The sequence below is a fragment of the Mesosutterella multiformis genome, assembly GCF_003402575.1.
In the GTDB taxonomy this organism is placed as follows: Bacteria; Pseudomonadota; Gammaproteobacteria; order Burkholderiales; family Burkholderiaceae_F; genus Mesosutterella; species Mesosutterella multiformis.
This window is the reverse complement of the sequence record NZ_BGZJ01000002.1, coordinates 1-57272: the sequence shown is the minus strand read 5'-3', so window position 1 is coordinate 57272 and position 57272 is coordinate 1. Positions and strand designations below refer to the sequence as shown.

At 54.8% G+C, this 57272-nt stretch carries 50 protein-coding genes and 3 pseudogenes (1 of these 53 running past the window's edge); 18 read left to right on the top strand and 35 right to left on the bottom strand.

Annotation, left to right across the window (positions count from 1 at the left end; translation table 11 throughout):
- Positions 1–196, top strand: partial view of a ferric reductase-like transmembrane domain-containing protein gene (locus M4NBBH2_RS09015; protein WP_116270672.1) — the end only. 455 nt of this gene lie to the left of the window's left edge; 196 of the gene's 651 nt are visible here — the last part of the coding sequence; its start codon lies beyond the left edge, outside the window; its stop codon occupies positions 194–196.
- 179 nt (positions 197–375) lie between these two features.
- Here the strand turns inward: M4NBBH2_RS09015 and M4NBBH2_RS09010 are convergent, their stop codons facing one another.
- The 3 genes from M4NBBH2_RS09010 to M4NBBH2_RS09000 all read right to left on the bottom strand — a co-directional run bounded on the left by M4NBBH2_RS09010 (position 376) and on the right by M4NBBH2_RS09000 (position 4062).
- Positions 376–738, bottom strand: coding sequence for a helix-turn-helix domain-containing protein (locus M4NBBH2_RS09010; protein ID WP_116270671.1), 363 nt, complete (start codon positions 736–738; stop codon positions 376–378).
- A gap of 622 nt (positions 739–1360) precedes the next feature.
- A complete protein-coding gene (locus tag M4NBBH2_RS09005; protein ID WP_116270670.1) occupies positions 1361–2887 on the bottom strand; it encodes a flavocytochrome c in 1527 nt (508 codons plus the stop codon).
- Positions 2888–3108: 221 nt separating this feature from the next.
- A complete protein-coding gene (locus M4NBBH2_RS09000; RefSeq protein WP_116270669.1) occupies positions 3109–4062 on the bottom strand; it encodes a LysR family transcriptional regulator in 954 nt (317 codons plus the stop codon).
- A gap of 319 nt (positions 4063–4381) precedes the next feature.
- Here M4NBBH2_RS09000 and M4NBBH2_RS08995 point away from each other — a divergent pair, with 319 nt between their 5' ends.
- Positions 4382–4585, top strand: a complete 204-nt coding sequence (locus M4NBBH2_RS08995) for a hypothetical protein (protein ID WP_022444382.1) — start codon at positions 4382–4384, stop codon at positions 4583–4585.
- A 121-nt stretch (positions 4586–4706) separates the two neighbouring features.
- Here the strand turns inward: M4NBBH2_RS08995 and M4NBBH2_RS08990 are convergent, their stop codons facing one another.
- From M4NBBH2_RS08990 to M4NBBH2_RS08955, 8 genes are all read right to left on the bottom strand, one after another.
- Positions 4707–5741: a glycosyltransferase gene (locus tag M4NBBH2_RS08990; RefSeq protein ID WP_116270668.1), complete on the bottom strand. Its 1035-nt coding sequence runs from the start codon at positions 5739–5741 to the stop codon at positions 4707–4709.
- Positions 5741–6907, bottom strand: a complete 1167-nt coding sequence (locus M4NBBH2_RS08985; RefSeq protein ID WP_116270667.1) for a nucleotide sugar dehydrogenase — start codon at positions 6905–6907, stop codon at positions 5741–5743. Before M4NBBH2_RS08985 ends, M4NBBH2_RS08990 begins: the two co-directional genes overlap by 1 nt.
- 19 nt (positions 6908–6926) lie before the next feature.
- Positions 6927–7940, bottom strand: a complete 1014-nt coding sequence (locus M4NBBH2_RS08980) for an NAD-dependent epimerase (RefSeq protein ID WP_116270666.1) — start codon at positions 7938–7940, stop codon at positions 6927–6929.
- A gap of 109 nt (positions 7941–8049) precedes the next feature.
- Positions 8050–8991, bottom strand: coding sequence for a LysR family transcriptional regulator (locus tag M4NBBH2_RS08975; protein WP_116270665.1), 942 nt, complete (start codon positions 8989–8991; stop codon positions 8050–8052).
- Positions 8992–9391: 400 nt separating this feature from the next.
- A complete protein-coding gene (locus M4NBBH2_RS08970) occupies positions 9392–10033 on the bottom strand; it encodes a nitroreductase (protein ID WP_116270664.1) in 642 nt (213 codons plus the stop codon).
- 190 nt (positions 10034–10223) lie between these two features.
- Complete coding sequence (locus tag M4NBBH2_RS08965) at positions 10224–11513, bottom strand: nickel-dependent lactate racemase family protein (RefSeq protein ID WP_174703625.1); 1290 nt, start codon at positions 11511–11513, stop codon at positions 10224–10226.
- Between the two features lie 13 nt (positions 11514–11526).
- On the bottom strand, positions 11527–12972 hold the full coding sequence (locus M4NBBH2_RS08960; protein WP_116270663.1) for a DASS family sodium-coupled anion symporter: 1446 nt from the start codon (positions 12970–12972) through the stop codon (positions 11527–11529).
- A 175-nt stretch (positions 12973–13147) separates the two neighbouring features.
- Entirely contained in the window at positions 13148–14770 is a 1623-nt protein-coding gene (locus M4NBBH2_RS08955) for an NAD-dependent malic enzyme (RefSeq protein ID WP_116270662.1), read from the bottom strand.
- A gap of 199 nt (positions 14771–14969) precedes the next feature.
- On the opposite strand from M4NBBH2_RS08955, the gene M4NBBH2_RS08950 reads away from it, so the two are divergent.
- Positions 14970–15962 (top strand): LysR family transcriptional regulator, encoded by a 993-nt coding sequence (locus M4NBBH2_RS08950; protein WP_116270661.1) that lies wholly within the window; start codon positions 14970–14972, stop codon positions 15960–15962.
- A gap of 115 nt (positions 15963–16077) precedes the next feature.
- Complete coding sequence (gene ygfZ / locus M4NBBH2_RS08945) at positions 16078–16983, top strand: CAF17-like 4Fe-4S cluster assembly/insertion protein YgfZ (protein WP_116270660.1); 906 nt, start codon at positions 16078–16080, stop codon at positions 16981–16983.
- A gap of 107 nt (positions 16984–17090) precedes the next feature.
- Here ygfZ and M4NBBH2_RS08940 read toward each other — a convergent pair whose 3' ends face one another.
- Positions 17091–17414: a hypothetical protein gene (locus M4NBBH2_RS08940; protein ID WP_116270659.1), complete on the bottom strand. Its 324-nt coding sequence runs from the start codon at positions 17412–17414 to the stop codon at positions 17091–17093.
- A gap of 200 nt (positions 17415–17614) precedes the next feature.
- Between M4NBBH2_RS08940 and M4NBBH2_RS08935 the strand changes: the two genes are divergently transcribed.
- Positions 17615–18112 carry a GNAT family N-acetyltransferase gene (locus tag M4NBBH2_RS08935; protein ID WP_116270658.1) on the top strand — a complete coding sequence of 166 codons (498 nt, stop codon included), beginning with the start codon at positions 17615–17617 and terminating at the stop codon, positions 18110–18112.
- Positions 18113–18138: 26 nt separating this feature from the next.
- On the opposite strand, the gene M4NBBH2_RS08930 is transcribed toward M4NBBH2_RS08935, so the two are convergent.
- Positions 18139–19035: a helix-turn-helix domain-containing protein gene (locus M4NBBH2_RS08930; protein ID WP_022444369.1), complete on the bottom strand. Its 897-nt coding sequence runs from the start codon at positions 19033–19035 to the stop codon at positions 18139–18141.
- 727 nt (positions 19036–19762) lie between these two features.
- Between M4NBBH2_RS08930 and M4NBBH2_RS08925 the strand changes: the two genes are divergently transcribed.
- Positions 19763–20191: a TM2 domain-containing protein gene (locus M4NBBH2_RS08925; protein WP_200832701.1), complete on the top strand. Its 429-nt coding sequence runs from the start codon at positions 19763–19765 to the stop codon at positions 20189–20191.
- A 187-nt stretch (positions 20192–20378) separates the two neighbouring features.
- Here M4NBBH2_RS08925 and M4NBBH2_RS08920 read toward each other — a convergent pair whose 3' ends face one another.
- Complete coding sequence (locus tag M4NBBH2_RS08920; RefSeq protein ID WP_116270657.1) at positions 20379–21035, bottom strand: pyridoxamine 5'-phosphate oxidase family protein; 657 nt, start codon at positions 21033–21035, stop codon at positions 20379–20381.
- Positions 21036–21179: 144 nt separating this feature from the next.
- Between M4NBBH2_RS08920 and M4NBBH2_RS08915 the strand changes: the two genes are divergently transcribed.
- The 5 genes from M4NBBH2_RS08915 (at position 21180) to M4NBBH2_RS08895 (ending at position 27086) form a co-directional block, all read left to right on the top strand.
- A complete protein-coding gene (locus tag M4NBBH2_RS08915) occupies positions 21180–22637 on the top strand; it encodes an aminotransferase-like domain-containing protein (protein WP_160117806.1) in 1458 nt (485 codons plus the stop codon).
- Positions 22638–22794: 157 nt separating this feature from the next.
- Positions 22795–23211 (top strand): HIT family protein, encoded by a 417-nt coding sequence (locus tag M4NBBH2_RS08910; RefSeq protein ID WP_116270655.1) that lies wholly within the window; start codon positions 22795–22797, stop codon positions 23209–23211.
- Positions 23212–23601: 390 nt separating this feature from the next.
- Complete coding sequence (locus M4NBBH2_RS08905) at positions 23602–25005, top strand: hypothetical protein (protein WP_116270654.1); 1404 nt, start codon at positions 23602–23604, stop codon at positions 25003–25005.
- Between the two features lie 54 nt (positions 25006–25059).
- Entirely contained in the window at positions 25060–26061 is a 1002-nt protein-coding gene (locus M4NBBH2_RS08900; RefSeq protein ID WP_116269326.1) for an IS30 family transposase, read from the top strand.
- Positions 26058–27086 carry a hypothetical protein gene (locus M4NBBH2_RS08895; RefSeq protein WP_116270653.1) on the top strand — a complete coding sequence of 343 codons (1029 nt, stop codon included), beginning with the start codon at positions 26058–26060 and terminating at the stop codon, positions 27084–27086. The genes M4NBBH2_RS08900 and M4NBBH2_RS08895 overlap by 4 nt, the downstream gene beginning before the upstream one ends.
- 253 nt (positions 27087–27339) lie before the next feature.
- Here the strand turns inward: M4NBBH2_RS08895 and M4NBBH2_RS08890 are convergent, their stop codons facing one another.
- From M4NBBH2_RS08890 to M4NBBH2_RS08880, 3 genes and pseudogenes are all read right to left on the bottom strand, one after another.
- Positions 27340–28587, bottom strand: coding sequence for an IS256 family transposase (locus tag M4NBBH2_RS08890; protein ID WP_116269219.1), 1248 nt, complete (start codon positions 28585–28587; stop codon positions 27340–27342).
- A 59-nt stretch (positions 28588–28646) separates the two neighbouring features.
- A pseudogene (locus M4NBBH2_RS08885) lies at positions 28647–28952 on the bottom strand (IS30 family transposase); the annotation flags it as partial.
- Positions 28953–28962: 10 nt separating this feature from the next.
- Entirely contained in the window at positions 28963–29964 is a 1002-nt protein-coding gene (locus M4NBBH2_RS08880) for an IS30 family transposase (protein ID WP_116269340.1), read from the bottom strand.
- 684 nt (positions 29965–30648) lie between these two features.
- On the opposite strand from M4NBBH2_RS08880, the gene M4NBBH2_RS08875 reads away from it, so the two are divergent.
- On the top strand, positions 30649–32142 hold the full coding sequence (locus tag M4NBBH2_RS08875) for a hypothetical protein (RefSeq protein ID WP_125064660.1): 1494 nt from the start codon (positions 30649–30651) through the stop codon (positions 32140–32142).
- 86 nt (positions 32143–32228) lie between these two features.
- Here M4NBBH2_RS08875 and M4NBBH2_RS08870 read toward each other — a convergent pair whose 3' ends face one another.
- Complete coding sequence (locus M4NBBH2_RS08870; RefSeq protein ID WP_116269340.1) at positions 32229–33230, bottom strand: IS30 family transposase; 1002 nt, start codon at positions 33228–33230, stop codon at positions 32229–32231.
- A 305-nt stretch (positions 33231–33535) separates the two neighbouring features.
- Between M4NBBH2_RS08870 and M4NBBH2_RS08865 the strand changes: the two genes are divergently transcribed.
- Complete coding sequence (locus tag M4NBBH2_RS08865) at positions 33536–35218, top strand: hypothetical protein (RefSeq protein WP_116270650.1); 1683 nt, start codon at positions 33536–33538, stop codon at positions 35216–35218.
- Positions 35219–35303: 85 nt separating this feature from the next.
- Here the strand turns inward: M4NBBH2_RS08865 and M4NBBH2_RS08860 are convergent, their stop codons facing one another.
- The 10 genes from M4NBBH2_RS08860 to M4NBBH2_RS08820 form a co-directional block, all read right to left on the bottom strand.
- A complete protein-coding gene (locus tag M4NBBH2_RS08860) occupies positions 35304–37805 on the bottom strand; it encodes an Hsp70 family protein (RefSeq protein WP_116270649.1) in 2502 nt (833 codons plus the stop codon).
- Complete coding sequence (locus M4NBBH2_RS08855) at positions 37802–38164, bottom strand: hypothetical protein (protein ID WP_116270648.1); 363 nt, start codon at positions 38162–38164, stop codon at positions 37802–37804. Before M4NBBH2_RS08855 ends, M4NBBH2_RS08860 begins: the two co-directional genes overlap by 4 nt.
- 189 nt (positions 38165–38353) lie before the next feature.
- Positions 38354–40045, bottom strand: a complete 1692-nt coding sequence (locus M4NBBH2_RS08850; RefSeq protein ID WP_269148218.1) for an Hsp70 family protein — start codon at positions 40043–40045, stop codon at positions 38354–38356.
- Complete coding sequence (locus tag M4NBBH2_RS12225; RefSeq protein ID WP_269148217.1) at positions 40000–40851, bottom strand: Hsp70 family protein; 852 nt, start codon at positions 40849–40851, stop codon at positions 40000–40002. Before M4NBBH2_RS12225 ends, M4NBBH2_RS08850 begins: the two co-directional genes overlap by 46 nt.
- Positions 40848–41213 carry a hypothetical protein gene (locus M4NBBH2_RS08845; protein WP_116270647.1) on the bottom strand — a complete coding sequence of 122 codons (366 nt, stop codon included), beginning with the start codon at positions 41211–41213 and terminating at the stop codon, positions 40848–40850. Before M4NBBH2_RS08845 ends, M4NBBH2_RS12225 begins: the two co-directional genes overlap by 4 nt.
- A 267-nt stretch (positions 41214–41480) precedes the next feature.
- Entirely contained in the window at positions 41481–42059 is a 579-nt protein-coding gene (locus M4NBBH2_RS08840; RefSeq protein ID WP_116270646.1) for a DMSO/selenate family reductase complex B subunit, read from the bottom strand.
- Between the two features lie 14 nt (positions 42060–42073).
- Positions 42074–42805 (bottom strand): molybdopterin dinucleotide binding domain-containing protein, encoded by a 732-nt coding sequence (locus M4NBBH2_RS12080; RefSeq protein ID WP_238691405.1) that lies wholly within the window; start codon positions 42803–42805, stop codon positions 42074–42076.
- A gap of 27 nt (positions 42806–42832) precedes the next feature.
- The gene (locus M4NBBH2_RS08835) at positions 42833–44464 is read right to left on the bottom strand and encodes a molybdopterin-dependent oxidoreductase (RefSeq protein WP_238691404.1); all 1632 of its coding nucleotides are present in this window, start codon (positions 44462–44464) and stop codon (positions 42833–42835) included.
- A gap of 425 nt (positions 44465–44889) precedes the next feature.
- Entirely contained in the window at positions 44890–45279 is a 390-nt protein-coding gene (locus tag M4NBBH2_RS08825; RefSeq protein ID WP_116270645.1) for a hypothetical protein, read from the bottom strand.
- Between the two features lie 163 nt (positions 45280–45442).
- A complete protein-coding gene (locus tag M4NBBH2_RS08820) occupies positions 45443–47230 on the bottom strand; it encodes a flavocytochrome c (RefSeq protein ID WP_116270644.1) in 1788 nt (595 codons plus the stop codon).
- A 288-nt stretch (positions 47231–47518) separates the two neighbouring features.
- Here M4NBBH2_RS08820 and M4NBBH2_RS08815 point away from each other — a divergent pair, with 288 nt between their 5' ends.
- The 4 genes from M4NBBH2_RS08815 to M4NBBH2_RS08800 all read left to right on the top strand — a co-directional run bounded on the left by M4NBBH2_RS08815 (position 47519) and on the right by M4NBBH2_RS08800 (position 50575).
- Positions 47519–47977, top strand: a complete 459-nt coding sequence (locus M4NBBH2_RS08815) for a Panacea domain-containing protein (RefSeq protein ID WP_160117807.1) — start codon at positions 47519–47521, stop codon at positions 47975–47977.
- 75 nt (positions 47978–48052) lie between these two features.
- Complete coding sequence (locus tag M4NBBH2_RS08810) at positions 48053–49114, top strand: HNH endonuclease domain-containing protein (RefSeq protein WP_116270642.1); 1062 nt, start codon at positions 48053–48055, stop codon at positions 49112–49114.
- Positions 49114–49272 (top strand): hypothetical protein, encoded by a 159-nt coding sequence (locus M4NBBH2_RS11810; protein WP_170135140.1) that lies wholly within the window; start codon positions 49114–49116, stop codon positions 49270–49272. Before M4NBBH2_RS08810 ends, M4NBBH2_RS11810 begins: the two co-directional genes overlap by 1 nt.
- A 133-nt stretch (positions 49273–49405) precedes the next feature.
- A complete protein-coding gene (locus tag M4NBBH2_RS08800; RefSeq protein WP_116270640.1) occupies positions 49406–50575 on the top strand; it encodes an HNH endonuclease domain-containing protein in 1170 nt (389 codons plus the stop codon).
- A 434-nt stretch (positions 50576–51009) separates the two neighbouring features.
- On the opposite strand, the gene M4NBBH2_RS11930 is transcribed toward M4NBBH2_RS08800, so the two are convergent.
- The 7 genes and pseudogenes from M4NBBH2_RS11930 to M4NBBH2_RS11925 form a co-directional block, all read right to left on the bottom strand.
- Positions 51010–51288 (bottom strand): hypothetical protein, encoded by a 279-nt coding sequence (locus tag M4NBBH2_RS11930; protein ID WP_202973748.1) that lies wholly within the window; start codon positions 51286–51288, stop codon positions 51010–51012.
- Positions 51289–51303: 15 nt separating this feature from the next.
- Positions 51304–52146 (bottom strand): annotated as a pseudogene (locus tag M4NBBH2_RS08790) (transposase); the annotation flags it as partial.
- Between the two features lie 752 nt (positions 52147–52898).
- Positions 52899–53060 carry a transposase gene (locus tag M4NBBH2_RS12365; RefSeq protein WP_370685647.1) on the bottom strand — a complete coding sequence of 54 codons (162 nt, stop codon included), beginning with the start codon at positions 53058–53060 and terminating at the stop codon, positions 52899–52901.
- Positions 53061–53163: 103 nt separating this feature from the next.
- Complete coding sequence (locus tag M4NBBH2_RS12220) at positions 53164–53394, bottom strand: transposase (RefSeq protein ID WP_170135139.1); 231 nt, start codon at positions 53392–53394, stop codon at positions 53164–53166.
- Between the two features lie 8 nt (positions 53395–53402).
- Positions 53403–54227 (bottom strand): hypothetical protein, encoded by an 825-nt coding sequence (locus M4NBBH2_RS08775; RefSeq protein WP_116270637.1) that lies wholly within the window; start codon positions 54225–54227, stop codon positions 53403–53405.
- 207 nt (positions 54228–54434) lie between these two features.
- Positions 54435–55013 (bottom strand): hypothetical protein, encoded by a 579-nt coding sequence (locus M4NBBH2_RS08770; protein ID WP_202973747.1) that lies wholly within the window; start codon positions 55011–55013, stop codon positions 54435–54437.
- Positions 55010–55246: a hypothetical protein gene (locus tag M4NBBH2_RS11925; protein ID WP_202973746.1), complete on the bottom strand. Its 237-nt coding sequence runs from the start codon at positions 55244–55246 to the stop codon at positions 55010–55012. The genes M4NBBH2_RS08770 and M4NBBH2_RS11925 overlap by 4 nt, the downstream gene beginning before the upstream one ends.
- A 472-nt stretch (positions 55247–55718) precedes the next feature.
- On the opposite strand from M4NBBH2_RS11925, the pseudogene M4NBBH2_RS08760 reads away from it, so the two are divergent.
- Positions 55719–57272, top strand: a pseudogene (locus tag M4NBBH2_RS08760) (IS1634 family transposase); the annotation flags it as partial.

The window sequence follows — 57272 nt, the reverse complement described above, 5'->3', positions numbered from 1 at the left end:
CCCGCTCCTCAAAGGCAAATACCTCTGGATGCAGGTTCACCGGCTGCTTGGCATTGTCTTCATCGCGCTCACGATCCACTCGATCCGCCTCATTGAGACGTCGGATCTCCTGATGCCGCTCGGGATCCTCACGATCCTCGTCACGATCGTCGGCGTGATCTGCTCGGTGACCGCGTTCCTTCCGAAGAAATACTGATCAGGCGTTTCTTTAAAAGCCAAAAAAGATCCCGCGGATTCTGTCCAATCCGCGGGATCTTTTTTCGCCGGAAGGAAAGACCGGCGTGATTTTGGAAAGCAAAAAAGCTTCTTCAGCGAGGTGAACTGAAGAGGATAAGCGAAACGGGTCCCAGGGACAGAGGAGACCCGTTTTATGAATCAGAGAGACGCTGACTGAGTGTCGCGGACCGAGGAGACCGCGGTTCTCGTGCGGCGATGACGCCAGGGGTGCGTGAAGCGCTGTAGAGTCCGCAGCGGGAACTTCAGCCCGGTTCTTTCCTCAAGAATCGGGAGCATCGCGGTGCAGCGTTTATTGCAGGAATTGAAGATCGCTCTCACTTCCGCACGGTTATTGCGCAGATAAGCGAGCTGCGGTGTTTCATATCCCTTGAATTCTGTCTCACGGAGATACCGTCTGACAGTATTCCTGGAGATATTGAGGATCTTGCAGATCGTTTTGATTGACGCGTGCTCTTTTTCGTAGAGTTCGTGGATCCGGGCTACTTTATTTTTCTTCAGCATCTCGCCTCCTATGGAGGTAATGTTCTTAACACTATGATAGAACAATTTTTTATGTTTTTTGTTACGGTAGGGTAAATTCTCTCGTTATGGGTAGTTTCCTACTCCCCGATTCGGGTGATGCAGGGTTCGTTTCCTGTTCTTTGAAACAGAACCGTCCCCACAGTTCTGTACGGCACCAAAGCCTTATTTTTAACACGGAATACCGGTTTTAAGGGGTTTTGGAGGTTGATAGCGTCGGTAGCATGAAGATAACTAGCGACGATAGTAGTTCTGTAAAAAACAGGAACTATTACCATTTACAAAGAAAAAAGCGAAGTGAAACTGCCAGAAAGTGTTGCGTTTCCGGGGGTGCCTGAGCGCTTCAGGTTGACGGTTTCGGATGGATCATCGGGATCACGATAAAGCGAAACCCGAGGTTCCCCAAGGTATAGCTGAGAGACCGAAAGAAAGGCGTATTCCGGGGACCTTTGAGGAAAAAAAGAGGTCCGGTTCGTGTGAGAACCGGACCCGGATCAAGAAATCTCCGGCAGGGGAGATCATTCAGTAAAAGGCGGCGCGGAAGAGCCTTATTCGGGAGCTCATTTCCTTTTTGCAGATCCGCGCCGCGGGCAAAAGAGTCGGTTCAGGCCTCGTCCATCACCGCCTGATCGCAGATGCGGCCGTTCACGAGGCAGTCAAGCACCGCGCAGGAGCCGAGGCGCACTGCGCCATGCACGCCGCCCGTTGACTCACCGGCGGCGTAGAGCCCCGGAATCGGCTTATCGTTCGTGCAGTCAAGCGCCCGGCCCTTCATGTCGGTGAGGATGCCGCCCATGCAGTGGTGGACCTTGGGAGACAGCTTCGAGCAGTACCAGGGACCGTTCACCATCGGCTTGCAGTCTTTGTTGATATAGCGGTTCAGCGGATCCTTCCCGGCTTTGAGACCGGCGTTATATTCATCGACCGTCTTCTGCAGCGCGGCTTCCGGAATATTGAATTTCTCGGCCATCGCTTTGAGAGTCGGGAACTCGTACACCACGCCGCGCTCCAGCTGCTTCGCGAGGATGTTGTGGTGGATCTGCTGCATCATCTCAATCCCTTCCTTATTCGCGACCGCGATGCAGAGCTGGCCCTTGTTCGCCGCGTTGATCACGGCGTCCGCCCGGACCTTGCGGTTCGCGAGCTCATCGACGAAGCGCTTGCCGGTCGCGCAGTTCACCCAGATACCAAACATCGCGGCGGCGCTCTGCGCGAAGTAGAGCGCGATCCCCATGCCTTTTTCATCCGGGTTGTTCCAGGGACCGCACTGAATCCAATCCGCCTGAATGATCTGGCAGCCGATGCGGTTCGCCTCACGCCAGCCTTCGCTTGTCGCGCCCGGCTGATTCGTGGTCTGGAACTTATCGGTGAGTTTCGGATCCTGATGCATGCGGTAGGCGACATCCGCGCCGAAACCGCCGTAGCAGAGAATGACGCCTTTCTTCGCGCGGATGTATTTCACGCGGCCCGAGGTGTTATCGCGGAACTTGTAGCCCTCACGGACTTTGAGTCCCTTCACGCGGCCATCGGTGTCCCGGATGATCGTTTCCATGAAGACACGGGTGCGGAGCGGTATCCCGAGCTCTTTGCACTTCGCGATCTGCTTTGTCACGATCGCGGAGCCGGAGCCGTTTCCGGTAATCGCGCAGCGGGGGACGGAGTGGCCGCCTTCCTGCACGAGGTGATCCATATTCCATTCAACCCCGAGCTCATCCCGCGTCCACTGCCAGGTGGGAAGCGCCTGGTTCACGAGCGTGCGGACCTTGTTGGGGTCGTTGAGCCCCTGGCCTTCCCGCAGCATGTCTTCAGCGAGGAGCTCCGGCGTATCTTTGATCCCATTCTTCTTCTGCATCGGAGAACCGGGAACCGCCATGATGCCGCCGTTAATGATGGAGTTGCCGCCAAGCGTCCGCATCTTTTCGAGAACGACGACGTTCGCGTTCTTCTTCTTCGCTTCAAGCGCCGCGGCAAGCCCGGCAAACCCCGAGCCGACGATCAGCACGTCCACCTCTTCATCCCACTTCGCGGGCATCGGGTCGTAGGGTTTCGCCTCCGCGGCCGGTGCCAGCATCGCGCCAAGCCCCATTGCCGTACCGGTCCCCAGGAACGCTCTTCTCGAAAGATCCGCCATATCCATCTCCTCTCAATACTTCAGTGTCTGGGGCGCGCGGACTTCTCACGAGATCGCGCGCCGTTAGAAAAAAGTGTACGAAGCGAGGACTGGCGGAGGTACAGCGATTCTGCGTGAAGAGATTGTGATTTTAACAATCTCTGAAGCCAAAACCTCGTAAAAAAGGATTAGAAAAACGGAGAGGCAAGCGGTTCAGTGAGAGAGTCTGAAACCTTAAAGACTCAATGGATATCGGTTTCTCCGCCGAATTTAAGGAACATCGGCTTCCACCGCGCGACATTGTCGATCGTTTCACGTTCCACAATCCAGCGGCAGAACTGCATCAGTCGCTCATTATCCTGAAGGCGCGCCGTCATGACGAACGTCATCTCCCAGGGGAGCCTGTGCCAGCCGTTCAGCACGGGAACGAGGTCGCCCCGGAGGATTTCCTGCCGGCAGAGATCAAACGACAGGTCCATTGCGATCCCGGCGTCCGACATCAGAGCGGCCTTGCAGGAGAGGGCGTCACCCGTAAACACCACGTGCTTCGTGATGAGAGGCGCTTTCTCATTCCCGCGGGAGAGGAAGTAGGAGGGCGGGTAGTTGCGCCCGGTGCGGAGAATGAGATTGTGGTTTGTGAGGTCTTCCGGCTTCTCCGGCGTCCCGTGGCGTTTCAGGTATGCCGGGGTCGCGAGCGGAAAGTTGAGTCCCTTTCCCACGGACCACATCACGAGACCTTTGGACGGCGGCCGGTAGGGGAGGAGCGCGATATCGACTCGCCCCGAAAGCACATCCTCATGATCACACTCGCTCATCAGATCGAATTCGAGGAGCGGATCAATCTTCTTATAGTCATTCAGCTGCTCAATAAGGTTTGAGCGTCCGACGTTCAGCGGATAACAGAGCTTGTAGCGGACCGCGTTTCCGGAGAGTGACCGAGCGATTTCGTTCACCTGGCTGAAGTACGCGAGGAGCTGCTCCGCGTGGTGGACGAGTGACTGGCCGCGCTCAGTGAGCGCCATGGGGCGCGAATGCCGGTCAAAGAACGGGAACCCGAGATCGGTTTCGAGTGACGAGAGGAGACGGGACGCCGCCGACATATCGAGGTTCTGCTCGATCGCCGTTTCCTTAATGCTTCCCGTGCGGGCAACGGAAACGAAAACGCGCCACGCTTCGAGGTTGTCCTTCGTCTGCATGAATGATTCCTTCAGAAATCCGCTCTGAACCGGAAAAGTATACCGAACTGGTTTCGGTTTCAGGGTACGGTAAACGTTATACCGGGAGAAAGATTAAAGGCATCTCAGAACCGGAAATGGCTATCAGTTTTTATATAGATCCTGATAGTTCCTGATAGATACGCATAGCTTCTATCAGAATCTGATAATTTTTGCGATCTGCTCCAAAGTCTTTGCTGTGGCACGGAACGGAAGCAGCATGCACACTGCCCTGCCTCAGTCGTATTGTTTGATACTATTCACCTTCGTTTCTCTTTTCTTATAGGCGCAGGCGCTTCAAATGCAGATGTTCTTCGTTGTTGTTCTCGCGATTCTTACCGTGATCTCGTGGTACGGATTTATCCGCTGCATGGTGAATCCGAATTGGCTGAGGCAGAAGGGCGAGGAGGCGCACGGCCGCCGTTACTACGCGATCAAGCTCCTGCCGCTCGCGCTCATCGCGACAGCAGTCTTAATCTCAGAGGCGCTGACGATCTGGCACTGAGTGAGCCTGATAGCAGCTGATAGAACCTTAATAATTTCTATTGCCCTTTCAGACTTCGGGGCAAACGAAAACCCCGTTTTGGAAGAACCAAAGCGGGGTTTAATCGTTATTTGGGGTTCTATCAGCAGTGCCGGTACTTGAAGAGCGTGAGCCCGAACTTCACGGCGAACCAAATCCCGGAACCGGTCTTTGGCAGCCCCTGCCAGAAAAGCGCCGGCGTGTATTCCGGGCACCAGACTTTCGCCATCAGCTTCCGGTCCGCGGGAACCGCGCGGTGATGCAGAATCCCGTAGAAGTGGCGGGTCTCAAACGCCGCGTGGCGGATCAGGGCGTCCGCGACATCCGGGTGTTCAGGACGCAGGCGATTCGCGAGCCGCACGATCGACCGGATGATATGCATGTAGGAATAGCCCTGGCGCTTACCGACGCGGGGCTTCTTCGAATTGCTCGTCGACGCGCTCCAGACGCGGTACGCGACGAAGATATCGCGCGAAAACACCATGATGGGATTCTCGGCCGCGAGGTCCGCGGTCCAGAAAATATCCTGATGGAAGACGTTTCTCGGGGGAAAGCGGAAGTGATGCGCCTCAACCCAGGATCGTCTCGCGAACTGAATCCAGCAGTAGTGAACCCAGTGGTGACGGTCAATCGCGTCCTTCATCCAGTCAAACGCCCGCATCCGGGTGCCGGTGGGCGGCATCTCGGGGATCCGGGTTTCTAGCCCCTCGGGCGTCGTCGGAGCCGGAGCCCCGTCCCGATGATCCGTGAATTCGGCGTAGCTCCCGAAGATCCAGTTGACGTCCGGTTCAGCTCCAAGCTTCAGGACTTTGTCGAGCGTTCCCGGCATCAGGATATCGTCACCGTCCAGGAACCCGACCCAGTCGCCTGCCGCGGCATCGAGACCGGTGTTGCGCGCCGGACCGCAGCCGCGGTTTCTCTGATGCAGAACCTTGAACCGGGGATCGGTCGCCGCGAACGCCTTCGCGACTTCGAGCGTGTTATCGCGGCTTCCGTCGTCCACAATCAGGAACTCGAAGCGCGAGTCATCCTTCGGGCCCTGGCCCGCGAGTGACCGCAGCGTTTCCTCGAGCTTCTCCCCGACGTTATAGGCCGGGACAATGACTGAAATCAGCGGATGAGAAACGGGAGACGCCATCAGTTGTTTCCAAAGAGGTCGCGCGTAAAGACTTTATCCTTCACGTCCGCGAGATCCGGGCTGTTTCGGTTCGTGATGATGAGGTCGCAGTGCGACTTGAACGCCGCGAGATCGTGCTCCACCGGGGTGTCGAGGAACGTATCCGCGTCAAGCGTCGGCTCATAGACCTCAAGCGCGATGCCCTTTTCCTTCAGGCGGCGCATGATGCCCTGGATCGAGGACGCGCGGAAGTTGTCCGACCCCGACTTCATGATGAGGCGGTATACGCCGACACGCTTCGGATTCTTCTTCGCGATCTCTTCCGCGATGAAGTCCTTCCGGATCCGGTTCGAGTCCACGATCGCGTGGATCAGGGTTTCCGGGACGTCCTTATAGTTCGCGAGGAGCTGCTTCGTGTCTTTCGGGAGGCAGTAGCCGCCGTAGCCGAAAGACGGATTCCGGTAGTGCGTGCCGATGCGGGGGTCGAGACCGACGCCCTCGATAATCTCGCGGGAGTCGAGCCCCTTGCTCATCGCGTAGGTGTCGAGCTCATTAAAGAACGCGACACGCATCGCGAGGTAGGTGTTCGAGAAAAGCTTGATCGCCTCGGCTTCGGTGGAATTCGTGAAAAGCACCGGCACGTCCTTATCCTCAGCCCCTTCAACGAGGAGGGTCGCGAAGACATGGGCCTTGTCGCCGTGGTCACCGATCACGATGCGGGAGGGGTGGAGGTTATCGTAGAGCGCGTGCCCCTCGCGGAGGAACTCCGGAATGAAGATCACGTTCTCAATCCCGAGGCGTTCTTTGAGTGCCGCGGTGTAGCCCACCGGAATCGTCGACTTGATGATGATCGTGGTGTCCGGGTTGATCGCGAGGATGTCATCGATCACGGACTCCACGGACGACGTATTAAAGAAATTCGTCTTCGGGTCGTAATCCGTCGGCGTCGCGACCACCACGAAGTCCGCTCCCTCGTACGCTTCCTTTTTATCGGTCGTCGCGCGGAGGTGAAGGGGTTTGGACGCGAGGAATTCCTCGATCTCGCGGTCCACGATGGGGCTCTTATGAGCGTTGATCAGGTCAACCTTATGCGGCACGATATCGAGCGCCACCACATCGTGATGCTGCGCGAGAAGCACCGCGTTCGAGAGACCCACGTAGCCGATTCCGACTGCTGCGATTTTCATCTTGACTTCTTATCCCTTCTTAATGCTTTTTGGAGTCCGCGCTCTTCGCGGATTCGGCCTTCCACCACTTGAACCACTCGACAAACTTCGGAATGCCGACGGAGAGCGGCGTCGCGGGCTTGAACCCGACCGCGGCCTCAAGCTTCGCGGTGTCGGCGTACGTCACCGGGACGTCACCCGCCTGCATCGGAAGCATGATCTTTTCGGCCTCTCGCCCGCACGCCTTCTCGATCTCGTGGATGAAGTCCATGAGGCGGACCGGCGAATGGTTCCCGATATTGAAGATCTCGTACGGGAAGTCACCCTGAGGCACCCGGCCAATGACGCGCACCACGCCTTCCACGATGTCGTCAATAAAGGTGAAGTCACGCATCATGTCGCCGTTATTGAAGACCTTGATCGGGCGTCCGGCGAGGATCGCGTCCGTGAAGAGCCAGGGAGCCATATCGGGGCGTCCCCAGGGGCCGTACACGGTGAAGAAGCGGAGACCGGTGAGCGGAAGCTTATAGAGGTTCGCGTAGCTCGCGGCCATCAGTTCATTCGCTTTCTTCGTCGCCGCGTAGTAGCTCACCGGAAAGTCGACGCGGTCGTCTTCAGAAAACGGCACCTTTTTATTCTTTCCGTAGACGGAGGAGGAGCTCGCGAAAACGAAGTGCCCGACCTTGTGGTGCCGGCAGCATTCGAGGAGATTCGCGAACCCGACGAGGTTTGAGCGCGTATACGCGTCCGGGTTCTCGATTGAATAGCGGACACCGGCCTGCGCCGCGAGATTCACGACCGCCTCAGGCTCATAGTCCGAGAAGACTTTCTCCAGGAGCGCCTTATCGCTGATATCCCCGCGCACGAGCGTAAAAGCCGGGTTCGGACCGATATCCGCGACGCGCGCTTCCTTCAGCTCCACCGGGTAGTAGGAGTTGAAGTCATCGATACCGATCACGCGGCAGCCTTCAGAGAGAAGGCGCTTCGAAAGCGCGCTGCCGATAAAGCCAGCGGCGCCCGTTACGAGAATGGTCCTGGGTAGTGCTGAAGTCATCTGTATTGCCTATTCAATCGGAAAAAACCGAATCAATCGATTGTAGTGCCAAAATGCCCGCCGCTCCTCAAAAAGCGGCTTGTTTCGGTGTAGCAAAACCGTTTCATTTTTATTCCGTCGGATAGTGGTCGTGCGCGTAGCTGAGGAGAAGCGACCGAAGCCATTGATTCAGTGGATCGCGCTCATCACGCGCGGCCCAGAAGAGGCGGGAAGTAAAGACCGAGCGGTTTTCCCCGGCGAGCGGAATCACGGTGAAGAGCCCGGTGCCTTCCCACTCCGCGGCAAGCGGCGACGGAATCCACTCTACGGCGTCTGTCCGCTTCACGACAAAGGGGGGAACATTGAAGTAGTTGCAGGCGATCACGGGGGCTCCCATCGCCATGACGTCGAGCCACGGGCGGTTGTAGCCGCCCTGCCGCGTCGACGGAATGAACTGCGGGAAGCGCGCGATTTCTTCAAGCGTCACGCGGCCCTCCGCCTGATAGATCGCTTCAAGCGGATGCCCCTGCCGCACCATGAGCCGGTATTCCACCTTCCCGAGCGGCTGCGACACCACGTCACTCTGATTGAGGAGCCCCGGGTTGATGCAGAGATCCGCTTTCCCGAGCCTCAGCTCATTCAGCGCGAACTCACGGCTCTCGAGAAAATCCACATTGATCCGAAGTCCCGGGGACTCAGTCTGAAGCCTCGGAACCACGGGAAGCACGAACGCGAGGTACCCCATGTCGTACGTGAGGATCCGGATATCGCGTTTCGCGGTCGCGGGGTCAAACACCGCGGGTTTCCGGAGCGAATCCACGGCGTCGATGATCGATTCAAGCTTCGGGAGGAGCTCTTTCATCGCGGAGGTCGGCGCGAGCCCTTTATCGGTCCTGAGGAAGAGGGGGTCTCCCGCGGCGTCCTTCAGCACCGAAAGCTGATGGCTCGCGGCGGAGAGCGACATCCCGAGTCCCTTCGCCGCTTCCGTGAGTGACTTCTTACGGCAAACCGCTACCAGAAGCCGCATCGAGGGGATGCTTTCCAACGCTTTTTCAGCGGAATTTTTAGCCATGCCTGTGATTCATAAGGAAATTCAATGTTGAGATTATAGCGAAGAGGCTGTTGAACGAAACCGCAACAGAGAAAGAGAAATTCTCCATATGGAAAATAACCCGCCGCGGGTAATATTTTCCCTGTCAGGGTTCAGATGTTTGATTCCGCAAGGAAAAAAATGTTGGAACTTCGTGGCATTTACTCTCTGAAATGAATTGAGTCTGAGGGCTGACGTCTAACAGGTGGTTTCGTCAGCCCCTTTTTTTGTCCGCGTTTCGCGGAACCAGCCATCGTCCCGCTTTCTTCTGTTTCTTAAAAAAACAGCAGGCATAAAAAAGATCTCCCTCAATTCTGAAGGAGATCCATGTGTTCGCCCTGAACCCGATGCCGGAGAAGTCACTCTCCGGCGGCCGCCTCAATCAGTCCTTGAACGTCACGACGCGGTCAACGAGTTCACGCACCGTGTGGAGCTGATTCAATTTATCGTCAGACTCGTAGCCAAGAGCGACACCGACCACAATGTCGTCCGTCTCCGGAACGTCGAGATAACGGCGAAGCACTTCAGGGTGCTTCACGAGGTTATACGCGGCGATGGAGCCGAGGCCCTTATTGAAGGCGGAAAGCTGCATCGTCTGGGTGAAACCGCCGAGGTCGAGCACCGCCCAGCGGGAAGCGCCCTTCGGCATCGTGATGAAAGCCACAGCCGGCGCGTTGAAGAGCATGTCTTCGACACCCGCCATCGTCTGGCCGACGCCTTCAGCGGCGATCAGATTGTGGAACCCGGCCATATGCTCCTGAGCGAGCTTCGACCACTCTTCGCGGTGCGGCATGCCGTAGTCTGCCATCCCCTGGTCGCCCTTTTCGGCGAGCGCCATGTATTCAGCGCGGATGTTCTTCAGCGTCTTCTCGGTCGCCATGTACACATGCCACTCCTGAGCATTCACCCAGGACGGCGCGCGGCCAGCGTCCTCAACAATCTTCCGCAGAATGTCGCGGGTCACAGGCTTCTCGGAAAAGACGCGGACGGAGTGACGTGAACGCAGAACCAGATCGAAATCCATATATGTTTCTCCTCTACCCGGAAAGCCCGGTTACTACAATAATTATGCTCCTTATAGAGCGAAAACTATATGTGTGTTTGAAAAAAAAGAGCAGATGGGGCCGATTCTGCGGTTTTGGCCCCATCTGCCGCCTGAAAAAAACACTTCTGAGCAGAGAGTGGTATGTGAGTACCGGTTGTCTTATTCCTTCTCAGTTTTCAGGCAAAAGGGGGACGGTGAGCGATCCTTCCGGCATCAGGATGACAGACGGATGCTCGCCCACAATCGGGCGGACGAGAGCAAGCGCTTCCTCAATCGTCGTCACGCAGCCCGCGAACATGAGTTCCTTCGCAAGCTTCGGGTCGAGGGAAGACACGAGGAAGTAGGGCGCTTTCTGCATATTCCGCGTGACCGCGAACGCCTTATTCGCGCCCATCACGAAGTGTTCCTTCAGTTCCTTCACGATCGCGTCGTAGCTCCCAAGCCGCCGGCAGGTGTCCTCAAACTTCTGATTCCCGCTTCCCTCGCGGCACTCGGCGACAAGAATCACGGCTCCGCCCTTCTTCACCGCGATCCTCGCGTTATCCATCGTTTTCTGCATCTGATACGCGTTGATGTCCTTTGGGTACCCGCCGCAGCTCACGATCACGAGATCGGCTTCCCGCGGGATGGGAACGCCGTAGACCTCGCGGACAAACTTGCAGGCTTCGAGATGCGCCTTCACCCAGTGCCCGGCGTACATCCGGAGGAACTCGTGCTTCGCGTTCAGCACCGCGTTGAAGAGGAAGAGGTCGCGGCCCTTCGCGAACCGCTCCACGCCTTCCACCTGGTCCTCGTAACAGGGGTTGCCTGTGGTGATCCCGAGCCCCACGCGGTCATCCATCATCCACTGGTGATTCATGCGGATCGTTTCCATCGCCGCGCACCCCGGGAGAATCGCCTTCCGGCCTCCCCCGAACCCCGCGAAGTAGTGGAAGACGATCGTTCCCGTGAGAATCACGTGGTCGACGTCGCAGAGCAGTTTATTGATGAGCACCGGCGTCCCGCGCGTCGTCTGCCCGAAGTACTCGAAATCCTGGTCCGCGTAGCAGTCGGAATTAAACATCGGGACACGGGCGGCAACCTCTTCCCCCACCGCTTCCGCCATCTCGTCCCGCGTCATCTTCCGGTGGGCTCCGAGCGAAAAGACGATCTTCATGTGGTCATCCGGGACCCCGAGGCGGTTCAGTTCATCCAGGAACACCGGCATGAAGTCGAACGAATTCGCGACGCGGGTGAGGTCGTTACAGATAAAGCAGACGGTGTCGCCAGGTTTCACCCGTTCGTCGAGCGGTCCGATCCCAATCGGGTTCCGGATCGCTTCGAGGATCTTCGATTTCACCGCTTCCTTCGGGATCGGGGTGAAGGACTTCGTCCGGACTTCAGCGATTACTTCGTCCTCCGGCAGCGCCACGGTTTTCACGGTGTCGCCATACGGGAGCTCATACGTCTTCAGCGTCATTTTTCCATTCCTATCAATAGAGACCGATTACCTTCCACCAGGCGATGCCGACCGCAAGCATCACGACCACATCCATCGTGATCACGGCGAAATTAAGGGCATAGAACCTGGGGCGCTCGAAGTACCCCTGACCGAAGTAGAGCGGGCCAGGGCCGGAACCGTATTCCGTGAGACCCCACATCGGGTTAGAGAAGATGCAGAACGCGATCGCGACGAGTCCCACCGGCGCGCCGCAGGCAATGGCGACCGCGGCGAACGGTACATACATAGCGATCACGTGAGCTGCCACCGTCGCGAAGAGGTAATGCGTGTAGACATAGATCACGAGGAGGAGCAGGAACGCGGCGATCCAGGCGGAACCCGCGAGCTGCGCCGAGACCACACCCGTGAACCACTTGATGAAGCCGAGTTTCGAGAGACCGGTCGCGAGTGAAATGAAGACACCGAACCACACCACCGTGTCCCAGGCGGCTTTTTCAGCGAGGGCGTCCTTCCACTCAAGGGCCTTTGTGACCATCAGGTACGCGACCACAGCGATACCGATCGCGTTCGCGTTGAAGCCCGTGAGGATCGCGGTGCCCCAGCCAAGGAGCGCGAGGATGAAGCCCACCGCGACCTTCTTCTCCTGCGTGGAGAGCGGTCCAAGCTCCGCGAGCATTTCTTTCCCGTGCACCTTCACTTCCGGCGTGTGATTCATCGTCGGGCGGATGAGGAGCTTCGTGAACCAGGGGAGAATGAGGAACGCGGCGACGCAGGGCGCGAAGGCGGCGAGCGTCCACCCGCCCCAGGTGAGCTGGATCCCAAGCTGATCCTTCGCGAGCTGCACGGCGAGCAGATTCGCCGCCATACCGGTCATGAAGAGGCCGCCCGTGATCGGCGTGACCTGGAAGCAGGTCATCATGAGGTAGTCACCGATCTTCTTTCCGGATTCACCTGGCTCCGACCCCATCACACGGCAGATGGAACGTGCGACCGGCATGATGATGCCGCCGCCTCGGGCGGTGACAGACGGCATCGCGGACGCCATGATGAGGTCAGCGAGACCGAGCGAATAGGCGATACCGGTAGAGCTGCCGCCGAATTTCGAGAGCATGAAGTACGCGATCCGCTTTCCGAGACCGGACTTCACGAAGCCAAGCGACAGAATGTAGGCCGAGAAAATGAGCCACACGGTGCCGGACGAGAACCCCGCGAGGTCTTCTTTGAGCGTGAGCGTCCCGGTGAAGTAGGCGACCGTGAGCGCGATAAACATGATCGCGCCGGTTGGAAGCGGCGCGGTGAGGATACTCACAATCGTCGCCGCGAAAATCGCGAACATGTGCATGCCCTTGGCGCTCAGGCCATCCGGCAGCGGGCAGAACCAGAGAATGAGGAGCACCGCGAGCGGAATCGCCGCTCGCCACCACTCCGTTTTAGAGGGCTGAGGCTGGGGTGCTTCATTACTTTTTGTATCAGACATGGTAGGCATCCGATCAGAAAATCCGCCCGAACCGCGAATTTAGGGACGCCTGCCCCTGGCCTGGTCCGATATCGAAGTAACGGACCCGGGCGGAGAGGGAAGCCAGGGGAGGCGTGGGGGGGTGCCGCTAGCCGGGCCCGAAACCGCCGGGACCCGACTCGCGGCCTTTCATGGATTACCGGTACTCAGGCGAATACATGTAGTCCGTCACGTACTGATCGAGGTCAGCCGGGATATCGGTTCTCGCGCAGCGTCCGGTCTTCTGGGCGTTGCGGATCACGTTCACCGCGATGTCGTGGCTGATCTTCCGCATGAAGGAAGAGGGCGGGAAGAGCGACCCCTGAGCGAGATCCGCGTCTGTCACGCAGTCCGCGACCGTGTGGCTCGCGAGAAGCAGGACTTCAGGCGGAATCCCGGTGCAGCCAGAGAGAATCGCGCCAAGCCCGATCCCCGGGAAGATGAAGTAGTTGTTGCCCTGGCGCGGCACAAAGGTCTTCCTGTTATAGGTGACGGGCTCGAACGGGGAGCCTGAGCAGAAGAGCGCCCAGCCGTCGGTCCACTCGTAAGCCTGTTCCGCGGAGCATTCGGAGTGCGAGTTCGGGTTCGAGAGCGCGAAGATGATTGGGCGGTCGTTCATCGCGGCCATCTTCCGGACAATCGACTCAGTGAACGCGCCGCCGCAGGTGGAGAGTCCGACAATCGCGGTGGGCTTCACGAGGTCGACATAGGCTTCGAACGTCAGGCTCGGATCCACGTCCTTCGCGAAGGGCTTCATGTAGTCCGCGATATCGCTGCGGCGCGTCGAAATCGGGCCATTGATATCGAAGAGCCAGATCTTCGAGCGGGCTTCTTCTTCCGTGAGCCCCTCTTCCTTCATCGCCTCGACAAGGAGCCGAGAGGAACCCGTGCCGGATTCACCGGCCCCGAGGAACATGATCCGTTCGTCTGACACCTTCGTGCCCTTCGCGCGGCAGGCGGAGAAGAAACCGGCGACGACCGCTCCGGCGGTCCCCTGAATGTCGTCCGAGAAGCAGGCGTAGCGGTTACGGTAGCGGTCAAGGAGCCGGAACGCGTTCTGGTTCGCGAAGTCCTCGAACTGAATCGCGCAGTTCGGCCACTTCGCCTTCACGGCCTGGAAGAACTCCTCAATAAATTCGTCGTATTCCTTCCCGCGGACACGCTCATGACGGTGGCCGAGGTAGAGCGGATCCTTGAGATAACGCTCGCGGTTCGTGCCGACATCAAGCGTGATCCCGAGGCACTTCGCCGGGTCCACGCCCGCGCAGACGGTGTAGAAAACGAGCTTCCCGACCGGGATCCCGTGACCATTGATGCCGAGGTCCCCGAGACCGAGGATACGTTCACCGTCTGTCACCACGATCATGTCCACTTCTTTCTGCGGGGCGTTATTGAGGATCTCCGCGAGATGCCCCTTATCCTCGATCGAGAGGAACATGCCGCGGGGGAAGCGGAGGAGATGGCTGTACTGCTTGCAGAAGTCACCGACGGTCGGCGTGTAGACCACGGGGAGCAGCTCATCCACGTTATCCATCAGCATGCGGAAGAAGAGCGTCTCGTTCGCCGCGCGGAGCGCGTCGAGGAAGATGCTCTTCTGAAGCGGTGTGGAGAAGCTGTGATAGACCTCCATCATCGCTTCTTCCTGCATGCCGATCGAGGCTGGCATCGGGGGGAGAAGTCCCGTGAGTCCGAGCGCCTTCCGCTCTTCCGCCGTATAAGCCGTTCCTTTGCTGAGTGTCCCGTTCTGAAGCAGGGCATTGCCTTTCAGAGTTTCAGTCATCTTTATTTCCCGTCCTTCAAGATTGAGAGTTGGGGAATCGGGCCGGAAGCCCGATGAATCAGGCTTCGGCGCTTTTCTCCGTTACTGGACAATATATGTAGTCCGAAAGAATTAGTGAATGACAAAGCGGCAAACTTTACTTGCTGATTTAACAAGCTAGAATGAGAGCGTCAGACGTAACGCCGGGAAGGCCCGAAAGATGAGGAAAACCGATAATTTTGAAGCCTGGTCGCTGCTCTCCGCCTGCCGGAAAACCGGCGGGCTCGCGAAAGCCGCGGCCGCGGAGTCGCTTGATCTTTCTGTCGCGAGCCGCCTCATCGCGGGGCTTGAGACGGAACTCGGGGTCGGAATTCTGGACCGCCGCGTGCGGCCCGCGGTGCTCACTGAAACCGGGACACGGCTCGCCGTTTTCGCGCAGAAGATGGTGAAGGCGAGGCGTGACGCGCTGGAACTCGCGAGTGAAGTCCACGCGCTTGAAGCCCGGGAAGGCGAAAAGCGGACACTGCGGCTCAGTCTCCCGATGAATCTCAACCGCGTGACCCTCATCAGCCAGATCATGACGTACGAAGACCGGCACCCGGACGTCCGGGTCGAGATCTCAGCGGACTCGGGGCTCCCGGCGCTGATCGCGGGGAAAACCGATGTGTCACTCGGGAGCTACTACCGGCCGGATCCGAGGCTCTTCGCGCTTCCCGCCGGCATCTGCTACTCCTTCATCATGGCGACGAAGAAGTACGAGCGGAAGTACGGGCTCCCGGAAACGATTGAGGATCTGAAGCACCACACAATCCTCCTTCGCTACACGCAGAACCTTGGGTACTCGAATAAGCTCGAGAACGGAACCGAGACCTATTACATCGACCGGGGTCACCGGGTGCAGCACGGGGACGCCGCGGCGTGCCGCGAGATGCTGCTCGCGAGTGAAGGCCTCGCGATTGACCTCACGCCCGGCTTTGTGTCGGATTACCTTGCGAGCGGCTTTGTCTTCCCGGTGCTGAAAGGGTGGCATCGCGAGCCCTGGCACTATCACGTCTACTGCCGGGCGGGGTCGCAGGACGACAAGGTGCTCCGGGAACTCATGGCGTACGTGGAGCGAGGCGTCTTCGCGACCTTCGCGAACCAGTGGCAGTTCTGGTACGGGAAGCTTGGGATTCCGATGCCCGAAGGTTTCGTACCCCAATCAAAATCGTAAAAAGCCGCGTTATTTTCTTTTAACGCGTGTATCCTTTCGGTCAATTCAGAGAGAAACGCTCGGAATTACGCGTTTTCTCACGTTTCACAACACAACCCGAAAGGAACCAAAGAACATGAGCGATAACGGAAGCTGGGAACTTTCTGCAGATGAACTCTCTCTCGCGGCGAACCGGCCTCTTATCACGGAGCTTGCCGGTCTGGGTGTTGTCCGCGCGAGCGGCAAGGACGCCGTGGATCTTCTCGATAAGCTTTTCTGCGTCCGTGTGACGGGTCTCGGCGACGCGATGAAACTCGCGGGCTGGGCCGAAGTGAAGGGGCGGCTGCTCGCGACCCCGCGTATCGTGATGGAGAACGAGGAGTCTGTGTTCCTCGTGGTGCCGCGCGAAACGCTGCCGGAGTTTCTGAAACGGATCAGCATCTATATCTTCCGCTCCAAGGTGAAGTTCGAGGACGTCTCGGACACGGTGAAGGTCGCGGGCGTGATGGGGTCGAACGACGATCTGAAAGCCGCTCTCGCCCCCGCCGGGCTCGAAGTGCCGCCCTGCCTCTGGACCACCGCCCGCGCGAATGGCGCGATCGCGGGCCGCGTGATTCCGACGGAGGAACCCGTCCCCGGCTTTGAAACCCCGGCGGAACGCCTCCTCGTTCTTGGGTCCGCGGATCAGATCGCGGCTCTCGCCGGCACCCGCGTTCCCGAAGCCTTCTGGTGGCTCGCTGAAATCTCCGCCGGCGTTCCGACGGTGTTCACGAGCTCCATGTCGAAATTTGTCCCGCAGGCGATCAATTACGACACGCTCGGCGGCGTGACCTACAACAAGGGCTGCTACCCGGGACAGGAAGTGATCTCGCGCGTCCATAACAACATGGCGAAATTCGGGAAGACGATGGTCTTCGCGAAGACCGAGGGTGATGTCCCGGCCGCGGGCTCTGACTTCACGTTTGAGGAGAAGCTCGGAATCGTCGTCGAGTCCGTGAAGGCGGCCGGCACCACGTACTTCCTCTTCCAGACGACGAAGTAAGCGGCTTTAAGTTTCATTGATTGATTGACGAAAGCGGAGTTCCTTCAGAGGGAACTCCGCTTTCTATTTTGGGGTGAAGAAGAGCGGTCTTCGGATGAAAGCGATCTTTATCCGATCGGCACTCCCATCGCGGTCGCGACGATGATGAGGATGACGACCGCGATCATCGCGTACTTGATCCATCGGGTGTCCGCCGCGCCGTTTGCCGTGAAGCCCGGCATCACCATCGCGCCCCGCGCGTCGTAGTACTCCGTCGCTCCGTCATAAAACTCCACCGCGACCTGCGTCTGACTGAACGCCCGAAGCCGCCCCTTCTTCGTGAAGAGGAGGCGCTCCGCGGTGTCAGGATCCGACGTCTCCCGTCCGTACACCAGGACTTCACCCGATTTTTCTTCGCAGCGCGTGATGATGAGAGTCGTGGTGTCTGGCATAGCGATCCTGAATTCAGAAGAAATGAGGAGAAAGGGCAGGCGGAAGCCGCCCTGATAACCGGTTAGTTTACTGATGATAGATGTATTACCTCGGAAACCACAGTTTCCCGGGTTACTCCGGGATTCGGCGCATGTCGCCGCGGTTATGATTGCTTCCTATGCAGACCCTTCCTGCAGAACACTAAAAAGCGAGAAAGAGAATGGCAGTCACAATTCGTAAGTCTGTTGAGAGCGATCTTCCCGCGCTCCTCGACATCTATAACCACGAGGTGGAGCACGGCGTCGCGACGTTTGACCTGAAGCCGCTGACGCTTGAAGAGCGGGCGGTGTGGTTTTACGAGCATAACAAGGAGAATCATCCGCTGATCACGGCGGAACTCGACGGGAAGCCTGTCGGCTACGCGTCACTCTCTTCCTTCTCCTCAAAAGCCGCGTATCACAGCACGGTGGAGCTCTCCATCTATGTGGCCCCCGACTGCCGCGGTCACCGCATAGGGACGCTTCTCATGGAAGCGATCCTGAATCTCGCGAAAGAGGATCCCGAGACGCATCTCGTCGTGTCCCTGATTACCGGTGTCAACGAGCCGAGCATCGCGCTTCATAAGAAATACGGGTTCAAGTACGTCGGGACGATCCACGAGTCCGGAAAGAAATTCGGGAAGTGGCTTGACGTCCAGTACTGGGAGCTTCAGGTCTGAAGCCTGGGTGTGAGAGTAACAGCCCTCTAAGCGCCGTTCCGATACCGGAGCGGCGTTGTTTTTAAGCACTTCTTGAAGGCGGAAATGAAGTAGCTTGCGCTTGCGAACCCGCATTCCGTCGCGATGTCCTCGACCGACAGCCCGGTTTCGCGGAGGAGCTTCGACGCCTGCGTGATGCGGTAGAGCCGGATATAGGAGAAGATCGTGTCGTGGGTGACCCGCTTAAAAAGCCGGCAGCATTCGCCCGGGCTGTAGTGAACCGCCTCCGCGATCGAGTCGATCGTGATCTCTTCCTTATAGTGCGCCTGAACGTACGTCATGATCGCGCGGGCAACAGCGTCGTTCCTCGCCCGGCTGACGACCGTCTTCTTCGCGGCGTCGGGCCTGAAATTCTGAAGGAGCGAGAGCCAGATCTGCATCAGGCACTCGGCGACCTGGTACTCGTAGCCAAAGAGTTTCGACTCCGCGAGATCCGCGATCGTCTGAAGCCTCGTGAGAATCTCATCCTGCCAGGGGACGGAAGGCCTGAACGCCATCTCGGCAAACGCCGGGTTCCCGACATAGGGGTCGATATAGCGCTTTTCGAAAATGGAGCCGGGGAAGAGTGAGAGGAGTGCCGGAAGAAAGTCGATGCAGTAGTAGGTGCTGTCCGGGTCTTCCACCGGGGCGATCATGTGCAGCATGCCGCTATTGATGAAACAGCCTTCGCCTGCTTTCAGTTCGAGCTTCTTATCGGAGAGACAGACATACACCGCGCCGCTCTTCACAAGACAGAGCTGCATCTCAGAGTGCCAGTGCCAGTCCGCCCGATGACTCGCGTTCCGGGAGAGTTTGGACTCATAGAGCGCGAAAGGAAACTCATCGGATCCGTGAGGAGTTTTGTCCTCCTGGTCAGGACCGATCGGAAAGTTAGGTATCTGCATGCGTCGCGGTAAAGTTCCGAATGCGAAAGAAAATAATAACCGTTTAGCCTAAAAGCCATAGCGGCAGTCGAAAGAATACCAGAATAGAAGAAACCGCCTGAGGCTTAGGGCGCTTCGGTGTCTTACCTTGGAGGTACGAGAAAGCCGGCGTGCGGGGATATCTCTGATTTTATGTATTAATTTCTGTTCGGAATTCCGGGGGCAGAGAGGCTGATTAGCGATCTTTACGAGGATTTACCTGAGCGACAAAAAAATAACCTCCGGGGGCTCAGAAACCTCTCGGAAAACAGTCACCATAGCAAGGATATCGGAGAAACGCGGGAAAGTTTCCGCTCCGCGTGCCGGAAGAGCGGCGACTGAGCTGCGGAAAGCCGCACAAAAACGCTCGCCTGAGGAGTTAAACAAAACAAAATGACACAGCAATTGGGACTGTCGTTATGTCAATACATAACGTCATAGGATCAGCTGCGTCGGCTTGAACACCGTGCTTTATCCTGCTGATCAGTCAGCGTTTTGTTGGTAGTGTAATTGTCTTACTTTCCTTTAAATAGGCAATCTTATCGACAGTTTGCCTACGCTATCTTTTAAAAACGTTATTTAAATAGCTTATTTTTGAATCCGTGGTTATGTTTTTATGAGTACTGTTTTTTGATCTAATCGATATAAAAATAAACAGGAATGTATAAAATAACGCTATCCATGTTAACTGAATATGCAGGATAAGCGTATGTCTGAATCTTCGACCGTCCACTCTTCCCCGATTCAGGGGTCTTCTGCTCCGACCTCCATCCCCCAGGAAAGCAATAAGATGGAGAATCTCGCCAAGATGACGCTGATCGAGACGCGTCTTTCAAACGAGAAGAAGTCCGTGTTCCTCGCCTACGTGCTCTGGTTCTTCTTTGGCTCTTTCGGTGTCCACTGCTTCTATCTCGGAAAGCCGATGAGCGGACTCTTCCGTATCGCGTCGATCTGGCTTGGAATCATCCTCGTCTTCGCGATTGGATCTGACGGCCCCGGCCTCATCAACGGGGTGGGCGCGCTGTTCCTCGTTATCGGAAGCCTGCTGCTTCTGATTGATATCTTCCGTATCCCGGGTTTTGCCCGCGCTTACCTCGATAACCGCCGCATGATTTATGAACGGAATCTTCTGAGGTAAGAAACAGAGGATCCAGTGTGTGTGATAAACGGCATCTTCGGGTGCCGTTTTTTTATGGGAAGCGGAAGCGCGATGGTCTTTCGTTGAACAAAAAGGGAGCGGCTTTTTTGAAGCCGCTCCTTTAAGTGAGAGAGCGATACCTATTTCAGAAGAAACCGCGGATCAAAGGCTTCCAGGCTTTGTATTCTCAGAGCGGGACATCCTTCAGCCACTTGGAAGGACCCATATCCTGCACTTCGTGAATGCTTTTCCCGGTTACCCACTTGGAAGCGCCGCGGGCCTTGCCGGTGATTTCCTCAATATCGACACGCCAGACCTGAGCCATGGGACCGCGCACTTTCATCTGAACCTCATTGCGGACCGCGCTGTTTTTCGGCGCGTGGCGCTTGAGGATGGCGGCGAAGGCATCCGCGAATTCCTTGGGATCCGTGACCGGATAGGCTTTCCCGGTAACAATCGCTGAGGCGTAATCAACGGAATACCACTCCGGCAGCGTCGTCGCCTTTCCAACGTAGGAAATTGACACGTTGGGATTCATCAGCATGTTGTCGGTCTTACGGCCGCCCGGCATCCCGGTTCCATGGAAATAAATTTTGTTTCCGACTCTCACGGGGGTAATCGGCACTCCGTAAGGATGTCCGTCCAGATCGCAGGTGCTGAGAACCGCGTGTTCCATGAAATCGATCACTTCTTTTGCCTGATCCAGGGGCAGTTCACGGGCCTTGCGGCGGAGAGGACGATGGGCGGTGCATTTTTTCTCATCCGGGGCAGATTCAGCTGCCGAGGCGACAGCGCTGAGTGCGGAAAGACCGCCGGCAATAAGGACTTCTCTTCGAGTTGACATCTTTTCTCCTTTTATGATTCCTCGAAACTCTGTCCTTATTGAACCATCGGATTAATTCAAAAGATCTAGATGGTTTTTGAAAATTTGATGGGGACAGTCGGAGATCTGTCTTCCATTTGGGCAGAATTATTCTTGGAGGGAAATATGCCGCGAAAAATTCTGCCGCCGCTCGACTGGCAAATCGGTGAGGATGAGCCTAAAGCTGAAGGTCTTAAAAAGAGACTCTTAAGTTTCATCGGGAAAGGAATGCTTCCTGAAGGAACCCGGCTGCCGTCAGTGAGACAGATGACGGCGTCAAGCGGCGTGTCCAAAAACACCGTTGAGCGGGTGTACGCTGAGCTGAAGGACGAAGGCGTTATTGCTGTCAGACCCGGTTCCGGGTTTTGGGTGGCAGAGAGACTTCCGGTCATCTGTCCGCCAGAGATCGGGGCTATCGCGGCGGAAGACTACCATGTCAATATGCCGATTACTTCGGCCGCAAAGGAAGCGGCTGACGCTCTTCCCTTTTTCAGGCGTCACACCAGTTGGCCTCTTTCCTGCCGCTGTTCCGTGATGGATATATTCCCGGAAAAGCGCTGGGGGGCGATCAATGCCCAGATAGCGAGATCTCCCTGGCTCTATACCAACTATTCGGATCCCAAAGGCTACTTCCCGCTTCGGGAAATGATTTGCCGGAACCTCTTCAAGTACCGTTCTATTTCGGCGAAGCCTGAGAACGTCGTCATCACGAACGGCACGATCAATACGATCGGCCTCGTTATCGATCTGGTACTGGAGGCAGGTCAGAGAATCGCGCTTGAGTCTCCCGCGAATAACCTGATTTCGTCTCTTATCCGATATCACGGGAAGAAAATCCAGTGGCTGAAAAGCGATTCCGAGGGCGTGATTCCGGAAGCGGGAAATATTTCGGCGCTGCTCGTCACTCCGTCAATTCAGGTGCCTGCGGGGTTCAGGATGTCTCTCGCGAGGCGGGAGGAAGTCCTTTCAGTCTGCAGAAAAAAGGGAGTCTGGCTCCTTGAGAATGACTTCGACACCGAATTTGGTCTGCTGAATGACCCGCTGCCCGCAATCCGTTCGCTTCCTGGGGCGGAAGACTGCACGATTTATTCCGGAACGTTTTCATCGATTATTTTCCCGGGTATCCGAATCGGCTATGCGGTTGTACCGGAAACACTGGCAGACGCGTTAGCCGGAAGCCGTTTTTTAAACGATCGCTTTTCTTCTGAAAGCCGGCAGGCGGCGCTCGCGGAGTTTATCCGCTCAGGAGAGTACGAGACGCATGTCAGGAAAGTCGCTACTGTCTTTAATCAGAGGAGGGAGTTCCTGATGAATCTGCTGAAAGAGAAGGCGGACCGATGGGGGCATGTTTCATCAAACGCCATCGGCTCACACATTACTTTTTCGTTGGATGACTGTATCTCCGATAAAGCTATCGCGGCGAAGGCCTTTGAACGGAAGCATGAGTTCATCGCCTGTTCGAGTTTCGACGGAGACTATCAGATCAATGGGCTGATGCTGGGATTTGGAGCATTCCCGACTCCGACAATCGCGGAATCAGTTGAACTATTAATCTCGATCCTGAAGGATTCAGTCCGAGCTTAGTTCTATCGCCACGCGCTTTGCGGTGGAGTTTCCTGAGATAAGAAGCTCGGATTCCGGTCACCGGAATGAGATCTTTGGGTGCCGTTTTTTTATGCTGCACAGAGGCTCCGGTACACTGTCCGGAGTGAAAGATGGGAAGGTTTGGTGAGGTGAAGTGATGTCAGAAAAAGAAAGCGGCAATACGGGAGCGGCTGAAAGCTGCCTCTTCTGCGCGATTCAGACAGACGACCGGAAGCGGATCGTGGAAGAGAATGACTACGCGTACGCCATCCGTGACGGATTCCCGGTGACGCCGGGGCACACGCTTTTTATCCCGAAACGCCACGTCCCGGACTATTTCGGCCTCACTCAGGAAGAGCGTGACTCGATTAATCTGCTGATTCACTCGCAGAAAAAGATTCTTGAAACCGAAGACCCGACGATCGAAGGCTGGAATATCGGGATCAACAACGGTTTTGTGAGCGGTCAGACGGTCTTCCACTGCCACGTGCACCTGATTCCGCGCCGGAAGGGCGACGTGGAGAATCCGCGGGGCGGCGTCCGGCACGTCATTCCGTCCAAAGGCTCCTACTGAAATCAACAAGCGGACGGATTTCTGTCGGATTCTTCGGACAACCAATATCCTGTCAGTCTGTTTTTATGTCTGAGTTTCGGAAGCTTCTGTTTGCTGCTCCTCGCGTGAATCGGACTGTTTTGCGGGGCAGGCGGGTTAAGAGTTTCAAACTTTTCGGAAAGAAAGCTGGTTAAATAACAGAAACTTCCAGTCTCGGCTGGCAATAATGCAGGTCAGCCATCCAAGCGGTTTTTAATTGATTTAGGTAATAAAAAAGAAAGGGATAAATTTTTTTATGGATGATGTCTCGGTCTTTAAGACCGGGCTATGAAGGATATTCTTCAGGGTCAGATTTCGGACAAAATGGAATCTTTTCCGTAAAATAAAAAAGTACCAGAATCGAGCCCGATCATGACTTTGTTTCTCGAAAATCCCTTTTTTGTACTTGGTGTCACACCTGAAAGTTCCCGCAGTGAGATTCTTGCGAAGGCTGAAGAAGCTGCTCTTTTAGATGATCCGGATCGTGTTAGCCAGTGTCGCGCGACCCTTACGAATCCCGCGAAGCGCCTTGACGCGGAGCTGAGATTTCTGCCGGGTGTCAGAACTGATGAAATTGAGGCAATCTGCTCAGCCCTGAAGAAGGATCCGGCTTCCGTCGTGAACTGGCCCGCGGAAAAGCTTTCCGGAATCGCGCGAAGCAATGTCATGATTGCTGCGGTGTCTTCAATTGATCTGTCCACTAGTGCGAAAGCTCCTTCTCTCATTCCACTCATTTGGGATGCTGCGAAGAGTTTTGATCAGCAGACGATTGAGCAGATAGAAGCACAGATCAATCAATCCCGAACAGCCGCCCGCTTTCCTTCGGTGAAGGATACGGCTCGGATGTCTGACATTCTGCAGGACATCCGGCGCGAATACTTGAAAAACATAACGACAGCGTTTGACAGTCTCAGAACGGCAGAGGTCATTGATGTTCTGAGCAAGGAGCTGTCCCTTGCAGAATCAGAACGTGCGAAGTCTTCTGGCAGCGTGATTCCTGCGCTTCTGGAAGACCTGATGAATAGCTACGAAATCGCGGCTCAGGTTTTTATCAATAAGGAAAAGGAAACAGCGGACAGGCTGATCAGCGAAATACCGCAAGGCTGCAAAGAAATGGAGATGACCAGCGGTTCCGTGATGCTGCTCCAGCAGCTTCAGGAACTCGTGCAGAAATGGGTAACGGTAATCGGGATCCTAGATCGATTCCATCTCCTCAAAGGAGAGTCGTATGAGCCGACCCGATCCCTCTTTGTTCATATTAGACAACTGGCCGTTAAGCTCAGCAACGAGTATCAGTGTTTCCAGGCATCGAAAGGCATTACTGAAAAAATCCTGAGGCCGCTCGCTTTTGACTCAGAGCGAACAAAGGCGGCTGAGGAAGATCTGCGGAAGCTCTGCGAAATCTTAGATAACTCAAATGCGGATAACTTTATTCCAGTAACGGGAGAAGTATGTTTGAACCCTCAGGCGCGCGGCCTTAAGGGCCTGGGGGATCTGACCTCGGATTTTTCATCACCGGATTCTTTATCCGCTCTGTCAGGACAGATGATTTTTGCCGGGAAAGGAGAAAAGACCGCGGCGCCAACGTTGGCCTCTCGCGTGACAGCAGCTTCCGCCCGTCAGACGGGCAGCGGCAAATCGGTTTCGACTCAGAAAGAGAAGGCAGAATCCTCTTCCTCTGGCGGGATAGGGACACAGCTTTTGAACGGGTTCTACTCTATCCTTTTTCTTATTGGCGAATTATCACTTCAAGTGCAAAGCCTGAGAAAAGAATAGTGGCCCATAAAGCTTCCATAATAGAGATTGTCAAGATAACTATAGAGGGAGCTCATGAGCCACTATCATCATCTTACTCTTCGGGACAGAGTATTTATTTCGGCTTTAACGATTTCAGGCAAATCCCTGTCTGAAATTGCATGTGCGATTGGGAAAAATGTTTCTACGATCTCCCGCGAACTGAAGCGAAACAAGGCTGTATCGGCCCAGGATGGGGCTTCAGCTGCCTATGATCCCTGTGCCGCGCAGGCCCGATATCAGAGACAGAGAAAGCATTGCGGAAAGAGAAACATTCTGAAGTCTGACTCGTTGCTGACAAGGATTGTCTCAAATCTGCTGGTTAAGAAATTCTGGTCTCCGGAGCAGATTCAATACCGTCTCAGAAAGGAGCTGCCGAATCTAAGGATCAGCGCCACGACAATCTACCGAGGAATCAATTCTGGCTTTCTGGATCGCTTTGTGGATGGCCGAAAGATGTCCCGACACCTGCGACACCACGGTAAAACGCGTCACCGTAAAGGCATGACCGAGAGGCGAGGAAAGATCCAGATCACTCACAGCATTGAAGAGCGACCCCTGGAAGCTCAGAACAGATCTTGCCTGGGGGATTGGGAAGGCGATACCGTCATCGGAAAAAAGGGCGGAGCCTGCCTCACGACTCTGGTCGATAGGAAGTCCGGCTTTCTCTGTGGCGGGAAAACCGCTTCCAAGACTGCGGCCGATGTGTCTGCCGTAATTGAGAAATCTCTGTCAGATAAGGATCTGCGTACGATTACCGTAGATCGCGGAAAAGAATTTTCCTGGGCTGAAAAACTGGAGAAAGATCTCAGAACCAAAGTGTATTTCTGCTTGCCTCATCATCCATGGGAGAAAGGAAGTAATGAAAATACAAACGGACTTCTTAGAGACTTTTTCCCAAAAGGAATGAGTATCGATAAAATTTCTCAGACAGAAGTTCAGAAACGGTTCAATGCTCTGAATTTCAGACCCAGAAAACGTCTCAATTGGAAGTGTCCGGCTGAAGTCTTTTATTCAGTAACTTTGCACTTGATTTGATAATTCACCTTCTTATTCTCATTATCGGGGTGATTGCTCTTGGGGTTTCAAAGTCTTACACGACCAATAATCTGGAGCAGACCCCTTCAGAGAGAGTGGATACCCCAGATTTTAGTGGTATCTCCGATTCTGACCGGACTGGCATCATAGAAGCCTGCAAAGACCAAGGCTCACCGGCGAATGTTTACAGCTGCCAAAGTGAGGAAGTGAGCAAGCTAAAGCAGATAGGCTCCGCCCCTGATATGTCGGATATATTTGCTTGGGACCAGGCTTACATCATAGATGCCTGCAAAGACCGAGGCTCACCGGCGAATGTTTACAGCTGCCAAAGGGAGAGACTGAGCAATCTAAAGTCGTTAGGCTTTGGCTACTATGCGGATACATCTGCTGTTGACCGGGCTGGCATCATAGATGCCTGCAAAAACCAAGGCTCACCGGCGAATGTTGAAAGCTGCCAAAGTGAGGAAGTGAGCAAGCTAAAGCAGATAGGCTCCGCCCCAGATATGTCGGATCTATTTGCTTGGGACCGGGCTGGCATCATAGACGCCTGCAAAGACCAAGGCTCACCGGCGAATGTTTACAGATGCCAGAAGGAGGAGCTGAGCAAGCTAAAGCGGATAGGCGCCGCTCCCCCTGATATGTCGGATATATCTGCAGTTGACCGGGCTGGCATCATAGACGCCTGCAAAGGCTGGGGCTCACCGGCGGATGTTTACTTCTGCCAAAGGGAGAAGCTGAGCATGCTGAGAGGGACAGACTCCGCTTCTTATATGGATGATATATCTGATGCAGACCGGGCAGGCATCATAGATATCTGCAGATATCGGGGATCTCTGGCGGATGATTACAGCAGCTGCCAAAGAAAGGAGCTGAACAAACTGAGGCGGACAGGTCCTGCTCCTGATATGTCGGATATATCTGATGCAGACCGGGCACGCATCATAGACGCTTGCAGAAACGAGGGCTCACCGGCGGATGTTTACAGCTGCCAAGGAGAGGAGCTGAGCAAGCTGAGAAGATTTTAAACAAGCCCGTTCCGCTAATAAGGTCCCTCTATTTAGTCATAAAAGACCACAGAGAATTTGAACTGACTCCCATTTTTTAGGACTTATCTAAAAAAATGGGAGTCAGTTTTTTATGAAAGGTGAATTATCAAATCAAGTGCAAAGTTACTGAATAAAAGACTTCAGCCGGACACTTCCAATTGAGACGTTTTCTGGGTCTGAAATTCAGAGTTGAACGAGGGTGTGTAATTTTTTGTGGGCGGCTCGTTCAAGGTTAATCGATGTAGGGGGTGATTCGGTCACCAAATAGCACAACCAATTCTCTCATAGCGGCACTCCAGTATGGAGAAGGCCGCACCCATCTTTTCTCTACTTTCCGGATTGCCAGAAAGAGAAGTTTCAAAGCAGCCGTTTCAGTAGGGAAAGCAGCTCGGGTCTTAATTACTTTTCTTAGATCCCGATTAAGGCTCTCTATGGCATTGGTTGTATAAATAAGTCTGCGGATATTTGGGGAAAAATCAAAGAAGGGGATCACCTTATCCCAGGAATCGATCCACTGTTTGGCGATGTAAGGGTATCTGAGCCCCAGTTCCGACTGTGCAAAAGCGTCCAGTTCCTTCCGCGCATCAGCCGCGTTTACGGCCCGGTAAATGGGCTTCAGCGCGCCGGCTACGGCCTTGTAATCCTTATATCCGACGAATTTCAGACTGTTCCTGATCAGGTGAACAATGCAGGTCTGCAGCAGAGTGTTGGGAAAGGCAGCTTCAAGCGCCTCCTTCATTCCCTTGAGTCCGTCTGTGACAGCAATCAGAATATCAGACACCCCCCTGTTTTTGAGTTCAGTGAAGACCTTAAGCCAATATTTTGCGCTTTCGTTATCAGCGACCCACATCCCCAAAACTTCCTTGCGGCCCTGGGCGTTTACGCCCAAGGCAAGATGGACCGCTTTCGGGGTAACAATGCCATTATCACCTCGGATTTTGACTCGAATAGCGTCAAAGAAAACAGTTGTATAAAACGGATCCAGAGGACGGTTCTGCCATTTTTCAACCTCAGGAAGGATGGCGTCCGTAACATCGCTGATAAATTCGGCACTGGTCTCCATACCGTATTCATCATAGAGAAAGCCTTGAATTTCCCGGGTTGAGAGCCCTCTGGCGTACAAGGCCAGAACCTTGTCCTCAAACCCCGCCAGCTGGCGTTTATGCTTAGGAACGACCCTCGGCTCAAACTCTCCCTTGCGGTCTCTGGGTACGTCAATACGGATATTTCCAAGGCTGGACGATTTGAGGGTTTTCGAACTATGCCCGTTACGCTCATTTTCGGTGACACGTTTACCGCCTCTTTCGTAACCGAGATGATTGGTCATTTCACCGTCAAGCATTTGAGTCAGCAGCCGACCGAGCATATGGGCCATAAGATTTTCCGCATCCTCTGCGGTATTAATCTCAAGCCCGGATTTCTTGGCGTTTTCTAAAATCTGTCCTGCAACACTATCCAAGGGGTCTGTCTTTCGTTTCATTTGAGGCTCCTCCAAGAGCAATTATCTCAGAGTCACCCACAAAATTTTCCTCACCCTCCATTGAACCGTTTCTGAACTTCTGCCTGAGAAATTTTATCGATACTCATTCCTTTTGGGAAAAAGTCTCTAAGAAGTCCGTTTGTATTTTCATTACTTCCTTTCTCCCATGGATGATGAGGCAAGCAGAAATACACTTTGGTTCTGAGATCTTTCTCCAGTTTTTCAGCCCAGGAAAATTCTTTTCCGCGATCTACGGTAATCGTACGCAGATCCTTATCTGACAGAGATTTCTCAATTACGGCAGACACATCGGCCGCAGTCTTGGAAGCGGTTTTCCCGCCACAGAGAAAGCCGGACTTCCTATCCGGTGAATTATCAAATCAAGTGCAAAGTTACTGAATAAAAGACTTCAGCCGGACACTTCCAATTGAGACGTTTTCTGGGTCTGAAATTCAGAGCATTGAACCGTTTCTGAACTTCTGCCTGAGAAATTTTATCGATACTCATTCCTTTTGGGAAAAAGTCTCTAAGAAGTCCGTTTGTATTTTCATTACTTCCTTTCTCCCATGGATGATGAGGCAAGCAGAAATACACTTTGGTTCTGAGATCTTTCTCCAGTTTTTCAGCCCAGGAAAATTCTTTTCCGCGATCTACGGTAATCGTACGCAGATCCTTATCTGACAGAGATTTCTCAATTACGGCAGACACATCGGCCGCAGTCTTGGAAGCGGTTTTCCCGCCACAGAGAAAGCCGGACTTCCTATCGACCAGAGTCGTGAGGCAGGCTCCGCCCTTTTTTCCGATGACGGTATCGCCTTCCCAATCCCCCAGGCGAGATCTGTTCTGAGCTTCCAGGGGTCGCTCTTCAATGCTGTGAGTGATCTGGATCTTTCCTCGCCTCTCGGTCATGCCTTTACGGTGACGCGTTTTACCGTGGTGTCGCAGGTGTCGGGACATCTTTCGGCCATCCACAAAGCGATCCAGAAAGCCAGAATTGATTCCTCGGTAGATTGTCGTGGCGCTGATCCTTAGATTCGGCAGCTCCTTTCTGAGACGGTATTGAATCTGCTCCGGAGACCAGAATTTCTTAACCAGCAGATTTGAGACAATCCTTGTCAGCAACGAGTCAGACTTCAGAATGTTTCTCTTTCCGCAATGCTTTCTCTGTCTCTGATATCGGGCCTGCGCGGCACAGGGATCATAGGCAGCTGAAGCCCCATCCTGGGCCGATACAGCCTTGTTTCGCTTCAGTTCGCGGGAGATCGTAGAAACATTTTTCCCAATCGCACATGCAATTTCAGACAGGGATTTGCCTGAAATCGTTAAAGCCGAAATAAATACTCTGTCCCGAAGAGTAAGATGATGATAGTGGCTCATGAGCTCCCTCTATAGTTATCTTGACAATCTCTATTATGGAAGCTTTATGGGCCACTATTCTTTTCTCAGGCTTTGCACTTGAAGTGATAATTCGCCAACGAAAAAGAGGAGAGATTTCTGCCTGGCGCACGGAATTGGAGATTTTCAGAATATCGGCCAGACCTAACCGTTGGGGGATAAGGGGCAGATATAACCGGCACTGGAATAACAAAAGCAGGCAGGTAAAATGAAGAGAACTGATCCCGGTAGAGTACCGAAACTTATTCCTTTCATTTGCCCCTTAGTTTTTTATTTAACGAGTCATAAATTTGAGGAGCAGTTCGGTATTTGACTAAGGAGTTTGATATGGCAGGACTGCTTGAAAATCCGTTTGTTATTCTGGGTGTTACGCCGACGAGCCCAAGAAGAGAAATTCTGGAAAAAGCGGAAGAGGCATCTCTATCTGTGGATCCGGATCTGGTGTCTCAATGCCGTGCGGTGCTTACGAATCCAGCAAAGCGGCTGGAGGCAGAACTGCAGTTTCTCCCGGGGGTAACGGGGGCGGTGATCCCGAGGGTCTGCGACGCCATCAAATCAAACCCTGAAGGGATTCCAAAGTGGTCTGAGGCGGAGCTTTCCGGTGTGGCTCGCAGCAATGCCCTGATTGCTGTGCTTCCCGCGCTTTCCAAAACGAACAATGCCGGTATGGCGTCTCTTATCTGGGAAGCCGCCAGGAGTTTCGATCAGCAGACGACTGAAGAGCTGGAGGAGCTGATCAATAAGGCCCGAGAGTCAGCTCATTTCCCGGCGGTCAGTGATCCGGACCGGGTTTCAGAAGCCCTCCAGGAGATCCGCCGCGGCTATGTCAAGGCCATTAATCAATGCCTGGATGAACGAAAAACCGCCGATATTATCGATACTTTGGATCGGGTGCTGTCGTACGTAAAGTCAGGGACCGCCGCCGTGTCGATTGGCGTCTTTCCTTCGCTTCTTGATGATCTGATGAATAGTTATGAGGTCGAGGCGCAGGGATTCAGTGAGGCAGAAAGCGCGGCCGCCGGCTCACTCGTTTCCCAGATCCCGCAGCAGAGCAGGGATGGCGCCATTTTTGGCGTCGCGGTGACGCTGATGGAGCAGCTTCAAGTCCTCGTACGGCGATGGAAAGCCGTGATCGGGATTCTGGATAAATTTCATGCGCTGAAGGGAGAGACTTATACACCTAGCGGCAGCCTCTTCTATGAAATACGGCATCTCGCTCTGGAAATGAATAACGAGCATCACTGCCCCAGGGCCTCCAAAGCCATTCTTGAAAGAATCCTGGAGCCGCTCGCAGCTTCCCCGGAAGAGAAAAATCTGGTGAAAGCAGATCAGAAAGCGGTAAATGAGATTTATGGCGAGACGAGCCGGGATACTTTGCTTTCTGATCTGCCGGCATTGTCACTAAACCCTGACGCCAAAGGGTTCAAGGGGCTGAGTACGTTGGCGCCTCGTTTCTCTGCACCTAAGCTGTCGTCAGCAGGCAGCAAAAAATTAATTTCTGCCGGGAGGGCAGAGCCGGGGCTTGTCAGCAGATTTTTTTCAGGGTGCGGTGCCTTTATTGCTGCGCTTTATCACGTGTTTGGAATGTGGTTTGTCATAGGAGTCATCGCCTTATTTTTGTACATTGTTTCGTCCCTGGCTGGAGATACCCCGGATGACAGAAAGTCAGACACATCAGCCACCAAACTGGTTCAGCGGACACCTTCAGGGAGTACCGATGCGTCGGTGAATTCGGATACCCCCGCCGCTGCGAGCAGGATGCCGCGTCCTGAAACCGTCGCGGAAAAGGAACCTGATCCGGCACCAGTCTATCGGGAACCGGCATCTTCTCTCGGGAGCACCTTCGACACGGAAGAAATTGCCTGGTGCCTCAAACTCCAGCATCAGATTGACTACATCAAGCCGAAGGTTTCTACCAACCGCCAGATCGATTTCTTCAATGATCTGGTTCATCGGTTTAATTCAACCTGTTCCAGCTTCCGCTATTACCGATCCAGTATGAGAGCGGCTCAGAATCAGGTGGACAAGGATCAGACCGCCATTGAGGCGGAAATCAATAAGCTTCTCCCGAAGGGCCGCAGGTCAAAGAAACGTCAGCAGCCCGTGGAAGAAGAGTATCCGAATCCGGTTTACTCCGATCCGGGTCTGTCGCAGTATTGAATCAGGTGATGCGGCCAGGCGGAAATCACGGCTTAGAAAACCGCCTGGCAGGCCTCAGGTGAAAGTTATTTTTCCCTGGTGAATTATCAAATCAAGTGCAAAGTTACTGAATAAAAGACTTCAGCCGGACACTTCCAATTGAGACGTTTTCTGGGTCTGAAATTCAGAGCATTGAACCGTTTCTGAACTTCTGCCTGAGAAATTTTATCGATACTCATTCCTTTTGGGAAAAAGTCTCTAAGAAGTCCGTTTGTATTTTCATTACTTCCTTTCTCCCATGGATGATGAGGCAAGCAGAAATACACTTTGGTTCTGAGATCTTTCTCCAGTTTTTCAGCCCAGGAAAATTCTTTTCCGCGATCTACGGTAATCGTACGCAGATCCTTATCTGACAGAGATTTCTCAATTACGGCAGACACATCGGCCGCAGTCTTGGAAGCGGTTTTCCCGCCACAGAGAAAGCCGGACTTCCTATCGACCAGAGTCGTGAGGCAGGCTCCGCCCTTTTTTCCGATGACGGTATCGCCTTCCCAATCCCCCAGGCGAGATCTGTTCTGAGCTTCCAGGGGTCGCTCTTCAATGCTGTGAGTGATCTGGATCTTTCCTCGCCTCTCGGTCATGCCTTTACGGTGACGCGTTTTACCGTGGTGTCGCAGGTGTCGGGACATCTTTCGGCCATCCACAAAGCGATCCAGAAAGCCAGAATTGATTCCTCGGTAGATTGTCGTGGCGCTGATCCTTAGATTCGGCAGCTCCTTTCTGAGACGGTATTGAATCTGCTCCGGAGACCAGAATTTCTTAACCAGCAGATTTGAGACAATCCTTGTCAGCAACGAGTCAGACTTCAGAATGTTTCTCTTTCCGCAATGCTTTCTCTGTCTCTGATATCGGGCCTGCGCGGCACAGGGATCATAGGCAGCTGAAGCCCCATCCTGGGCCGATACAGCCTTGTTTCGCTTCAGTTCGCGGGAGATCGTAGAAACATTTTTCCCAATCGCACATGCAATTTCAGACAGGGATTTGCCTGAAATCGTTAAAGCCGAAATAAATACTCTGTCCCGAAGAGTAAGATGATGATAGTGGCTCATGAGCTCCCTCTATAGTTATCTTGACAATCTCTATTATGGAAGCTTTATGGGCCACTATTCTTTTCTCAGGCTTTGCACTTGAAGTGATAATTCGCCCTCAAAAATTCCGCTATTAGCCAGCCTATTAATTGCGTCGGTGGTTCTCTTTTTATTTTGTTTCCTGTGGTCAATGATCGGCAGCGTAAAACGGTTTCAGATCAACTCTGAATTACGAATATAAATAACTTCGTTATTTTCTGCATTTCATGAAAAAGAGACAGGTTTTTTATTAAAATGCCCGGATCTTCTCAGTTCCGAGAAACCTGATGACCGCGTTCCGTGAAAATCCGTTTGTTTATCTGGGAGTAAGTCCTTCGAGCTCCCGGTCTGAAATCCTTGAGAAAGCTGAAGAAAAAGCCCTGACAGAGGATCCGGATGAAGTAGCGAAATACCGGTCCATTCTCACAAATCCAGGAAAGCGTCTGGAGTCTGAGCTTCGGTATCTGCCAGGCGTAAGCGATGAAGAGGCGAACGAAATCCTGGCGCTTCTCGGGAAGGATCCGGTGTCGCTCTGCGCGTGGTCTAAAGAGCGGCTCTCCGGCATCGCGCGCGCGAATGCTCTTGCGCAGGCCCTTCCCTCATTTCCTGAAACGAATGAACCGGGCTTTTCCTCTCTCATTCGCGATATAGCGGAAAGCTTTGAGTCGCAGGATATCGCGGAACTCGCCTCCCTCGTAAACGGTGCCCGGTCTCGCGCTCACTTCCCGGAAGTGAAGGACACGGACCGGATCCCCGAAGCGCTGAAAGAGATCCGCTGGGACTATCAGAAAGCGATTGAAGCCCGTTTTAACAGCATTCAGTCGCGGCGCGTAGCGCGGATTCTCACGGGACTCTTCCCGCCGAAAGGCGAGCAGGCGGGAATTATTCCCGGTCTGATTGATGATCTCCTTTCAAGCTATGAGGTCTCGGTTCAGAGTTTCGCGGAAAAAGAGATGGCATCCGCCGCGGAGCTGCTCCGTCAGATTCCCGCGGAGTGCAGGAATGGTCATTTAACGCGCCGTGGCGTTTTTGCCCTGACCATGCTTTACCGCGTGACAGTGAATTGGAACAGCGTCACGCTGCCGCTGCAGAGGTTCCGCCAGGCGAAAGGAGAGGCCTGCCGTCAGACAGAAAGCCTTTTCACGGCGGTGCGGAAGCTCGCGTACTATCTCGCGACGGACCTGAACTGCGTTGACGCGGCGTATCTCCTCGTGAGGCGGGTTCTTTCCCAGCTTCTCGTTTCTCCGGTTCTTGAAAAGCATTACCGATACGATCTTGAGTCGATCGCCGGCATGAGGAAAGGGAAAGGGGCGGCTTCAGGCTCAGACACGATCCCGGAGCAGAAAACCGTATCCAGTCTCGAACCCGCGGAGGCGAAGGGATTCAAAGGCATCCCGCTTCTCGTAACCGATATCGTGCCGACAGAAGAGGATGAGGCCGCGTTCAGGGCACCGGAGCCCAGAACGGCGGTATCCGCTTCCCGACTCCCCGGTTTCTTTTCCTCGCTTCAGTCCCGGCTGCCAAAGAAGCATCGGAAACTCTGGCTCATCGCTGCCGTGATCCTTCTGATCGTCTGGATGAAAGGCTGCGTGTTCAGTTCCGATGAAGACTATGCGGACTATTCCGGAGGAGGGTATCGCTCCGGAGGCGCCTATTCAGATGATGATGAGTCGTACGAAGAAGAACAGAGAGAGAAAGAGGCGCGGGAAGCGGAAGAGGAAGCGGAGCTGGAGCGGGAAGAGGCTGAAGAAGAGGCCAGGGAGGAAGCGGAGGAAGAAGCGCGTGAGCGTCAGGCAGCGCTTGAGGCTCAGTTTGAAGCTGAACAAGAGGAGGAGAGGCTCCGCGAACTGGAGAGGGAGGAGGAGATGCAGCGGCAGCTCGATGAGCAGCGGCGGAGAACCCAGGAACTTGAGAATGAGCTTGAGGAAGAGCAGGAAAGATCCCGCCGCTCGAGTCTCTACGGTTACTGACACAATCGTCCGCGCTTTTGGGAGAAAAAAAGACTCCGGATCCCGTCTCTGAGATCCGGAGTCTGACATTATGGAAGCGGTTTTATCAGCCTCTCAGAATGTTCGCCATCGAAGCGATATTTTCTTCTCCGCCGTCATCCCAGGCGTAGATCCGGAAGAGCTGGCCGACGACCTGACGAAGACCATCGATATCGTTTTGGCTGATGCAGGTCATGCCCTGGGAAACCAGCCGGTGATACGTGACTTTATCCGCGTAACGATAAGGCTCTGAAGCGAAGTTCTTGAACATATTCACCACAAAGTCTGGATCAGAACGCCACAGGATCGCGAATGCGCTTTGGTGAATCCGGGCAAGGTTAGCCTTGAAGCCGGGCTCGTTTCTGTCGATCGCGCGCTGCGCGGCCTGCCTCTGGTACTCAAACGCCTGACGTTCATCGGGAGTCGCGTACTTGAGAGGGTAGTCCCGGAATGATTTCACGGCCTCGTCTAATTCAGACTGGCGGATATCGCGCTCGTGAGCCTTACGGATAGCGGCCAGACGCTTTCGGGCCTCGAGCACGTTCTCCATCGCCTCCTGGGTTTCCTCGGCCTGGGCTGTGGCGGGGTTGAGCTTCGAGGCGCTGCTGAGTTTTGAGGCGATCTCATCCAATTCCGGATCGTTCACCACTTCGCGGATTTTATGGACTCGGGCAATCGTGTCATCCGCCTTGCTTGAAACCAGCTCCGCGGCATCCGTGTAATTGATGGCGCCTTCCTGACGCGAGTAGAAATTGCGGCCGGAATTGAAGACGCCGCCGATACTCGGAACCGAAACCTCCAGATTGATGTTTCCGGAGTCTTCAATCTCATACGCGCACTCGAGATCAGCGCCCGCGGGAATGACCCAGGACGAGAAGTCCGTACCCGAGATCTTCAGAACGCCGATCGGGCGGTTATCGGTGATCGGGTTCTCAATCTCGCCCTCCCAGAGCTTGATATTCAGCGTCTCATCGGATCCGGCCTTGAGGGTCTGCGCGGCCTTGAAGATCTTTTTGCCCTTCTTCGGAAGCGGTTCACCGGCCCGGATCAGGTAGTCGAGAGCGGGTTCACCGCCCAGGCGGTCCAGCACCTCAACGGCGATCGAGTAGGAGGCCGGAATGGCGTCCACAGTCGCGGCCGTCCGGGTAATGATGATGCTGTTCTGAAGCAGCTTCACGGGGCTGCCGCTGGCATCAAAGGCGGAAACGCGGAAGAGGTTGAGGCCGGGCTTCGGGAGCGTGAGCGTTACGGACGCGCCCGCCGTGAGCTGAATGCGGCCGGAAATCCAGCCGGTATCCGTGCTGTCAATCTGGAACTCGTACCCCGCGGGGATCTCGTCCTTCGACTGCACCATGACCTTCGCGGTCGCGGAAGGCGTACGCGCGATGTAGTTCAGCGTGAGATTCAGTTCGCCGCCGGCTTCAAGACGGCCGCGGGAGGTCTTCCGGGAGTTGTCCTTTGAGCTCCAGTCGATCGACTCGGCGAAGAGCGAGGCGCCCTCAGCGACGGCGGTCATCGGGTTCACTTCCGTGCTGCCCTCGACACCGAGCTCCTGACAGACCTTGTCGCGGACCGGCTTATAGTTCGTCGGACCGCCGACAAACACGATGCGTTCCAGATCAAAGGGCGAGAGACCGGCCTTTTCCAGGGCGTCGCGCGCGGCCTGAATCGACTGCTCGACGCGGTCCGCGATCAGCTGATTAAAGGTGTCGCGCGTGAGATCGCAGTCGAGGTAGATTTCGTCGCCATTTTCATCGAGGCACCCGGTTTCGGCTTCCGAGAGGTTGATCGTCGCGGTATCTTTCGCGGAAAGCTCAATCTTCGCGCGTTCCGCGGCGAGCGCGGCCATACGCATCAGGCGCTTGTACTTCGTGTTAATCGCGAAGTCTTCCGGCAGCTCAAAGTTCTCGATGAGCCAGGGCTTCACGACGCTGTCCATCACGCGGCGGTCGAAGTCGCGGCCGCCGCAAAGCGCGATGCCGCCGTGCGAAAGCAGGTTCACGCGGCCCCCGATGCTTTCCGCGATAGCGATATCCAGCGTTCCGCCGCCCAGGTCATAAATGAGGAACGTGCCGTCACTGTTATGCGCTTTCATCACGCTCATCACGGCGGCAACCGGTTCCTGCATGAGGGCGACACGGCCGATGCCGGCCATATTCGCGGCCTGAGTGGTCGCGTCACGCTGCATCTGATTAAACGCGGCCGGCACGGTGATCACGGTTCCGGTTTCAGGATCCTTGCGGATTTCCTCCGGGAGGTAGCCGAAAAGCGTCCGCAGAATCTCAGCCGAGCACTCTTCAGGCGTCATGTCTTTGCCAAGCGCCTTGATATGAATCGGGGTTGAGGTACCCATCAGACGCTTAAAGAACACCGCCGCGTTATCGGGGTTCGCGGCAGCGGCCTGATAGGCGCGCTGACCGACGAGACGGTTGCCGCGGCGGTCGTAGGAAATCGCGGACGGCGTGACGTCATTCTGTTCGGGGCTCTTCCAGATCCGTGTTTCTTTGCCGTCATAGGAACAGATGGCGCTGTTAGTCGTGCCGAGGTCAATGCCAATGTAATAACTCATTTATTTACCTTTGCGAGAATCACGGAACCGATGTGGGTGATGTGGTTTTGGGAATCGAGAATTGTGGGTTCGAGAATCTGCTGAATAATCAGCTGATCATCGGGCTCAAATTCGTCGAGATTGACTGCTGTCACGGGAAGCCCCGGATCGTAGGGGAGTCCAAGCGGGATTTCCGCGATTTTCATGTCGGCGGCTTCAAGTCCTTCCAGCGTTTTCTTGAAAAACCATTGGAACTGGCTGTCACCGCGCTTCTGCCCGGCGAAATCGAGTTTGACGCGGAGTCGCTGATAGACGCCGGCGAAACGCCAGGCCTCGACCACCATGCTGACGATGGAATTTTTCAGCTCTGCTTCTGACATGAAATTTCCCCTGATCTGAGGTTGTTTTCGTGGTTACAAATGATAATGCGGAGATAGCCCCGGCGCTATCGGTGTGACGCGGCCGGATTGCCGGATACGAGGCTTACCGGACCGATCTCCGGACCTCCGGCGGGCATCAGTCCGCCAGAGGAAAAGACAGGTAACGAATGACAGATCTTTCGTTATGCTTCAGCCGCGGAGAATGTTCGCGTCTGAAGCAAGATCCGCGTCATCCGATCCGTCCCGGAATACGATCGAATTCAGCTCATAGACAATTTCCCGCAGCTCGTCATAATTCCGATTGGCGATACTGCCGCAGCCGCGCTTCAGCAGCTCCTGGAAGCGGGCTTTGTCGCGGTACCAATGCGGGTTATCGGTGTAGTAGCGGAAGTACGAGACCACGTACTTCGGGTCACGCCACCGGATCCTGAAGGTGTTCGAGCGGATCCGTCTGAGGCATCCCTCAAACCCCGGCTCATTGCGGTCAATAATCCGCTGCGCGGCCTGCTGCTGATACTCGAACGACTGAATTTCGGTCGGGTTCGCGTCAGCGCGGGCGAAGTCGTTGAACTCCCGGACTTCATCATCAAGCTCAGCCTGGCGGATTTCCTTCAGGTGAGCCTTCCGGATAGAGGCGAGTTTGCGGCGTGACTCGAGCACCGTTTCCATCGCTTCCTGCGTGTCCTCAGTCTGTGCCTTATCGGGATTCAGGCTGCGGACCCGGGTGAGGCGCCGTGTCAGACGGTCAAGCTCCGGGTCGATCACCACGTCACTGATCCGCTTCACGCGTTCCAGCGTGCTGTCAGCGTCATTCACGACCAGCTCCGCGGCGTCCGAGTAGTTGATGGCGCTTTCCTGGCGGGAGTAGAAATTGTGGCCGGCAGAGAAGACACCGCTTACGCTTGGCACCGAGACCTCAAGACGGATGGTGCCTGAGTCATCGATCTCATACTCACAGATCAGATCGGCGCCTGTCTCAATGATCCCGTTCTCAAAGTCATCGCCCTCGATCTTCAGGACGCCGATCGGGCGGTTATCCGTGATCGGGTCTTCGATTTCACCTTCCCAGATCTTGATGTTGATGGACTCGTTAGAGCCGGCTTTCAGAGTCCGCGCGGCCTTGAAGACCTTTTTCCCCTTCTTTGGGAGCGGGTCACCGGCACGGATAAGGAAGTCGAGTGACGGATCCCCGCCGACCTTATCGAGCACTTCAACCCCAATCGAATAGGAGGCCGGGATCGCTTCGATCGTGGCCGCGGTCCTCGTGATCATGATGGAGGACTGGGCGAGCTTCAGCGGGTTGCCTTCAGCGTCAAAAACCGAAACACTGAAAATATTGATGTTCGGTTTCGGGAGCATCACCGTGATGAAGGCGCCGTTCGCGAGCGGCACGCGGCCCGAGGTCCACCCCGTATCGAGGCTGTCAATCTGGAATTCGCATCCCGGAGGAATCGGCTCCCCGCTCTGCACCATGACCCGGGCACTCGTTTCAGGCGTCCTCGCGATGTAGTTCAGCGTGAGTTTGAGATCGCCTCCCGTGGAAAGAGAGCCTTTCGAGGATTTCCGGGCATTATCCTTCGTGGTCCAGTCGATGGACTCAGCGAAGATTGCCGCCCCTTCCGCCACGGCGGTCATCGGGTTCACTTCCGTGCTCCCTTCCACACCGAGCTCCTGACAGACCTTATCGCGGAGCGGCTTATAGTTCGTGGGCCCCCCGATGAACACGATCCGCTCAATATCAAACGGCGAAAGCCCGGCCTTCTGGATCGCTTCGCGGGCCGCCGTGATTGACTTATCAACGCAGTCAGCGATCAGCTGGTTGAAATCATCGCGCGTCAGATCGCAGTCGAATAGATTTCGCTCCCGCACTCGTCGGCGCACTGCGTCTCCGCTTCAGAGAGGCTGATCGTGGCGGAGTCTTTCGCTGAGAGCTCAATCTTCGCGCGTTCCACCGCGAGGGCTGCCATCCGCATCAGACGGCGGTATTTCGGATGAATCGAGAAGTCTTCGGGAAGGTCAAAGTTGGCCGTGAGCCAGGGCTTCACGATGCTTTCCCTCACGCGGCGATCAAAGTCCCGGCCGCCGCAGAGCGCGATGCCGCCGTGCGAGAGAAGACTCACGCGGCCCGCGGTGCTTTGCGCGATCGCGATATCGAGGGTTCCGCCGCCCAGGTCATAAATGAGGAATGTGCCATCGATCTGATGAGCCTTCATAACGCTCATCACGGCGGCAACCGGCTCCTGCATCAGCGCCACGCGGCCGATACCGGCCATTCGGGCGGCCTCTGTCGTCGCGTCGCGCTGCATCTGATTGAAGGCCGCGGGCACCGTGATCACGGTGCCGAGATCCGGCGCGTTTCGGATTTCTTCCGGAAGGTAGCTGAACAGCGTTCTCAGCACCTCCGCGGAGCACTCCTCAGGCGTCAAATCCTTTCCCAGCGCCCGGATATGGATCGGGGTTGAGGTTCCCATGAGGCGCTTGAAAAGCACTGCGGCATTATCGGGGTTCGCGGCCGCGGCCTGATAGGCGCGCTGGCCGACCAGGCGGTTTCCGCGGCGGTCATAGGAAATGGCGGACGGAGTCACGTCATTCTGTTCAGGGCTCTTCCAGATCCGGGTTTCCGCTCCGTCATAGGAACAGAGGGCGCTGTTCGTCGTGCCGAGATCGATTCCAATATACGTACTCATTTGGCGGCTTTCTCCAGAATGACGGAACCAACATGGGCAATGCGGTCATCGGAGGCCAGAATCGTGGGTTCCAGAATCTGCTTGATCACGAGCGGGTCGCCAGGCTGGAAATCTTCAAGATTCACGGCGGAAATCTTGAGTCCCGGGTCAAATGCCATGCCAACCGGGAATTCCGCGACCCGAAGCCCCGCGGACTCGAGTCCCTCAGCCGCCTTTTTGAAGTACCAGTTGAATTGATTCAGATAGCGTTTCTGTTCAGCCGGCTTAAGTCCTGTAAGCAGCCGCTCATAGTTGCCCTTGAACCGCCAGGCCTCAATCACCATGCTGATGATGGCGTTTGTCAGCTCAGTTTCTGAAGACATTCTCATTCCCCGATTGCTTGATAGGTATTGATTCAGCGAGACATAGACAGTATATGGGATTTTGCTGTTATTAAATAAAACACTAAACGAAATGCCTTCTGACCCCGGGTGCGGACTGAATCAAAGTTTCTTCGTTTAAGGCTTCGGAATATAAGAGAAAAATATCGGTATGAAGGGAACGGTGTGACAGGAAAAAAACGCCGCGGCCCTGGTGGACTCAGAGCCGCGGTGAAGGAGAGAAGGGGTTTGCTTTCGTTAGTTCTTTAATCAGGGATGCTTCAGCGGCGCGTGGATCACGAGATTCGGGTGAGTCGCGGCCGGCTGCGGAAGCGGGTAAATCGTGTCGACGTTCCCGTGCTTCTTCCGGAGTTCCTCAATATCCCCGAATTCGAGCGCGCGCTGCGGGCACGCCTCAACGCAGATCGGCTGAAGGCCCTGTTCGAGCCGGTTGAGACACGCGTCGCACTTCGTCATTTTGTGAGCCTTTTCATCAAGCTCCGGCGCGCCGTAGGGGCAGGCCTTCGCGCAGTTCCCGCACCCGATGCACTTATCGGTGTTGATGACGACCAGCCCGTCCTCCGTCCGCTTGTGGTGTGCGCCCGTCGGGCACGCCTTCACGCAGGCGGGGTCTGAGCAGTGATTGCAGGCGATCGAGAGGTAGTACGCGTAGACGTTCTGCTTCCAGGCACCGGACTTCGGGTCTTTCGACCACTTGCCATCCGTCACTTCCAGCACGTGGCGGAAATTCCGCCCGACCAGCAGGTTATGGGCGTCCTTGCAGGCGACTACGCACGTTTTGCATCCGTTGCAGCGCCTTGCGTCAAAGAAAAATCCAAGCTGCTTCATGTTGTTTCTCCAGTTCAGGCGCTGATCGGTTCAATCTGCACGAGGTTCGTGTGCGAGGGATTGCCCTTCGCGAGCGGACTCGGGCGGGGGCTTGTGAGCGTATTGATGCAGCCTCCGATATCCACCGTCTTCCCGTTCTTCTTCACCGGGCGGTACCACGCGCCCTGCGGGAGCGCGCAGACACCCGGAATGATGCGGGGCGTGATGTGGACCGCGATCTCAATCGCGCCGCGGTCATTGAACACACGCACCTTCTGCCCCTCAAAGAGCCCCCGTTCCTCGGCGTTCACCGGATTCACAAGAACGCGGTCCGGGTGGGCCTCGCGCACCCAGGGGAGGTTATGGAAGGAAGAGTGAACGCGGCCGTGACCGTGGTAGCCGTAGCACTGGAGCGGATAGGTCTTCGCCTTTGGGTCTCCCGCCATTTCCCACGTGCGGACAAATTTCGGGAGCGCCGTGATCACGTCGCCCTTCGGAAGCGTCCACGTTTCCGCGATCTTCGCGAGCTGCTCGGAATAGATCTCAATCTTGCCGGACGGGGTCTTCAGCGGATGCATCGCGGGGTCCGCCCGGAAGTCCGAGAACGCGATCCGGTCCCACTTGAGGTGCAGGAGCTGATGCGGCCCCGTGGCCCAGAAGGTCTTGAAGTCCGGGAGCTCAGGATTCTGCTTCCGGTTCTGCTCGTACGCCCACTCAATCCACCCCCGCTGCGTGCGGCCTTCGGTGTAGGCGGCTTCAAGCCCCATCTTCTCCGCGATCCCGCGGCAGATTTCTTAGGTAGACCGCTGTTCCCACTGCGGGTTCACGGCTTTGTGGATCGGCGTGATAAAGGCGGTCTCACCCATCGAGTCGCCGTTTCCGACGAGATCCTCGGTTTCGTTTCCGAGGGTATCCGGGAGGAGCACATCCGCGTACCGGCAGGACGCGGTCATCATGTTGTCGCAGACCACGATGAATTCGCATTTCGACGTGTCGCGGAGGATCTTATCCGTGCGGCCGCAGTCGCTATGCTGGTTGATGAGGATGTTGCCGCCCGAATTGATCACCATCTTGATGTCGTTCTTCAGCCGGTCGACACCCTTCACACCGTCGTGCGTTGCCGTCATCTCGTGCCCCCGCAGAATCGCCTCTGTCCACATGAAGCTCGGGATCGAGGCTTTCACGGGGTTATTGCCGCGGGGGATTCCGATTGGCCACCAGTCGGTGCCACACTCTTCCATGCCGCTTGACGTGCCGGGGAGACCCACCTGACCAAGAAGAATCGGAAGCATCGCGATTGCCCGTGCCGTTTCCTCGCCGTTTGCGCGGCGCTGCGGCCCGAGTCCCTGGGCGACAAAGACAGGCTTTGTTGTTCCCATCTCGCGGGCAAGGGCGATGATTGTTTCTTCAGGAATACCGGTAATGGCCGAGGCGTACGCCGGGGTCTTCGCGACGCCGTCCGCCTTCCCGAGGATGTAGGACTTGTAGTCGCCGTTCTTCGGGGCGCTCTTCGGGAGGGTCTTCTCGTCGTAGCCGACGCAGTACTTATCGAGGAACTCCTGATCCACCCAGTTGTGGGTGATGAATTCGTAGGCGAGCGCTTCGCAGAGCGCGGCGTCTGTCCCGGGGAGGATCGGGATCCACTGATTCACTTTCCCCGCCACCGTATCCGTGCAGATCGGATCAATCACGATCGTCTTCACGTGGTTCTTCTCAATCGCCTGCAGGAACTGCCAGGACATCGAGCCGCCGGAAATCCGGGTGACAGAGAGGTTGTCACCGAACGACACGTAGAGCTTCGCGTGGGCGATTTCGGTGGGAGAGGACGCGACCTTGCGGCCGTAGGTCATCGGGAAGGCCGCAGTGATCTGGGCGGAGGAGTAGGAACCTTTCCAATTCAGGTAGCCGCCCGTGAGGTTCGCGAGACGCTTCCAGCAGTTCGAGCCGCTGACCGACGTCTGCTGCGCCGTCGCGTAGTTGATGTAAACGGAGTCCGGGCCGTAGTTCTTCAGGATCCGCTGCCAGTTATCGGCGATCAGCTGATAGGCCTCATCCCACGAGATCCGCTCAAATTTCGCTTCTCCCCGCTCGCCGACCCGCTTCATCGGGAACTTCAGGCGATCGGGGTTATAGAGGCGCTGCCGCATGGAGCGGCCTCTGAGGCACGCCCGCAGCTGATAGGGCTGGGGGCAGCAGGGGTTCGATGTGTTATCGGTCTCGATCCGGATCACCTGGCCGTTCTTCGTAAAGACACGGAGGGCGCAGCGGTTGCCGCAGTTCACCACGCAGGCACCCCAATACATGTCAGGCATCGCGTCAATCGCTTTTTTGACACCTGACGCCACGGCGGTAAGCGGACAGACGCTTCCGGCAAGCGTGATGCCGGCTCCCTGCAGCAGGGCTCGGCGAGTCAGTTGGAAGGTCATTTTGTTTTCCTGTTGTTTTATTTATGAATTGCTGTTCTGGACGAGATGAGATTCATCTCTTGGGGGCGGATTCTATGGAGAACGAACCGATTTTTGAATGACAGATTGACAACAAAAACTTGCTAACCCAGCAAGTAAATCAAAATTAATCAAATGAGAATGATTTACGGAGATCCCCGGAAACAGGGGAAAACCGGGTGATGCCGCTGAAAAGAAAGGGAAATACGGGAGGGCGGAAATCAAAGCGCGGCACGGTGAAAAATGAGAGGTCAATTACCCGCGATCGTTTTTAATAGGAAATATGAGTTCCTATAGAGGATCTATCAGTAACTATCAGAATCTATGAAACGGTGGGAGAGCGGATAAAGAAACGCCGCGGTTCCTTAGGGGAATCGCGGCGGGTGTCAGTGTTCTTTTAAAAGCGGTCAGGCGGGTTCTGACGTGGCATTGAATTCCGCTGCCGTCGCGAGCGTCGCCGATCCGATATGGGCGATCCGGTTATCCGCCGTGAGAATCGTGGGTTCGAGCACCTGCTCGATCACGATGTCATCCCCCGGCTCAAATTCATCCATATTGACAGCCGTGATCTTGAGACTGGGATTAAAGGGCATTCCTTCCGGAATGTCAGCGACATGAAGCCCCGCGGTCGCGAGCGCTTCCTTTGTTCTCTGAAGAGACCACTTCAGCTGGTTCCGATAGCGCACCTGATCCTCGGGCTTTGCCTTCGCGATCATCTGCTCAAAAGCTTCCTTGAAATGCCAGGCTTCCACCGCCATGTTGATAATGGCTTTGGTCAGCTGCTGTTCAGAAGGCATTGATGTACTCCTCTGTGGCGATTGTTGTTATGTCAGGTTGTTCTCAGCAACTTTTTTAAAGGACAGTGCCGGGGAGAGCGGCTGGAAACGGTGGTGTGAAGCTTGATCGAGCCGCTATCCCCTGCCGCCCGGAGTGACCTTCGGGCGGTCTTTCTCTTACCCGTTACTTCGCGGTCTTCCCGAGACTCAGGGCGTCCCAGGCGGCGCCTTCACCAGCGATGCGGCCGAAGACGAGGATATCTGCGTAGGCGTTGCCGCCGAGGCGGTTCGTGCCGTGCGTGACACCGGTCACTTCGCCCGCGGCATAGAGCCCCGGAATCACCTTGCCGTTCTTATCGAGCGCCTGGGACTTCGGATTGATGCGGATGCCGCCCATCGTGTGGTGAATCGACGGAACGGCCTTCACGACGTAGTACTTGCCCTGCGACATATCGACGAGGCCGCCGCGGTTATGGAAGTCCTTGTCGTTCCCCGGCCCCGTCATCGAATCCACGCGGTCAATCGTCGCCTTGAGGTTGGAGTAAGGGATCTTCGTGAATTCCGCGATGCACTTCAGGTCACCGCAGGTCTTCATCGTGCCGGTCTTCGTGAAGACGGAGTATTCGTCCGGGTGAGCCTCGACGGTCTTCGAAATATTCCCGATCTTGTCGTTCCAGAGAACCCAGCAGTAGGAGCCTGGCTGCGCGAGGATCGCGTGCGAGATCACGTCGCGGCGCCCGAGTTCTTCAACGAAACGCTGTCCCTTCTGGTTGATCAGAATGGCGCCGTCAAACCGGGCGTCGGCGATCAGCTCAATCGAGCCCGAGACCGGGTCGCAGATCGGGTAGGTCTGGATGTACTGCATGTTGACGAGTTCCGCCCCGGCGCGTTCCGCCATGTAGAGCGCTTCGCCCGTCGCGGACGGGGAGTCCGTGGACTTAAAGCGTTCATCGAGCGACGGGTCGTACTTCTTCACCATCGCGGCATTGTGACCGAAGCCGCCCGTCGCGAGCACCACGCCGCCCTTCGCGTCGAACTCGTAATTCTGCCCATTCATCGTCGCCTTCACGCCGACCACGCGGCCTGAGGCATCCTTGATAAGTTCCACGGCTTTCATATTGGTGATGACCGGGATCTTGAGTTCGTTCGCCTTCGCGTAGAGCTTCGTGATGAATTCGGTGCCGGTCTGGCCGTACGGGATCAGGGCGCGCTTACGGGTGTGGCCGCCGAACATGAAGAGGTTATCGGGTTCAAACCGGACGCCGATATAGTCGCGGGCCCACTTGGCGGCGGAAAGCGCGTTCCCCGTCATCGTGCGGATCACTTCAAGGTCGCCCTTCTTGTCGCCCCCGATATAGGTGTCCTGAGCGTGGCGTTCGGCGGAGTCATCAAGAATCCCGAGTTTCGGCTGGACCCAGTTCCGAGCGGCATTCATTTCAGCGCCGGAGATCAGGGAGTTGCCGCCGACTGTCGGCATCTTTTCCAGCATCACGACGCTCGCCCCGGTGTTCTTCGCCTCAATCGCGGCCGCGAACCCAGCGCCGCCGGCACCCACGACGACCACGTCATAGGTGCTCTTCGCCGGAATCATCGAGGCCGCTTTCTTAAGCGACTTCTGTCCGTCCTTCGTGAGCGTCACGCCCGCCTTCTTCGCCGCGTCCTTCACGGCCGCGAGAAAGCCTTTCGATGAGAACGTGGCGCCTGAGATGGCGTCGAGATCCGTGGAATTCGTTTTGACAACGTTGTCTTTAAGATCTGTAAAGACCTTCTCCGCGAGAACCGGGTTCTCGTTCTGAGAGAGGACCTTGATTGACTGGATCTTATTCGCGTCAAAGGTCACCTGAACCTTGATATCGCCGTCCTTCCCAACACCGGTGCCGGTCGTGGTTACGGTCGCGGCGGATGCCTGGAAAGCAAAGGCTCCGATCACGGCTGCCATCACGGCGGCAAAACGAATGGATTTGGTATTCATCACGCTGTTTCTCCCCTCAAACCTGTCAAATTGACTTGTCAATTTTTGATTGCAACGTCATTAAAAGACAGTTAACCGCCTAAGTCAATATCCTTATCTCTTTAGTGATATAGATAAATCGAAACAAAACGTGTTTGGGTCAATAAGGCGTGCTTTTTCCTGACAGAATGGGGGAAAGAGGGTTCTCTGGAATCCACGGGAAATCAGCGGTTTCCGTGAAGTGGATTCCGGTGACCCGGCTCAGAAACCATTACTGTGACGCGGATGAATCAAAGGGAGGATCCCGTGATGACAGCCTGTGAGAAAGCGATCCGGTATCTGCTCGCCAAAATGGATGAGGAGTCAGGAGACGTCATGACGCTTCCGGTGCTTCAGAAACTCCTCTATTACAGTCAGGGATTTTCTTTGACGATGACCGGAAAGCCGCTTTTCGAAGAGGATTTCGAAGTGTGGCAGATGGGACCCGTGATTCCGGCGCTTTTTGAGAAATATGGGAAAGAGCCAGGGTTCAGGATTCTGAACTCCTCGGAGACCGGAGACCCGGGACTCACGGCAGATGAGAAAGAGGGGCTCGATCAGGTGTACCTCGTCTACGGGCAGTTTTCTGGCTGGAAACTGCGGGACCTGGTTCTCGCGGATCCATTGATTGCCGGAGCTCCCATCCCGTCCGTGATTCCGAAAGCCGCGATGAGGGATGCGTTTCTCGCGAGGCTCGAGGTGAGCGGCGCGTACGAGGCGGATTTCTAGAGCGAGAGGAAAAGACCGCCAGACGCCCTAAAATAGGGACTTTCAGCATCCGGTATAAATCAAGGCAATCCATCTATGGCAGCAGATAACGCTTTTTCGTTTGCGAACATAGCGTCTCCAAAAGGACGCCAGCTCGAGCAGATGGTTGCTGATGTTTCCGCCAGCTATAAATATTATTGGCTGCTTTCTCTTGTCAAAATCGTTTCTGAGGGCAAAACCGGGTTTATTTCCAATCAGGAAATGGCTGCCCGCATGATCGCGGCCGCCTGGTACCCAGTCGTTTATTTCCGTCTGAAGTTTGGTTACTCAGATAAGTTAGAGGAAAAGATTCGGCTCGTTCAAAAAGAATGCGCCTTGTCGGATGACGCCTCTTATGAGGAAATCATTGAGGCAATTTTGCAAAGCAGGAATTCAGAGCTGAAAAGCAAACTCAGTAAGTTGACCCGCTATGTCCCTTCTCGGTTTATTGGATCCTTGTTTGATGATCAGCTCGCGATAAGCAAGCGGCAGTATGGCTCGTCTTTTGAAGGTCATAAAGATAATGATGTCAAGATTTTCAGCCAAGAGGCGGGTAATAAATCTCAGGCGCCCTATGTGATTGAGAAAGGCGGCATAACGCTGATGCCAGACTGGATACAGTTCTTTCTGGATTACAGCCAGATGATTACGGACAGCACGTATTTCAAGCTGACCCAGTTCGTTCAGCGGAGGAATCCTAACGTTCCGGCTGTTTCTGAAAAGCTGATAAGACCGACGGAGAGAAAGGAAACCGAGGAATTCAAAAGCGCAAGAAATTACTGGAAGCGGGCTATCAAGTCGAATGAACAGGTGTATGACATCTACACGAAGAACCCATTCACCGAAAATGCTTTAAATCGTCTGGGCGGATTGGCAATCGATCACTTTGTGCCCTGGAGATTTGTTCTTCACGACCGGCTTTGGAATCTTGTGCCAACCTTTGGCAGACCGAACAGCAGTAAAAGCGACAATTTACCTGACAGGGATTTTCTGGATGATTTTTGCAATATTCAGATCCTGGGGCTTAAAGCCAATATAGATTGGGAAAAGCCCGAGAATATTGAAAAAACAAAAAAAAGAAAAAAGCGGATCCGATTATGGATGCTTACCGTGATCTGATGCCAAATGCGAAAAGTATCGCTGATCTCCTTAAACACGAGGCGCAGCTGCGGGAGAAGCTGCAGGACGCGGTTGGGGCTCTTCTCCTGCAGGCAAAAATTCAGGGCTTTTCGAAGTGGCAATCCGACTACATATCCGGGAACGATCTGCGTCTGTAGCCTGCTGATGGCGGGGAGATTCTTTCCGACTCCAGGGTGGTTGGTTCCATGAGAAAGCCCCATTCCTTTTCCTGCACCAGTACGCCCTAAAATAGGGCAATCCGCATCTGGAATTTATCAAGGCATTCCACGCATGGCATCAGATAACGTGTTTTCATTCGCGATCGCGACGGCGTCTCCGAAAGGGGGGACGCTTGAGCAGATGCTGGCCAATACGACGAACTGCTACAAGTACGTCTGGATGCTCGCGCTCCTCAGGATCGCGTCTGAAAACAAACGCGAATTCGTTTCCTTTAAAGAGATGACGGCCCGCATGGTGGCAGCCGCCTGGTACCCGGTGATCTATTTCCGTCTGAATCTCGGGTACTCAGATCAGCTCGCGGAACTGATCTATGCCGTGAGGGAAGAGTGCCATCTGCCGGATGATTCGTCGTACGACGATATCGTGGCCGCGGTTATGGGGATCCAGAATCCGGATGTGGAGAAAAAGATCCGGATGATGACGCGCTATGTTCCGCAGCGCTTTATCGCCGCGGTGTTCAATGACCAGTACGCGGAGTACCGGAAGGAATTCGGGAAGTCCTTTGAGTCGAAGAAGGATAACCTCACGCGCGACCTGAGCCAGAAAGCGATGAACGCCGGCCGGACGCCTTACGTGATCAGTAAGGATGGCATTCAGCTGACGCCTGAGTGGACGCGGTACTTTATCGAAAATAATCCGATCATCACGGAGTGCACGTACTTCAAGCTCACGCAGTTCCTGCAGCAGAAGAACCCGAGCGTCCCGGCGATTTCAGAGAAGCTCATTCAGCCGACCAGCCCGAACAGTCTTGATTTCTCCCGTGCGAAGGACTACTGGCGTTCAGCGATCGAGCGGGATGGCGATGTTTACGACATCTACACGCTCCGTCACTTCACGAAGGACGCGCTTGAGAGCCTGGGACCGATGTCGGTTGACCACTTTGTCCCCTGGAAATTCGTGCTGCATGACCAGATCTGGAATCTGGTACCTACGTTCAGGAGCCCAAACAGCAGCAAAAACGACAATCTTCCGGATACGGCGTACCTTGATGACTTCTGCTCAGTGCAGTTCATCGGGCTTACCGCGAACCGGGAGACTCAGCATTTCAGGAAAGTGATTGAGTCTTACCGCGACGTGATTCCGAACGCGGAGCAGTTCGTCGCGACGCTTGAAAACAAAGAAGCTTTCAGCGAGAAGCTTAAAAACGCGATTCTCCCGCTTCTGCTGCAGGCGAAGAATCAAGGGTTCACGGACTGGACGAATACGTACCGCGGCGTGTAGTTCCGCGTCGGATATGAAGGGAGATTGTCAGAGCCTGATGACTCTTCGGCGGGGAACCGTAGATAACGTCACCAGGCTCTGCCAGGTTACGAGGCTTGTTCGGGACCAGTCACCGGCTTGGCGATAGCACTCTTCTCTTTGATCCAATTGGTAACGATATTAGGGTCAGCAAGGAACTTGGCGAGCGGCCAATGCATGGAGCAGAACTCAAATTGAGGACATTTGCCACTTTGCTGCCAATCAGGTTGAAGAGGGGCCTGTCAGCTTCTTTAACCATTTTCCAGTCGCTTTCCTGCAGGCAACGGTACAGATTGACTTCAACCACTGCCTCCTTGCCAGACATTTCCAAAGGATCGGGCTTGGTATTCTTACCTGCACGCAAGTCTGAGTCACTGCGGAAATCGTAGTCGATATAGTTGCGGAAAATCAGCGCTTTATCGCCTTTTACTGCCTTGCTGTATGTCTTGTCCCGGTAGGCATGAGTCGAAGCAAACAGCGGCAGATAGCACCATGCCGAAGTGCCGGATGGGGATATGTATCGCGGGAGGGGTGTAAGTTTCGGTGGGCTCCCAGAACCAGAACTCGGAGTACAGCGTCTGATAGGCGATCGTATCGAATAGCGGGAGGATACGCATGTAGAAAGCGGCCGCGAGTCTGTGGGCCTGCTGCAGCTGGGTAACCAGCTTGGTGGTTTGCTGAAGATCGTATTTCATACCTGAATTCCCGATTTACTTATACATAGCGGGATTCAGGAGGCAGTTTTCCAGTCCGAGTCGCTCAAAAACGAGTCTGTGGCGACCTAAAATTTCCCCGAGCCAAACTTTTCCTATTGATGAGCTATAGAAACGGATCTGCCCCACATCTTCCAGCAGCTCCATGAGAGAATATTCGTCAAGCAGAGGTGCATAGGATTTCTTCCCTATTTTCACTTCAACACTCATGGCTTTGATGAGCCAGGAAACAATTGTGGCAGCGATGAAGGCTAACAAGAGACGTCCATTAACAGAAACGTCGGAGTGTCCCCTTGTAGTTGTAAAACCAACATCAGTCTTGATAACCCCAAAGCATTTCTCGATGCAGTCGCGCGTTCTGTAGATCTCCAGGATTTCTTTCGACTCAAGTTTTCGATCGCTGATCATTGAAAAGAATCCCATGTATCTGACCTTTTCATTGACAGCATCATTGTTTCTGATCAGAGGCTTTTTACCGGGTTCACTATCAGGTGTTTCATAGAATCTCAAAAGTTTGGAATCAGGGCTGGCTAACCCGTTAATCCAGTCTTCTTCAAAGGTTACCAAATCAGATAAAAATTTATCCTGCTCATTATTTGCAACTGCAAGACTGTAATAGATGTACACCCAAACACTACATGATTTTGGGTCCTCTTTCGTGCCTGGTATTGTGACCTGGGTTTGAACAGCGGTCAGGTTGTGACCGCGAACGTTGTTCGTCATATCCCAGAAAGCGGGAAGATTATCTTCGATGGCGTCCCTGATGAAGGAGTGATCAGTTTTGGCAGCCATGATGAAGTGATGCTTGTTCTTGCAGAGCAGCCGAAGATTCTCACGGCTGCAATAGCCCGATCAAAAATTGAGATAATTTTTTTACTGACTCCGATGTTTTCCCATCGAGTCAGAAGGTCATGCATAGTGACTATATCTGGCACGTTTCCGGCGAATCGCCTGAACATCAGGGAACACCAGAATTATGACCGTAGAGGAGCGCCAAACCAATCTGGTTTTCGTAGCCTCCGCGTTTACTAATTCCTTTTCGTACATCTGTCAGAGATCGGCTTTCAGACGCGATTCGTGTGCTGTCGAATGATAAATATTCTGTTTCAGGAAGACGCTTGGCCCGAAGAGCAAAGAGCCGATTTAATGAAGCTGTATCTGAGCCAATATCCTGCGATAACTCACTTAGTCTTTGAGACTCGATATTGTCTGGAAGACCGGCTGGCAAGGCGTTAGTATCAGAAAAATCTTGAATCTATGCTGTGAAGTAGTGTTTTGATGATTTGATATGCCGCCAGGCTTACGAGGGTGTGTAATTTTTTGTGGGCGGCTCGTTCAAGGTTAATCGATGTAGGGGTGATTCGGTCACCAAATAGCACAACCAATTCTCTCATAGCGGCACTCCAGTATGGAGAAGGCCGACCCATCTTTTCTCTACTTTCCGGATTGCCAGAAAGAGAAGTTTCAAAGCAGCCGTTTCAGTAGGGAAAGCAGCTCGGGTCTTAATTACTTTCTTAGATCCCGATTAAGGCTCTCTATGGCATTGGTTGTATAAATAAGTCTGCGGATATTTGGGGAAAATCAAAGAGGGATCACCTTATCCAGGAATCGATCCACTGTTTGGCGATGTAGGGTATCTGAGCCCATTCCGACTGTGCAAAAGCGTCCAGTTCCTTCCGCGCATCAGCCGCGTTTACGGCCCGGTAAATGGGCTTCAGCGCGCCGGCTACGCTTGTATCCTTATATCGACGAATTTCAGACTGTTCCTGATCAGGTGAACAATGCAGGTCTGCAGCAGAGTGTTGGGAAGGCAGCTTCAGCGCTCCTTCATTCCCTTGAGTCCGTCTGTGACAGCAATCAGAATATCAGACACCCCCCTGTTTTGAGTTCAGTGAAGACCTTAAGCCAATATTTGCGCTTTCTTATCAGCGACCACATCCCCAAAACTTCCTTGCGGCCCTGGGCGTTTACGCCCAAGGCAAGATGGACCGCTTTCGGGGTAACAATGCCATTATCACCTCGGATTTTGACTCGAATAGCGTCAAAGAAAACATTGTATAAAACGGATCCAGAGGACGGTTCTGCCATTTTCAACCTCAGGAAGGATGGCGTCCGTAACATCGCTGATAAATTCGGCACTGGTCTCCATACGTATTCATCATAGAAAAGCCTGAATTTCCCGGGTGAGAGCCCTCTGGCGTACAAGGCCAGACCTTGTCCTCAAAACCCCGCCAGCTGGCGTTTATGCTAGGAACGACCCTCGGCTCAACTCTCCCTTGCGGTCTCTGGTACGTCAATACGGATATTTCCAAGGCTGGACGATTTGAGGGTTTTCGAACTATGCCCGTTACGCTCATTTCGGTGACACGTTTACCGCCTCTTTCGTAACCGAGATGATTGGTCATTTCACCGTCAAGCATTTGAGTCAGCAGCCGACCGAGCATATGGGCCATAAGATTTTCCGCATCCTCTGCGGTATTAATCTCAAGCCCGGATTTCTTGGCGTTTTCTAAAATCTGTCCTGCAACACTATCCAAGGGTCTGTCTTTCGTTTCATTGAGGCTCCTCCAAGAGCATATCAGAGTCACCCACAAAATTTTCCTCACCCTCAGGCTTACCATCATGGCGGCCTTCCCCTCACCATAAACTTTCTTCAAATCATCAGTTAAACCCGAGGTTTCTGCTGCTTGAGTAAGGAGTGCGGTTGTTCCGAACGTTTTGTCATGATCAAATTTCTGACGCTTATCAGTGGTCTTTTTGACACGGGTCAGCTTCAGCTCTGCCGCATAAGCTGCGTTCGGAACAAATTTTCCATCAACAAGCTTGCCAAATATATCGCCTTTTTTGTTGGCCCCGCTTTTTTTCTTTATCCCACCAATACTTATGGATTGCAACGTACTCTGTGTCTTTGATTCGGACAATACGCGCATCTTCGGGAAGGATCGGATTGTGATCAGTCATATCGCAAGGGCTGCAAAAGAGATTATATATGTCTATATTATACGTATGTTTTACCTATAAATCAACCCTTTTTTTAAAATTTTCTATTTGGAAAATCAATAGACTTTTGTTAAAAATACAGCTAACAGAGCGGGAATTTAGGTTCATAGCGGCATCCTTAGCCAAAGTCAGTGATTCAAAAAGGAGAAATCGTGGGGAGAGAGGCGCAGTGGCCCGGCATAGTCGACCAGGGCGGCCCAGTCAGCAGTGTGTTCAGTCGGTGAGGTCAGGATGGGAAACGACTTCACCCCGCAACCCAAGTTCACCTCGTTTGCAGAGTAGGCAAACAAGAGCTTCCACTCGGGTATTACTGGTGCCATACCAAAGAGCTCAAATGCCCGCATCCACTCTTCACGAATGGCGCGATCCTGTCGGCAGGAGTCAAACTCGGGGGCGGTTTGCAGAAAGTAGCGGAGCGATCCCCATTCACGCAGCGTCATTCGGCGAAAACGTTGGGGCAGCTCCTCGCGAGTCAGCGGGGCGGTAGGAGTATGGGCGAGCGCCACGTAGTAAAGCCGGTCTGCATATTTGTCAAAACTGTTATCGCCGACCACCGCTTTGGTCTGGCGCTGCCACTGATCCTGATACTGATAGCCCCCGAATGAGGGCTTGACCTCGATAACCACCAATGAGTTTTCAAAGCGAAGCATCACATCGGGCTCAACATGTTCAGACTCCCGCTCAGGGTCAGCATGTTCAGGCTTCAATTCCAGGTATGGCCACAGCTCCAGCTTGTCAAAGGTGAAGGATCTATCGGATTGTCGTCACCGAGCAGAAAGCGCAGAACCGCGCCCAAGGCATCGTCCGAAAGGTGAGGCACGCGGCCAAAAAAGACGGCAGTCAGCAGATCCTCGCGCCGTTTGAACGCGTCACGCCAGCTGATAGATTCCCCGTCCTGTTCGATACGGCCAGCCTTGCCATGCAGAATCGCCTGCAGCATCGCAGCTCCTTGTGAAGTTGATGTCTCCCGTGAACCTGTTTCAGGATTTCAGGATGAACTCTGGAATTCTGAAGAACAGCCATTGCCGCCTGCTTCTGGGCTTCCGTACGTTCACGAATGAAAATCAAGTATGTAAAAAGAGTACGTAAAAAGTGTACTCGCCCGTCATTTATGAATCAAGTGAAATCGGTTCAAAGGGCGGGTCAATTTCTGTCCGCGGCTGAAACGGTAAGGGAAAGCGGGTCTACGGTCTGAAAGTTTCGGACAGCAGAAAACCGCCTCATGACGCATAGTCATGCGGAGAGTGGCATTGGCTCAAAGGAGTCTCAGACGAACCTGAAAGTTCTACAACAGGCACACGTTCGGTTGATTTCGGCTGAGTAGACCGCAGAAAGGGGATGTTTTCTGCGTTTTTTTCTTGACCCATTTAGTGTTACTATATATAATATAGATAACATTATTGGAGCCAGCCATGTCCCGCACCTATACCGGAAAAATCCATGTCGGCCAGCGCCGCGTAACCCGCGCCAATGGGGATGTCTACGTCTACGAGCGCCACACGCAGTACGACCGGGAGACGCAGAAGACCGTCACGTTGAAAAACAAGCTTTTGGGCAAACTAGACCCTGAGACAGGCGAAATTGTTCCGACAAGGCCTAAAAGCAGGTCTAAGAAGGAGGCTTCCGCCTCCATCGAGCACGCCTGCCTGGCTGACATCCTGGACCTTGTCGCAAGGGAAACCGGGATCGACAAGGGGCTTGAAAGCGCCTTCGGGACGGCCGCGGCTCAGAAGATCGCCACCATCGCCCGTTACCTGATCGCCACGGACGGCGCGGCGATCCCCCGCATGGAGGCCTGGCAGGTCGGCCACCGACGCCCTACGAGGAAGGCCTGGGCGAAAGCGCCTGCAGCGAGCTCTTCGACAAGGTCGGCAAGGATGGCGACGGGCAGCAGAAGTTCTTTGCCTCCCGGGCGGCAAGGCTCGAGACGTCCCCGAGCATCGCCTTCGACTCGACCACGGTTTCGACCTACAGCTCGGGGCAGGCCGAGGCCCGCCAGGGATTCAACAAGGACGGCGACGGGCTGGACACCGTCAAGCTGCTCACGCTCTACTCGGTGAATGACCGCCAGCCCGTCGCCTTCGCGAAGCAGCCGGGGAACGTGCCGGACGTCATCTCCATCCAGAACGCCATCCGCCAGCTCCAGTGCTTCGACATCGACAAGCCCGTCGTAGTTACGGACAACGGCTTCTACAGCCAGGCGAACATGGCGGAGTTCGCACGGAACAGCATGAAGTTCCTGACGCTCGCCTCGCCCTCCACCCTCTGGATTCGGGAGATCGTCGACGAGCTGCGCGACAGGCTCGACTCGGTGTCCTCCGTCTGCTCGTTCGACACTTCGGTCCATTGCGCCTCGAAAATGGTCATGAAGGAGCTGTCCGTCGTCAGGCAGAGGAGCCGCGGCGGCATTGCCGCCGGCGAGGCGGAGACCTTCAGCCGCAGGCTCTATGTCCATGTCTGCTATTCCAGGGACCGCGCCACAAAGGACGAGCAGAGGCTGGTGAACGACCTGTTCGAGCTCAAGAGGCTCGTCGAGGCTGGCGAGCAGCTCTCCCCCGCGGGCGAAAAGAAGGCGGAGAAGTTCCTCCACTGTTCGACCGTGGGCCGCGGCGGGAAGCTGAAGGTGGCCTTCAGAGACGAGGCCTTCCGCGAGGCCAGGAAGTATTTCGGTTTCTTCGCGCTTGTCTCCAATGAGGTCAAGGACGCCGAGGAGGCGCTGAAGTCCTACAGGCTGAGGGAGAAGATTGAGGAGCTCTTCAATGTCCAAAAGAATGGCATGGACGGGAGCCGCCCACGCGTCTGGCACCCTGACAGCCTTCAGGGCAGGCTCTTCGTGCAGTTTGTCGCGCTCGGCTACCACTACCTCACCAAGCGGATTGGCGAGATCAAGGAGCGGCTCGGCACGGAAAAGGATGGGAAGACGAAGACCGAGCTCGATCTGGAAGTCAGTCTCAAGAAATGGCTTG

Coding starts and splice junctions, on each gene's coding strand:
- M4NBBH2_RS09010 (WP_116270671.1), bottom strand. CDS start 738: ATGCTGAAGAAAAATAAAGTAGCCCGGATCCACGAACTCTACGAAAAA.
- M4NBBH2_RS09005 (WP_116270670.1), bottom strand. CDS start 2,887: ATGGCGGATCTTTCGAGAAGAGCGTTCCTGGGGACCGGTACGGCAATG.
- M4NBBH2_RS09000 (WP_116270669.1), bottom strand. CDS start 4,062: ATGCAGACGAAGGACAACCTCGAAGCGTGGCGCGTTTTCGTTTCCGTT.
- M4NBBH2_RS08995 (WP_022444382.1), top strand. CDS start 4,382: ATGCAGATGTTCTTCGTTGTTGTTCTCGCGATTCTTACCGTGATCTCG.
- M4NBBH2_RS08990 (WP_116270668.1), bottom strand. CDS start 5,741: ATGGCGTCTCCCGTTTCTCATCCGCTGATTTCAGTCATTGTCCCGGCC.
- M4NBBH2_RS08985 (WP_116270667.1), bottom strand. CDS start 6,907: ATGAAAATCGCAGCAGTCGGAATCGGCTACGTGGGTCTCTCGAACGCG.
- M4NBBH2_RS08980 (WP_116270666.1), bottom strand. CDS start 7,940: ATGACTTCAGCACTACCCAGGACCATTCTCGTAACGGGCGCCGCTGGC.
- M4NBBH2_RS08975 (WP_116270665.1), bottom strand. CDS start 8,991: ATGGCTAAAAATTCCGCTGAAAAAGCGTTGGAAAGCATCCCCTCGATG.
- M4NBBH2_RS08970 (WP_116270664.1), bottom strand. CDS start 10,033: ATGGATTTCGATCTGGTTCTGCGTTCACGTCACTCCGTCCGCGTCTTT.
- M4NBBH2_RS08965 (WP_174703625.1), bottom strand. CDS start 11,513: ATGACGCTGAAGACGTATGAGCTCCCGTATGGCGACACCGTGAAAACC.
- M4NBBH2_RS08960 (WP_116270663.1), bottom strand. CDS start 12,972: ATGTCTGATACAAAAAGTAATGAAGCACCCCAGCCTCAGCCCTCTAAA.
- M4NBBH2_RS08955 (WP_116270662.1), bottom strand. CDS start 14,770: ATGACTGAAACTCTGAAAGGCAATGCCCTGCTTCAGAACGGGACACTC.
- M4NBBH2_RS08950 (WP_116270661.1), top strand. CDS start 14,970: ATGAGGAAAACCGATAATTTTGAAGCCTGGTCGCTGCTCTCCGCCTGC.
- ygfZ (WP_116270660.1), top strand. CDS start 16,078: ATGAGCGATAACGGAAGCTGGGAACTTTCTGCAGATGAACTCTCTCTC.
- M4NBBH2_RS08940 (WP_116270659.1), bottom strand. CDS start 17,414: ATGCCAGACACCACGACTCTCATCATCACGCGCTGCGAAGAAAAATCG.
- M4NBBH2_RS08935 (WP_116270658.1), top strand. CDS start 17,615: ATGGCAGTCACAATTCGTAAGTCTGTTGAGAGCGATCTTCCCGCGCTC.
- M4NBBH2_RS08930 (WP_022444369.1), bottom strand. CDS start 19,035: ATGCAGATACCTAACTTTCCGATCGGTCCTGACCAGGAGGACAAAACT.
- M4NBBH2_RS08925 (WP_200832701.1), top strand. CDS start 19,763: ATGTCTGAATCTTCGACCGTCCACTCTTCCCCGATTCAGGGGTCTTCT.
- M4NBBH2_RS08920 (WP_116270657.1), bottom strand. CDS start 21,035: ATGTCAACTCGAAGAGAAGTCCTTATTGCCGGCGGTCTTTCCGCACTC.
- M4NBBH2_RS08915 (WP_160117806.1), top strand. CDS start 21,180: ATGCCGCGAAAAATTCTGCCGCCGCTCGACTGGCAAATCGGTGAGGAT.
- M4NBBH2_RS08910 (WP_116270655.1), top strand. CDS start 22,795: ATGTCAGAAAAAGAAAGCGGCAATACGGGAGCGGCTGAAAGCTGCCTC.
- M4NBBH2_RS08905 (WP_116270654.1), top strand. CDS start 23,602: ATGACTTTGTTTCTCGAAAATCCCTTTTTTGTACTTGGTGTCACACCT.
- M4NBBH2_RS08900 (WP_116269326.1), top strand. CDS start 25,060: ATGAGCCACTATCATCATCTTACTCTTCGGGACAGAGTATTTATTTCG.
- M4NBBH2_RS08890 (WP_116269219.1), bottom strand. CDS start 28,587: ATGAAACGAAAGACAGACCCCTTGGATAGTGTTGCAGGACAGATTTTA.
- M4NBBH2_RS08880 (WP_116269340.1), bottom strand. CDS start 29,964: ATGAGCCACTATCATCATCTTACTCTTCGGGACAGAGTATTTATTTCG.
- M4NBBH2_RS08875 (WP_125064660.1), top strand. CDS start 30,649: ATGGCGTCTCTTATCTGGGAAGCCGCCAGGAGTTTCGATCAGCAGACG.
- M4NBBH2_RS08870 (WP_116269340.1), bottom strand. CDS start 33,230: ATGAGCCACTATCATCATCTTACTCTTCGGGACAGAGTATTTATTTCG.
- M4NBBH2_RS08865 (WP_116270650.1), top strand. CDS start 33,536: ATGACCGCGTTCCGTGAAAATCCGTTTGTTTATCTGGGAGTAAGTCCT.
- M4NBBH2_RS08860 (WP_116270649.1), bottom strand. CDS start 37,805: ATGAGTTATTACATTGGCATTGACCTCGGCACGACTAACAGCGCCATC.
- M4NBBH2_RS08855 (WP_116270648.1), bottom strand. CDS start 38,164: ATGTCAGAAGCAGAGCTGAAAAATTCCATCGTCAGCATGGTGGTCGAG.
- M4NBBH2_RS12225 (WP_269148217.1), bottom strand. CDS start 40,851: ATGAGTACGTATATTGGAATCGATCTCGGCACGACGAACAGCGCCCTC.
- M4NBBH2_RS08845 (WP_116270647.1), bottom strand. CDS start 41,213: ATGTCTTCAGAAACTGAGCTGACAAACGCCATCATCAGCATGGTGATT.
- M4NBBH2_RS08840 (WP_116270646.1), bottom strand. CDS start 42,059: ATGAAGCAGCTTGGATTTTTCTTTGACGCAAGGCGCTGCAACGGATGC.
- M4NBBH2_RS12080 (WP_238691405.1), bottom strand. CDS start 42,805: ATGGGGCTTGAAGCCGCCTACACCGAAGGCCGCACGCAGCGGGGGTGG.
- M4NBBH2_RS08835 (WP_238691404.1), bottom strand. CDS start 44,464: ATGACCTTCCAACTGACTCGCCGAGCCCTGCTGCAGGGAGCCGGCATC.
- M4NBBH2_RS08825 (WP_116270645.1), bottom strand. CDS start 45,279: ATGCCTTCTGAACAGCAGCTGACCAAAGCCATTATCAACATGGCGGTG.
- M4NBBH2_RS08820 (WP_116270644.1), bottom strand. CDS start 47,230: ATGAATACCAAATCCATTCGTTTTGCCGCCGTGATGGCAGCCGTGATC.
- M4NBBH2_RS08815 (WP_160117807.1), top strand. CDS start 47,519: ATGACAGCCTGTGAGAAAGCGATCCGGTATCTGCTCGCCAAAATGGAT.
- M4NBBH2_RS08810 (WP_116270642.1), top strand. CDS start 48,053: ATGGCAGCAGATAACGCTTTTTCGTTTGCGAACATAGCGTCTCCAAAA.
- M4NBBH2_RS11810 (WP_170135140.1), top strand. CDS start 49,114: ATGCCAAATGCGAAAAGTATCGCTGATCTCCTTAAACACGAGGCGCAG.
- M4NBBH2_RS08800 (WP_116270640.1), top strand. CDS start 49,406: ATGGCATCAGATAACGTGTTTTCATTCGCGATCGCGACGGCGTCTCCG.
- M4NBBH2_RS11930 (WP_202973748.1), bottom strand. CDS start 51,288: ATGAAATACGATCTTCAGCAAACCACCAAGCTGGTTACCCAGCTGCAG.
- M4NBBH2_RS12220 (WP_170135139.1), bottom strand. CDS start 53,394: ATGGCAGAACCGTCCTCTGGATCCGTTTTATACAATGTTTTCTTTGAC.
- M4NBBH2_RS11925 (WP_202973746.1), bottom strand. CDS start 55,246: ATGCTGCAGGCGATTCTGCATGGCAAGGCTGGCCGTATCGAACAGGAC.